Source organism: Paenibacillus chartarius, from assembly GCF_042432825.1.
GTDB lineage: Bacteria > Bacillota > Bacilli > Paenibacillales > NBRC-103111 > Gordoniibacillus > Gordoniibacillus chartarius.
In genome coordinates this window covers 57672-109839 of the sequence record NZ_JBHLWN010000121.1, presented here as the reverse complement: position 1 = coordinate 109839, position 52168 = coordinate 57672, and the positions used below count along the sequence as shown (strand labels likewise).

Genomic DNA, 52168 nt, shown 5'->3' with positions numbered 1-52168 from the left:
CATTATTAGTAAATATTTAATGTGGGTTTTTCGTGATAACTTTTATGCAATGCCAGTGCTTTCCAAGCCCATATGGTCAAAAATCGCGCGATCGGCGGCTTTCTTCGGTTTATGCCCGACAATTTCCCCGCCCAACGCAAATTCGCCGGCGATGTAGCGGATACGACAGCTGCCTTCTACGTGTTCGTGAAAGAAATGATCCGCTTCGAAAGCGAGCAGAAGCTGCTTGGCCGGCTGACGGTCCGCTTCTTGGAGCATCATTTACCGGAAACGTGCTATTTTCTTCATCAGCTTGCACGATACGAACCTAACATACAGCCGCCGTCCGACTGCTATTTATGGAAGCCGCAAGGGCCGCAGCAGTAAACGGCCCGGTATCAGCGTCGCGGCAAAGCAACCGGATCGGAGTCCCCTGCAGTCACCGCTTCCTCAGCGTTCTCCCTTCCATTCCTCATAAAATTGCTGCAGGTACGTCTCCATAAATTCATGGCGGCCTTGCGCCAATCTGCGGCCGTACTCCGTGTTCATCAAGTCCTTCAGCATAAGCAGCTTCTCGTAAAAATGATTGATCGCCGTATCGTTGCCGCTTCGATATTCGGCCTCCGTCATCGTCAGCCGCACTTGCACCGACGGGTCATGAATCGGCCTCCCCTTTGCGCCCGAAAAGGCGAATACGCGGGAAATCCCCACCGCTCCAATCGCATCGAGCCGGTCCGCATCCTGCACCACCTTGCCTTCCAGCGTACGCATCGGCGGCCGTGCTCCGCCCTTGAAGGACATCGTCGCAATAATTTCCAGCACATGCCGGACTTCCGCCTCCGAGGCGCCGCTCCCGTACAGCCATGCTTCCAGCTCGCGCTGGGCGGCGGCAGGGTCCTCGTTCAGCTTCTCGTCGGCCATATCGTGAAGCAGAGCCGCCAGCTCGCAAACGAAGAGGTCGGCTTGCTCAACGCTAGCGATCGTTCGAGCCGTTCGGACCACGCGTTCGATATGCCACCAATCGTGACCCGAGCTGTCCCGGGACAGCTTCTCCTTAGCCCACGCTTCCGCATCGCTCAGAATCCGTCTCTTCCCTTCCAAAGCTTGCTCCTTCATGCGCTCCCACTCCCGTCTCATATTAATAGGATTCACTTGCCTTTGATTGTAAGCTTTCCTTAGCGGCAGGACAAGACGCATCCTCGGTTCCAAAGCGCACGAATTGACAGCATGCAGCGTATTCGATATGATTCGATTGAATATGGAAGCGGTTATTCCTTAAGCCCGAAACGCGAGAACCCCCGTTACGTGAGTAAGCTGAATTATCAGCCTTTCGGATTTCAAGCGATTTTTTTTATCATAGATCTCGTCAAATGATGCGTTCTTTGTCACAAGCTTTCGAAATATACATACAACCAAGAAAAAAATACCTAGGAGCAAATCGCGCTCCCCGGCGTTAAGAGCTGAGCTCCTCTCTGCCGTGCTTCTCTTCATACAGCTTGAGATCAGCCAGCTTGAGCAATACGCTCGCTTCAGTGCCATCGTTCGGATACACAGCCGTACCGATGCTTGCCGTCGCTTTAAACGTATGCCCGGCTACATGCCATAGGGCCGACATCGAACGCTCGATTCGCGCTGTAATCGTTCTCATGTTTTCTGCGGACATCATGTTCGGCAGCAAGGCCGCGAATTCATCTCCGCCTATCCGCGCGAACGTGTCGACTTCCCGGAGCGTGCTTCGCACCCTTACGGCGAAAGCCTGCAGGAACTGATCACCGGTATCGTGGCCCATCGTGTCGTTAATACGCTTAAAGTTATTGACGTCGAAATACAGAATGCCGAGCAGCTGACCGCTCCGTTTGGATAGGGCCAGCGCCTGATTCAGGTGCTCGCGAAACAGCCTGCGGTTCGGCAGTCCGGTTAGAGGATCATGATAGGCTAGCTGGATCAGCCTCTCCTCATGCTGATGCCTTGCGTTCGTATCCCGATATACCCAATAGAGCGCTTCTATCTCTTCTGTTTCGCTCCCGGCTGCCGGAATGACTTGAAGCTCGAACCACAACCTTTCACCGTCGGCCCGACACAAGCGCACTTCCCGCTTCGACGTCATTTTGTTTGCCATGCAATGCGCCAGCAGCTCGGAGAACGCAGCTCGGTCGTCCGTATGAAGGAGCCGCTCAACCTGATGAAGCTGCTCAGGCTTAAAGCCGTAATTTCGCTCCCATTTCGCCGAAGCATACCGGATTCTTCCTGCTGTATCCGTCTCGATCAGCAGGTCGCCGATCTGCTCCAGCACGCTGCGAACGCTACGACCCGTTTCCTTACGTTCACTGCTTGTCTCTGTTGGACTTCCGTTCTGCATCGATGCCCTGCTCCTTTCCGCAAGAAAATCGTACTTACTACCATATATCGGTCTGACTGCCCCAACGGATTATAAGCTTTTCGCAAAAAAGATACTTTTTCGACAAAATTCTTTTCTTCGTATAACCATACATGGTAGAAATTAGGTGGACGGCCCGATATAATATGCATAGGACTTATTTATACTGAACATAGACGGAATAAGACGGAGGAACACCAGGATGAGCGGACAAAAAATTTTGATTGTAGACGACGAACCGGAAATCGTGGAGCTGATTACGATATACTTGGAAAGGGAAGGCTTCACCGTCATCCCGTGCGATAACGGTCAGCTCGCTCTCGAGCTCGTCATCATGCATCGTCCCGCACTCATCATTTTAGATATTTTGCTGCCGGGTATGGACGGTATCGAAGTATGTCGGCAGCTGCGCAAGAATGACCCGACGCCGATCTTGTTTTTATCTTGCAAAAGCGAAGAGATCGATATTATTCTCGGACTCAGCATCGGCGGTGACGATTACATGACGAAGCCGTTTAGCCCCAGCCAGCTCGTAGCGCGCGTCAAAGCGCAGCTTCGGCGCAGCGCGCTGCTGGATCAGCATCGGCACGAGGCGGATGTGCTGCGGTTCCCGGGGCTCGAGATCGACCTGGTCAGCCATACCGTCAAGGTAAACAACAAGACCGTGCAGCTATCGGCGAAGGAGTTCGATCTCATCTCGATCATGGCCAAGACGCCGAATCGCGTGTACCGGCTGGAACAGCTATATGAGCTTGTGTGGAGTCTTGACAGCCTCGGCGATCCCCGCACGCTCATCGTTCATATTAGCAATTTGCGCAAGAAGATCGAGCCGAATCCGGCCGAACCGAAGTATATATTGACGGTGCGCGGCTTTGGCTACAAGTTCAACGGCACTTACGGCTGACTTCCCATCGCGCTTACAAAGAAGCAAACTTCAAATCCGGGGTATCCCGGATTTGAAGTTTTTTTGCTATGCGCCGAACCAGCTTCGGTACAGCACCGCAAATACATCCGTCAGCGGAACGAGCAGAGCGGCGACGAGCAGCGACGGAAGCATATTGCCGACATGGATCCGCTTGATATCGAGCACATTGAGCCCTATGCCGACAATGAGGACGCCGCCGACCGCCGACACCTCCTTGATCATCGCCGTCAGCATCTCATCTCCGACCAGCAGCGTAATGACCGAAGCACCTAGAGCGATCGCCCCTTGATACAGAAAAACCGGAACGAAGGAGAAGATGACTCCGGGCCCCAAGGTGGAGGCGAAAATAATGGCGGAAAACCCGTCGAGCAGCGATTTGGTATATAAAATCATATGATTGTGCCGCAAGCCGCTGTCTATGGAGCCAAGGATCGCCATCGCCCCGACACAGTATACCAGAGTCGTCGTTACAAAGCCTTCGGCGAACCTTCCGGTTGCGGCTCCGGCGCCCGTCCCTTCACCCCCTCGCCGCTTCCTTCCTCGCAAGAACGACCCGCTTTTCCGTTCAAGCCATGCTCCCGTCCGCTCCAGCCTGCGTTCGATTTGCAGCCATTCGCCCAACAATCCTCCGGCGGCCAAGCTGATAATCATCACCAGGAAATTGTCGGTCTTCAGCGCCATGGACAAGCCCAGCACCGCAATAGCAAGACCGAGCCCCTGCATGACGGTGCGCTTCACCCCGTCCGGAATGCCGGGCAGCAGCATGCCGAGCGCCCCTCCTATAATAATGGCTGCGGCATTCACAATCGTCCCCCATAGAGCCACTTGATCTACTCCTCACTTTATGCGCCATTTTGTTGGTATAATGAAAGTAACTGTCGGCAAAAACAGAGATCATTATACTATGATCGGACAAGCGGCGACAACGAGATACCATGCGCGGACGAATGAATCTCGCCCGATAACATACCTACAAAGAGAACGGAGCTGCTGCTGCAATGAATGGATACATGGAACATGTAAAGGAGCGACGCATCGTCATCGCAACCGGCGGGGCGATCGGGCCTTGGGCTGCGGAGGAACTGCAAGCGGAGGACGTGCTGGTCGGTGCGGATCGCGGGGCTTTGTTCCTCGTGCGAAGCGGACTGAAGCCGGCGCTGTCGCTCGGCGACTTCGATTCCGTAACCGCAGAGGAGCTCGAGGAAATACGCCGAAGCAGCGTGCAGCTCGACGTCTGCGACCCGGTAGACAAGGACTGGACGGACACGGAGCTCGCGTTCCGCTGGGCGCTTGCACGAAAACCGCGGGAGATTGTGCTGCTCGGCGCTCTGGGCACCCGCTTCGACCATACGCTAGCCAACGTGCACCTGCTGTTGAACGCTCATGAAGCGGGCGTCGCCTGCCGCCTCGTCGATACGTATAACGAAGTTCGGCTCGCCGGCAGCGGCGTCACCACCGTACGGCGCGGACGCTTCAGCAACGTATCGCTGCTGCCGCTCAGCCCGGAAGTGACCGGAATCACGCTGAACGGCTTCCAATACCCGCTGCACGACGCCCGGCTGCGCATCGGTCAATCGCTGGGGGTCAGCAATGTGCTTCTCGGCGAGGAAGGCACCGTGCAAGTGGAAACCGGGTGGCTGCTCGTTATCCAGAGCGTCGATTAGGTGCCAAACGCCGCTGTTCACAGCAGCGCTTCTATGATATGATGGGAATACATTTTCATCAGAAGGAACCTGATTTCATCAGACGAAACAACACCGCTCCGGGAGAGATCGTCATGCTAGCGCGTATCAACGCTTATATGGAAAAAATCATGCCGCTCATCACACCCGTGAGCGTAGTCCTCGGCTTGCTGCTGTCGCAGTGGCTGACCCCTTATCAAGGCTGGTCGACAGCCTTATTCGCCTTTATGACGTTCGCAGGCAGTTTGCGTTCCGGCTTCCGGGATGTCGCTCATGTAGCCCGCCATCCGCTGCCGCTGATCGCCGCGCTGGTCGTGCTCCATGTGCTGATGCCGCTCGCCGCCTGGGGCTTCGGCCACGTTTTCTTTGCCAAAGAACCGCTGATCCTGACCGGTATCGTGCTCGCCGCCGCGATTCCCACCGGCGTAACGAGTTTAATGTGGGCTTCGATCTATCGCGGCCATGTCGTGCTGATGCTCTCGATCATTCTGATCGACACGCTGCTCGCCCCGTTCACGGTTCCGGCAACCATGCAGCTGCTCGTCGGCGCGAAGGTCAGCATCGACGCTTGGGCCATGATGAAGGGACTGCTGTTCATGATCGTCCTGCCGTCACTGCTCGGCATGGCGCTCCACCAGCTGACAGGCGGCCGCGTTCATCAGCGCTGGAGCGTACGGCTGGCTCCTTTCTCGAAGCTGGCTATGGCAATCGTCGTTGCGCTGAACGGCGCCGTCATCGCTCCCTACCTGCGCACGCCGAGCCTGCAGCTGGTGGGGCTGGCCGTGTTCGTGCTTCTGCTTGCGGCGCTCGGCTATGTGCTTGGCTGGCTTGTTGCCAGGATGCTGCGTTGGGATCGCGGTACGTCCGTAGTCCTCACCTTTGGCGGAGGCATGCGCAACATAAGCGCCGGCGCCGTACTGGCCATTGCCTATTTCCCCGCACCGACGGCGATTCCCGTTGTGCTCGGCATGCTGTTCCAGCAATCGCTGGCGTCGCTGTTCGGCTACGGTCTGCATCGCCGCGGCGTCGCGGGTGAAGCGGGCCGAGCCCGCAGCGGAGCCGGCAGCCGCGACGGCGATTAACGCCGTGAACAGCCACGGGCGGCAGCCGCAATCGACTCGCCCAGCATTGCCAAGCCGCGGCGGATACAAGCCGCACCACAGAGAAGGCCTCCGCCCTGCGATATATCGACAGGGGTGGAAGCCTTATTTCCTATATAGCCTTCAGAAATTTCGTACGGAAATCTTCCGCAGGAAGCGGCGGACTGTAATAATAGCCTTGCACCTGGTAGCACGCCAGTGTTCGCAGGAATTCGACCTGCTCCAGCGTCTCTACCCCCTCGGCAATGACCGACAGATTTAAGCTGTGCGCCATCCCGATAATCGTCGAGGCGATCAGGGCGTTGCTCTGGTTGTCCCCGAAATCGCGGACGAACGAGCGATCGATCTTCAGCTTGTCGATCGGGAAACGCCGCAGAACGCTAAGCGAGCTGTAGCCGGTGCCGAAGTCGTCCATGCTGATATGGACGCCGAGCCGCTTAAGAGAAGACAGGGTTATGATCGCCCGCTCCGCATCCATCGCCATGCTTTCGGTAATCTCCAGCTCGATGAAGGCCGGTTCCAGCTGTACCGATTGGAGCACTTGGGCGACTCTGTCCACCAAATCGGGCTGCTCGAACTGGCGGATCGACAAGTTCACGGAGATGCGTATCGGCGGGAGGCCGGATTCCTGCCATTGTTTATTTTGCCTGCACGCTTCCTTCAGCACCCATTCCCCAATCGGGTTAATGAGCCCGCTGGCCTCCGCCACGGGAATGAATTGAACCGGCGGCACCATGCCCCGCTTCGGATGCTTCCAGCGAAGCAGCGCTTCCGCGCCGATCAGCGTGCCGCGCTGCGTATCCCACTGCGGTTGATAAAATAAAATGAATTCATCCCTCTCCAGAGCGAGGCGCAGGTCGTTCTCCAGCTCGAGACGCTCCTTTGCCGCCGCATCCATATCCTCCGTATACATCTGGAAGCCGCCGCTTCCTTGCCGCTTGCTCTGCAGCAGCGCGGTCTCCGCCCGCTGCCACAGCACATCCATTTCGCGCAAGCTTTCGTCAGCTGCAGCCGCCCCGATGCTTACGGTCACGGCAAACTGCCGCCAGCCCACCGTGAACGGCTCCTCTACGATCGCCGCCAGCTTCTGCGCAGCTCCAAGAGTCATACGGCCTTCAAGCTTCGTGCTGAACACAGCGAATTCATCGCTGCCGACTCTCGCCGCCAGCCCCCAATCCTGCACCGCCGTTTGCAATCGCTCCGCCATCTGCCGCAGCAGATCGTCTCCGAACGTGGAGCCGATGGAATCGTTAATCAGCTTGAAACGGTCGATATCGAGCAATAAGACGGTCGCATGTTCCGCACCGGAACGGTTTGCATTTCCCGCCCATTCCTTGAGACGCTGCATAAACGCTCGGCGGTTCGGCAGCCGGGTTAAGTCGTCGCAGTAAGCCAGCTCATGCATGCGGGCTTCCGTTTTCTTCGTTTCGGTGATGTCCTGGAAGATGCCGTACACGCCCGTCACGCACCCGTCAACGAAGATCGGGACGCTTCTGACGGACAACAGCAATTCTTGCCCGTCACGGTGAAGCACCGGAAGCTCGTATCGCGCATCTTGGCCAGACAGCGCATGGGCAAACTGTGTTTCCAGCAGCTCCTTATCCGGCACGCCGGCCAAGTCAAGCAGTGCGTTGCCGCAAATCTCCTCTGCCGAATATCCGGTAATTTGCGAAACGGCCGGATTGCAGCTGATGATACGTCCTTCCGGATTGATCCGCAGGACGCCGTCCGAATTGTGCTGAAACAGCGACAGGTATTGTTCCTCGCTAGTCGCATGAAGCCTGCTGAAATGCGAGATGCGGCGGTCCATAAAGGAACCGAGCAGCGCGATGCCGAGAATCGCGAACGTCGAAGCGACGACGCCTCCGGCAATGAGATCGAGATCGAGAGCAAGCAGTTCGTGCTCATGGGTATTCGTCAGAGGCACGAATGCAGTTGCCGCCATCCCCGTATAATGCATGCCCGCGATGGCGGCGCCCATCACCATGCCGGCGAGCAGCTTCAATACGTTCCCTGCAGCTGTCGAACGGCTGCGGAAATAAAACGCCAGCCCCAGCGCTGCCAAAGATGCGGCAATGGCAATAACGACCGAAGCCGCCACCAGCACGGGATCGTACGTGATTTCGGCCTGTAAGCGTAATGCGGCCATGCCGGAATAATGCATCGTCAGCACACCGGCACCCATGAGCAGACCGCTCAAGAGCAGCTGCTTCATGCGCAGGACGGGAGCGCTGGAAGTTTGAAGAGCCAAATACGATGCCGCTATTGCAGCAATCATCGAGAAAACGACGAGCGGGATGTTATAGCTCACAGCGATCGGAAGCTCATACGCCAGCATCGCAACAAAATGCATGGACCAGATGCCGATCCCCATCGCCGAAGCGCCGAACAGCAGCCACAGCCTCCGCACCTGTCCTTGCGCCGACGTAACCCGTCCGGCCAGATCAAGCGCGCAGTAGGAGGCGATCACTGCGATAATATACGATAAGATGGCCAGAATCACATTGTAGCTTCCATGCAGCGAATGACTCATCGGGAACTCCTTCTTCCTCCGGAGTGTTAGATCTTGCAGGTAATGTCGAAATTCGACATAAACCGCACCATCCCCTTCTCGCCGCGATATATTTTTTGGAATTATTCAACAGATCGACCGGCCGTCCTTTATTCGCCGATCCAACCATAACCTTCGGCGCCGTGCCCGGCGAGCCATTGCCGGACTGCCTCTTTCTGCTGCTCCTCGCATCGAATCCATATGACGACGCTCGGCTTGGTCTCTCTTCGCTTAAACTGCCGTTTTTGCAAACGGTTGTCGAGCCAGACTCCAGCAGCGAATGACGTCACCAATCCGAAGAGCGCCCACAGCACCGGCCCGCCGAATAACGCGAACCCGTAGATGGAGCCGACCAGCATGCCGATCGTTCCCAATACGAAGCCCAAATCCCAATTCGTTCTTCCCCCTCGACCGACGGCGCCGATCGTCTTCGGCGCATCGTCCGGATTGCGCAAGGGAATAGTCATCAGCGTATCGCTCGTAAAGCCCCGCGCCCTCGCCTCGTAAAGCAACAGCTCGACATTCACCGTGTAAGGAAGCACCGCTACAATTTCCATTACGTCCCGCCGCCTTCCTTTGCTTTGGGAAACGCGATCTTCCCTGTGGAAGCACGCCCCCATGAGACGGTCAAATACTTCTCTTGCTCTTCCATAAATAATTCATTCAAGCGGCAAGTACTGACATACGTATCGTAGCAAGCAAACATATACAAGGAGGGGATAAACAAGAACCATTGCGGATCGAACGCTCGCCCAATTCCCCCAGCATCCCCCAGAAAGGTAGCGAGCACACCCTGCGGCAAACCCGACATATAAACCGTCATCATCCAGCAAACGAAGAAAAATACCGCCAGCACCTTGCGCTGCAGCCAAAAATGCCCGGCTCCCGGTACCAGCAAACTCCAGATAATGCCCAGCCTCGGGTCCCGGAACATTAAAAAATCGACCGATAAAGAATTTAAACTGAAGCTTTTCAAGCTTTGCGGTTCGTGCTCGGCAACGGCCCCGCGCCGGTTCAGCTCAACGCCGGTGAAGTAGCTGTCCCATACGGCGAAAATATAAATGGCAATGTACATCAGAAACCACCGCTGGTCGAGCACATCCCCCGCTTCTTTGAACCTTCCTGCCATCGTATAGTAAATAGCGGTATTCAGGTGAGCCATGACATTAATGAAGAACTCCCAGACGATCAGCACGAGACCGTAAAAATATCTCCCCTGATACCACTGTCCGAATCCGGGAAACGAAAGCCCCCACCAAACGGTCATATATACGTTGTTCCAACGCAAATAATTGATGGAAGTCCCTGTCAGCAGCAGCTTCGGGTAACGGGGATTCAGGTTTCCATTTTCCTGCTGTCGCTTCATAGTCACCTCAATAGAATTGCCGGCCCTTGTGGAATATTACCCCAATTGTAACCGCAAAGCGGCATCGTCATTCAACGAATGGGAAACAGTTATCGGCAGGAGCCAATGTGCTGCGGCATCGCCGTATTTGGCATATTTCTCCTCGGTACGGAGCACAATAACCCCTTGGAACTTGTTGTTGATGCAGGAGGCGGCCGGGATGGACATGACAGGCGGAATGGTGTACTGGCAGGCAGTGACGAAGCGCAGCCGCGGGCCGTGGACGGCGCTCGCCGGTGCGGAGCGCTGCGAGGTCGTCGTCATCGGGGGCGGTATCGCCGGCATGTTAAGCGCCTATGAGCTGACCCGGCAAGGATTCGATACGGTGCTGATCGACAGAGGCGGGATCGGCGGCGCGAGCACATCGGCCAATACCGGCTTGCTGCAGGTCAGCGGCGACCGGCTGTTCACCTCCTTAGCCCGCTCTAAAGGGGAACGGCTTGCCGAAGATGTGCTTCGGCAGTGCAGCGATGCGCTGGAGCGATTCGAGAGGCTATGCGCCTCATTCGGAGCCGATGTCGGCTTCGCACGCCGCAGCAGCCTGTATTACGCATCCACCGAGGCCGACGCTTCCGCGCTGCGGCAGGAAGCCGAAGCGCTGCGCCGGCTCGGCTTCGAAGTATCGACGCTGGAAGAAACCGCGTTGTCCGCCGAGTCGCCGCTGCGCCGGAAACCGGCGCTGCGGATTGAAGGCGATGCCGAAATCAATCCGCTGCAGCTCACGCTAACATTAGCCGAAATCGCGTACCGGCACGGACTTCGAATCTATGAGCATACCGCTTCCCTCCGCATGGAAGCCGATCATGCCGGAGTCACCGTTCATACCGTCGGCGGCGTCATTCGAGCGTCGCGAGCGGTCGTTGCTCCGGGCTATGAGGCGGCACTGCACTGGCTGCCTGCCGAACAGATCTCGATATCGGGCACGTACGCTATCGCAACGGAGCCTGTGGATCTAACCCACTGGCCGGCGCAGCGAAGCTTGATTTGGGGAGTGGGCGAGCCTCATTTGTACCTTCGCACTACCCCTGACGATCGCATCATGATCGGCGGCTTCGACAGGCCGATCCGCAGCGCGGCGGATCGGGACCGGCTGCTGGAGCAGCGCAGGGACCGCCTGCTGAGAGCGCTCGGCGAGCTGCTTCCTTCCTATGCCGGGGCGAAGGCGGACTATGCATGGTGCGGGACGTTCGCAAGCACGGCAGACGGCTTGCCCTTCATCGGAGAAAGGCCGGACCTGCCGCGGTGCTTGTATATACTTGGTTATGGCGGAAGCGGAACGGTTTACAGCATGGCGGCGGCTAGCCGCATCGGCGAATGGGCCCGAAGCGGTTCGCTAACCGGTCTTGAATCGTTCCGGTTGGACCGGATATGGAAGCGAGGCTTGCAATCTCAACGTTAATGAAGGGAAGTGGGCGAATCGTGTACAAGAGGAAGTTTACTATGCCGCGGGGCGCTGCCCTGTTTGTTTTGGCCTTAACAGCCGTCATTCCGGGACCGAGCTGCACCTTGTCCGCAGCTGCCTCGCCGGCTTCGGCCCGGACGGCGCTGCCTGCACCGGACCGGATCGGTTCGCTGAAGCTGCACCTTGCCCGCGCCGGCAGCGAGGCCGCCATGCTCGGCAGAGCGGTGCTGATCGTACAAGCCCATCCGGCGGGAACGGCTTCGGCGCATGATACCGGACGAACCATAGGCGGCTTAAAGGTAGAGCACTACGTACAAAAGCTGACAGTCATCGACACGTTGAAAGGCCGAGTCCCCGCCGATCTTCGGCTCGTGCTGCCCGGCGTTGAGCCCTTGCCTCCGGCGAAGGACCCGCTCAACGCGCAGTATCCGGGTCCCTTGGCAGAGGATGTGGCGTATATGCTGTTCCTGGAGCCCGCAGGATTGCCGGGAATGTATACGACCGTCGGCGGCTGGCAGGGCATTTACCCGCTGAACGATGAAGGGCGGACAGTGAGTCTCGAAGGAGCCGGCTTCCCCCAGCTGGGCGGGCTGACGCCTGCAGAGCTGAAGCGGCGTCTGCGCACGTCCGGACCCGGCCGTTAGCGGCTGCCTCTTCCAGCGGCTCGGATGCCGGCTGCGCTTTATGAATGGATGAAGCCGCCGTTCGTTCTTTGCAAACCGCAAGCAAATCCGGTACGCTGGAAGGAAAGCAGCTTATCCGAAAGGAGCCGGACCTATCGATGCCTGAACCGCCACAATCGCCAAATCTGCGCCGGCGCGGGGCCGCCGGCCCCCGCTCCTCCTTCGAACGCCCCGCCGTACCGCTCCCGGCCGACGTGCTCGAGGATCGGGATGCGGCGGACGCCGCAGACCGCAGGGTGCAGCAGTGGGTCGACGAAGCCTATGAAGAATGCGTTCGCCGCGGCGGGTTCGACAACTTGCCTGGGTGGGGCAAACCGCTTGTCGTGCCTACAGGCGACCCGTTGGAGTCGATGATGAAAAACGCGGGCGTTCAGCCTCCTTGGCTGCTTCTGCGCAGCGAGACGCAGAAGCTGCTCGAGCGCGCCGTCGACATGGCCGAGCGAACCCCTGCCGACGCCCCGAATGAAGAGCTGGACGAATTAATCGGGTACATCAATAAATTAATCGGCCAAATGAATGAAGAAGCGCCAAGCATCAACTTCCACCGCAGCCGTGTGACCAGACAAACGCTTGCCGCCCATTATGAGAAATGGAAATAGCCAACCGCACATAGAAGGCCTCCTCATCGAATAAGTTCAGATAACGAACCAAGTTCAATGAAGGAGGCCTTCGATGTATCCGATGTACCCGTACTATGGCATGGAGACCGAATGCAAAGAGCAGCCGCTTACCTTTCCGCCCCAGCATCAGCCGCAGCAGCCCGGTATCCAATCCGAGATGGTGCCGCGGCCGATCACCGACAACCCGGAATACCGCGGAAGCGGCAAGCTGCAGGGCAAGACGGCGCTCATTACCGGCGGCGACAGCGGCATCGGTGAAGCGGCGGCGATCGCCTTCGCCAAGGAAGGCGCGAACGTCAGCTTCGCCTATTTGAACGAGCATGGCGACGCGCAGGCGACGCTGAACCGGCTGTCGGCACTTGGCGTGAAGGCGATGGCCTTCGCCGCAGACCTGCGTTCCTCCGAAGCCTGCCGCGATGTCGTCCGGCGCACCGTAGAATCGTTTGGCAAGCTCGATGTGCTGGTGAACAACCACGCCGTCCAGTTTCCGCAGCCGAGCCTGCTGCATATTTCCGAGCAGCAACTGGTCGATACATTTTATACGAACATCATCTCCTATTTCTTTCTTGCGCAAGCTGCTTTGCCTCACATCCCCCCGGGCGGGGCTATTGTCAATACGGCATCCGTCGTCGCATACGGGGGGCATAAGGAGCTGCTGGACTATTCGTCGACGAAAGGCGCGGTTGTCAGCTTTACTCGTTCGCTGGCACTGTCATTGGCGGACCGCCGCATCCGCGTGAACGCCGTCGCCCCCGGCCCCGTATGGACGCCGCTCATTCCGTCCAGCTTCTCCGCCGCGGAAGTGCAGAAATTCGGCGCAGATACGCCGATGAAGCGCGCAGCCCAGCCCTTCGAGCTGGCACCGGCTTACGTTTACCTCGCTTCCGACGACTCCCGCTATGTGACGGGCGAAACGATTCATGTCAACGGCGGGCAGATGGTCACCGGGTAAGCTGCAATCCGATTCCATGCTTGCACGGCAAGCCTCTCACCGTCCAGGAGTTCAAATCCGGCGGATGGGAGGCTTTTTGTTGTTTTTGTGAACGGTACCGTACAGATATATACAATGGCCACATTGAAGATATAAAATAAAACCATCTAGACGTTAACGTACAGAAAGGACGCGCTCCCATGCCCAAAATTATCGTTACCGCTTCTCAATGGATCGAAGTAGGATTGCGGGCTTTTGCCGAAGGCGGCATGGATGCGCTCGTCATCGAGAAAATGGCGGCGTCGCTTCAATGCTCCAAAAGCAGCTTCTATTGGTATTTTGAGAATCGGAGCTCCTTCGTAGCCGGCATTGTCCAGGAATGGACCGAACGGGCTACCCATCGGCTTATCTCCGATACCACCGCTCATTCGGGCACACCCGACGAGCAGCTCCTCGCGCTGCTTACCCGCATGTTCGCCTCTACAGGAAACGGCGACTTTCTGTTTCACCTGCGCCGGCTGGCGCATAGCGAGCCGCAATACGCGGCGGCGCTGGAAGAGGTTGAGGCCAGACGGATTGCGTTCGTCTCGGAATTGCTGCAGCGCAAAGGACAGACGGAGCATGCAGCCGCGGAAAAGTCATGGATCGTCTACCACTATTACTTGGGCTGGTATGAACGGCATAAGCACACCGCGGTCTCGGCGGAGGATGCGCAGCGCCACGCCCGGATGGTTTGGCAGGCTTGCCTGCAATCGTAAGGAGGAGGACTCGTCATGATCATCGTATGTTCGCTCTTCGTCAGCTTTGTCTTGGCCGCGGTCAGCGGCCTGCATGTGTACTGGTGCTTTGGCGGAACGTGGGGCGGCCGGGCGGCATTGCCGACGACGGAAGGCCGTCCGCTCTTTACGCCGCGCCCTTTCGAGGTCGCAGCCGTAGCGCTCCTGCTTGCGGCCGCCGCATGGTTTACGCTGGAGCTGGGCGGTCTCTTCGCCGTCCTGTTTCCTCCGGGGATGCTCGTATGGGGCGGCTGGGCGCTCGGCGTTATTTTCATCCTGCGCGGGATCGGTGAATTTCGCTACCTCGGCCTGTTCAAAACAAAAAAAGGCACAGCCTTCGCCCGAATGGACACGGTGCTGTACTCACCGCTCTGCCTGCTGCTCGGGGCGGCTGTGCTCTGGATGGCAGTCGCGCGAGCGTAACGCCTCCGCTCATTCCGCGTCGCCGTCAATGACGTGGCGGGCCTCGTCGATATCCACCAGATCGGGAAACAGCTCATTCGAAAATTCCGCCTGCGCCGCATGCTCCTGAATCCAGCGGTTGACCGTCCCGATCCCTTCCGTCAGCTCGGCATCAAGCTCCTGCTCGCTCATGCTCGCCAGCTCCCGGGCATCCTCGGCGCTTTCCGGCGCCGCCGTACGCCAAGCTTCCTCCAGCTGGTCTGCGGGAGCTTCGCTTGCCGTTTGCAGTTCAACCGTCCCCGTTTCGGTTTCACTGCTTACGATACGGTACTCCCGCTTCCAATCCTGATCGTTCGTCTCGGCTTCATAGGGCCGGAATTGCGTAGGCTCCGTCATATGCGCTCTCCTCCTTCTTGGACTGCTGCTTAGTTTTTGCCGGAGCGGCCGATTGTATCCATCTTCTCCGGGGAATGTGGTACTATGGTGGAAAATGACTACCAAAGAGGAGGCGCACCATGTACCCGTTTGGCTCCCGCCCTATTGAGATCCCGTTCGACGAGCAGTTCGACACCGAACGGCTGACGCTTCGCTTGCCGCTGCCGGGTGACGGTGCGGCGGTCTATGAAGCAATGCAGGAGAGCCTCGCCGAGCTGCGGCCGTGGATGATCTGGGCAAACCGCGAGCAGTCGGCGGAGGAAACCGAACAGATCATTCGGGAAAGCCATATCGCCTTCAAGGAACGAACGGACCTGCGCTTTCACGGCTTTTTGCGGGAGACGGGCCAGCTCGTCTGGTGCGGCGGATTGCACCGGATCGACTGGAGCGCCGGCAAGTTCGAGATCGGCTACTGGCTGCGCAGCCCGTATTCCGGCATGGGCTATGCCATCGAAGCTGCGCGCGGCTTAGAGCGGCTCGCGATCGAACAGCTTGGAGCAAACCGGATCGAGATCCGCATCGACAACGGCAACTTGCGCAGCATCCGCGTCGCCGAACGGCTCGGCTATACCCTCGAGGGTACGCTGCGTCAGGACGCTTGGAACGCCGACTTGTCCGGGCTGCGGAACACGCGGGTGTATGCGAAGGTGCGGGGCGTTGAATTTTAAGGAGAGTTGCGAAAGTGCGGGGCGTTGAATTTTAAGGAGAGTTGCGAAAGTCCGGCCAGGGCTTTATCGGGTTGAGTAGCGGGGTAGGTAGTGGGTTCCGCGGCAGGTTGGTGGTAGTTGGTTGGTTGATGGATGGTTGATGGTTGGTTGATGGTTGGTTGATGGTTGGTTGATGCTTGGTTGATGCTTGGTTGATGCTTGGTTGTTGGGTTGGTTGTTGGGTTGGTTGTTGGGTTGGTTGTTGGGTTGGTTGTTGGGTTGGTTGATGCTTGGTTGATGCTTGGTCGATGCTTGGTTGTTGGGTTGGTTGTTGGTTGGTTGATGCTTGGTTGTTGGGTTGGTTGTTGGTTGGTTGTTGGTTGGTTGATGCTTGGTTGATGCTTGGTTGATGCTTGGTTGATGCTTGGTTGATGCTTGGTTGATGCTTGGTTGATGCTTGGTTGATGCTTGGTTGATGCTTGGTTGTTGGGTTGGTTGTTGGGTTGGTTGATGGTTGGTTGATGGTTGGTTGATGGGTTGGTTGGCAGGTTGCTGGTTGAGTGGCGGGCTGGTTGGCGGACAGTTTGATGGATTGTTGGCACGCTAGTTGATGGATTGGTTAGCGAGTTGGTGGGCGGATTTTTGACACGTTGGTTAAGGGTTAGTTGATGCACTGCAGGCGGATTGCTCGGCGGATTACAATGGTACGGCGGCATCCTGCTTGGAGTAACTCATTTAGTTGGCGGTTGTACGAACCATTCTCCCAGAACCGCCTAGCATGCTGCCTCCTGTCCTTCACATAAGCGACTTTCAAGGCGCTATGATTACCGATTTTCTCGCTTTACAACAAATAGCGGATCATGTGGACTTCTGTCAACAAAGTAGACAACTGTTAAGTGAAATCCTAAGCAGCCTTCTTTAATAGTTCAGCAAAATGAACCGGCGCTAGATAGCCGATTGCACTGTGAATTCGTTTACGGTTGTAGAAGAATTCAATGTACTTAAAAATGGATTCGTAAGCCTGCTGTTTAGTCTTAAACCTTGTACAGTAGATGAGCTCCTTCTTCAAAACACTGTGAAACGACTCGATACAAGCATTGTCGTAACAGTTTCCTTTGCGACTCATGCTCGCTTTCATGAAGAATAAAGCTAACTTGTCTCGGTACTCTTTGGACGCATACTGCGAACCTCGGTCAGAATGGTGGATCAGTCCTTTGCCCGGCTTTTTAGCATCGTACGCGGCTTCTAGAGCCTCTAGCACTAAATCTGTGGTCATTCTGTCTTTAAGGCGCCAACCTACAATCTCTCGAGTGCATAGGTCCATGACAGACGCAAGGTACAGTCGGCCTTCTCTGCAGGGAATATAGGTAATATCCGCTACCCATACCTTCCCGGGTTCGGCTACCTCAAACTTCTGGTCCAGCACATTTGGTGCAATGGGCAGGTCATGGCTGGAATCCGTCGTCTGCACTTTAAACTTGCGGGAGACGCAGGAACGCAGGCCCAGCTTGTTCATGTAAATTCCAACTGTACGTTCCGCGATCTGAAAGCCCTCTTTCCGTAACAAGTGAGTAATTTTCGGACTGCCGTACCGCTTTTCCGAATCATGGAAATAGTATGCAATCCGTTCCAGCACCTTTGCCTTACGCCGTTCCCTCTCACAAGGCACAGACTGTTGCCACTTGTAATAGCCGCTCCTGGACACCTGAAGCACTTTGCACATCTTCTCCATTCGAAACTCGGAGCGATGATCTTCAATGAATTGGAACCTCAGTTCCTTTCTTTGCTGAAGATGTGCATGGCCTTTTTTAGGATGGCGATCTCCTCTTCCAAATCCCGGTTTCTCAGTTCAGCAGCCTTGAGAAGTTCCTCTGTCTGACGGAGTTTATCAGGGCTGGCTAGGGGCTCATTTTCAAAGGAGCGATACTTCGTCATCCAATTCTTCAGGGTTCCTGCTGGAATATTCATTTCCACGGCGATCTCCGGCAGCGTCTTCGTTTGTTCCTGAACATATTTCACAGCTTGCTTCTTAAATTCTTCATTGTAGCGCTGACGTTGCTCTCCCATTAGCGGACACCTCTTTCTTCGTTAAGTTCATTATTAGGGGTCACTTAACGGTTGTCCACTATGAATACTACCAGCAGTGAAGGCCTTAATTCCAAGCCACCGGGTAATAATGAGGCTTTTTCACAATTTTCTCCCTCAATAACGCCCTCAAAATCCACTATTTCCAACGAAGCTGCAAATTTCATTTAAATAACGCCGCGAAAGTCCGCTAACTTCCTCGCAAAGCCCGCGGCCCCCTGCTCCCACCCTTTAACAAAAAGCTCACCGACGCCCAAATCGTAAGAACAATTTCCCCATAGAGACAATCGTTTAATGTATTGCTTGAGGTATAGTTTGAGGTATTGCTTGAGGTATTGCTTGAGGTATAGCTTGATGCATTGCTTGATGCATTGCTTGATGGACTGTTGGCGGGTTGATCGGCAGACTGCTCGGCGGATTACAATGGTACGGCGGCATCCTGCTTGGAGTAACTCACTTAGTTGGCGGTTGTACGTAACGTTCTCCCAGAACCGCCTAGCGTGCAGCTTTCTGTCCTCTACATAAGCGACTTTCATGGCGCTATGATTGCCGAGTTTCTCGCGCTCGGCACAGCTCACTGGCGCCCCTACCGTCAAGGCCAATCTCCCAACGCGACCATTACCCGCGAAACTCAATCCGATCCCCCCATATACCATTACTCGGCACGTGAAAAACTCCTATCGTAGCACTTTTCGGAGACGAGCGACCGCGTTAAGCGGAAGTTGTTATCGCCAATCAGAAAGCTTAATTCGCAATGCGAATTTATACTTCCTGCCCTGTTATGGTTACAAAAAAGGGATCCCGACCTCCGTTTAGGAGATTCGAGATCCCTTGTCTATTACTTGCCCAGCAGTTCGAGGTGCTTGCCGATGTGGCGGCGCAGCCCTTCCGCATAAACGTCTTCCTGCTCGGCCAGCAGTGAGAAGAACTCATCTGCGAATACCTTATTGCCGTTCTCATCCTTCGCTTGCAGCAGCAGACCGTACGTGATGTGCAGCAGCTGGCGCGCGTTGTCTTCGTTCATGTAGTTCGGCAGGTCGGCATCGCTGACCGAATCCAGCGGCGCGATCTTCGACAGGTCGGTCGTAACATGGTAGTATGCAGTCGCCTCTTCAAAATGATCCAACGCATACTGGTGCATCCGGCGGTACAGCGACGCATTCGTCTTCGCCACAACCCGCACGGCTTCAAGCCAGTTCGTGCCTGCGGTCTTCAGATGGAAGCGGCCCTGCGTGTACTTGCCGATCAGCGGGAACACGCTGAACTTGTCGCTGCCGGAGTGAATGCTGAGCTTATAGCCGAAGTGATCGGCAATCGCCGCGTGCTCCGCCAGCTCCTTCTCGAACTGGGCGATGTCGCCGATGTAGTCGATCCCCTTCTGGAACTCGCCGCAGAAACGAGGTGCCATCGAGAAAATCGTCACGCCGCGCTCTTTCAGCTCATTTGCCACGATATAGTGCGCTTCCGGCGACGTCGGCGTGGCCGTTTCGTCGATCGAAATTTCAAAATCGACCGCGCCGTTCAGCTCAGCGATATATTTGCGGTAGATCGATTCCATGAAGTCGATCGAAGACGCGTAAATCAGTACGTCGCGCACGAGCTCGTCGCGGGAAATCGTGAGCGTTGTGCCGCCGACGGCAACCGACTTCTCCAAGTAACGGGACTCGTAACGGGAACGAACGTCCGCAGGCACTTCAGCGTATTTCTGCTCGATCTCCGCTGCGGACAAGCCTCCGATCGTGTTGTCGATGTATTCGGAGCAGTCCAGCGTCAGCATCGTGAAGCCGAGGCGGAGCGCATACTCGATATCTTCATGCTTCTTCAGGTGGTCGCCGTCCGCACCGAAGCCGTCCTTGTAGCCTTCCTGGAACGCCGCGAAGCAAGCTGCGTCGAGGACGTCCTCGTAAGTGCGGCCGGTCAGGTTCAGCTCGCGAATGCTTTGCTGCGCCAGGATCGGGCGGATATTGTGTCCGCGCACGGTTTGAATGTGGCCCGGGGACGCGAGTCCGAGACGGTCGCCAAGACCCATTGTAGCGATCTGCGTACCGAACGCCTGCGGCTTCGTGTAAGGCACGAAACGGTTCAGGACGAGACGGTTCTCATGCGTCAGCGGGCACAGCTTGCCGCCGTCTACGTTGTCGCCCTGCAGGCTGTCGTAAAACTCGCCGGAGCCTACCGCCGCGAGCCGGCGTCCTTCCGCCGTACGCACCATAAGGAGCTTGACGCCGTCGCCCTCGTACAAAGATGCGGGGTAAACGCGGATATCCGGTGCGGTGAAGCTGTCTATGTTGTTCGTGCTCAGAGCCTGGATCAAGGATGCAGCTGCTGTGGTCATGATAGATCCTCCTATTGAATACGTTTTCGTTTATTGTAGCGCAAATAATGGACGAATTCTCTTCATCTTTTCTGATTTCGCATAGAAACTGTTCAGATTTTAAGATCGCATGGTAAAATAGTGACATATCTGCGCATACCGGAGGTGCCCGCTTGATGTCGCTATCACCATTGACTCGAACCATAGAGTATGGCAGTGAAGAAGACGGTCCGTTTTATTTGCAGCACATTCGCCGTCCCGGTCCGTTCGAGCGGACGCAGCATATGCACGAGATGTTCGAGCTGTACTATTTGTATGAGGGACAGCGGTTGTATTTTGTCCGGGATCGATCTTATCATGTATTGCCAGGCGATCTTGTGCTCATACCGCAGCGGGAAGCGCACAGCGTGTCGGATTACGGCAAGCCGGGGCACGAACGGGTCGTGATGAATTTCAGCGGGGCGTTCCTGGGCGGGATGCTCGAGGAGGCGCCGTATTTGCTGGATGCTTACGGGCTGCCCTCCCCCATCGTGCGCCTTGATGCCGGCGGCCGCCGCGAAGCGGAGGAGCTGCTCGGACGCATGATACGGGAAGCGGAGCAGGACCGGCTCGGGCGCGAATTCGCGCTGCGCGGGCTGCTTGGCGAGCTGCTGCTGTTCATCGTCCGGTTCGCCCGGACGCATCGGGTAGCCGCTCCCGAGCACGTCTCTCCCCTGCACGGTAAAATTTCCGACATCGTTCGTTACTTAAACGCGCGGTATGCCGAGCCGGTAAGGCTGGACGAGCTTGCCGAGCAGTTCGATATCAGCGGTCCGTATTTGAGCCGGATGTTCAAGGAGATTACCGGGTTTTCCCTGATCGAATACGTGCAGCTGATGCGGGTCCGCGAAGCGCAGCGGCTGCTGGAGACGACGAACGAGAAAGTGATCGCGGTAGCCGAGCACGTCGGCTTCGGATCGCTGGTGCAGTTCGGGCGCGTGTTCCGGCAGCTGACGAAGACGACGCCTTTGCGGTATCGGCAGGCGGCGCAAGGAAAGCGAAAATAACCTTTGGTTCGGGTAGGCGCATATTGGATATGCGCCTTCGCATACATATGTCACACATCCTTGTGAGGAGTGTGACGCGAATGAGCTCAATGAAGAGAACGGCCCGCGGTCTGATGGGATCAGCTGTGCTGGGCGGCTGTCTGGCGGTCCCTGCAGCGCTCCATGCGACGACGGTCGAACACGTTAACGCGAAGCTGAACGTACAGCTGATTAGCGATCAGCATACGGCGGTTGAGGGCGGCTATGTGTCGGTACATATTTTGTATCATAACGTCAGCAACAAGAAGATGGATAAAGCGTGGCTCAAGCTGAAGCTGTCCGGCAAGCTGGAGGTGGACGGCGCGGTTGCCGCAGGCGCCCTGTGGGACGCTGCGGCAGGGGCGCTGAAATGGCAGCTGAACGATGTGGCGTCCGGAGCAGCAGGTGTCGTACACGTGAACCTGAAGGTAAAGAGCGGCGTCACTGTAGGAGAACAGCTCGAGCTCGTCTGCGAAGGTGATGACGATGCGGGAGGATCGGTCGTTACGAAACCGGTTCCCGTGAAGATCGGCACCGGGCTGCACCAGCCGGCGTTCAACGGCTATCCGGACGGCGGCTTCCATCCCGGCGGGGAGCTGACCCGCGCCGAAACGGCGGCGATCGTCTCCCGGCTGGAAGGGCTGGAAGAGGCGCCCGGCGGCGCCTCCGTCTATAGCGACGTAACGGCTTCGCATTGGGCGGCGGACGATGTCGGCAAAGTCACGAAGGCCGGCTGGATGACGGGCGGCGGCGACGGGCGGTTCCGCCCCGATGCGCCGATTACCCGCGGCGAGTTTGCCGTCCTGCTGCTGCGCATGCGCGGCATCGAAGCGGTGCCGCTCCCTGGCTTCGATGATGATGCGGACAACTTGAACGGAGACGGGAACGGGAACGGGGGCAACGGCAAGCACTGGGCGAAGGATGCGATCGGCACCGGCAAAGCGCTCGGCTATTTGGCCGGCGACGCCAAGGGCTGGTTCAAGGCAAACAGCGCCATCCGGCGCGACGAAGCCGCCAAGCTGCTTGCCCTGGCGCTCGCTCGCGGCGAGCTGACGGACGGCCAGACGAAGGTGCTGCAGCACTGGCCGGACGTCCCCCGCTCCGCCTGGTCGTTCGGCTGGGTCGAGGAGCTGTCATTGGTCGCACACGAATCCAGAGACGTCGGCTTCCGGAAAGAAGAGCTGATCCGGTACGCGCCGGAATTGACGCAGCGGTTTTGAGTAAATCGGGGCCGGTTGACCCGCTCCCTATTCTGCTCTGCCCTCTTCAGCCGCAATGTTCCCTGCCTGGTTTCCGTTGTGCCCGACCTCAAGCGTAATCGTCTGTTGAACGACATGAGGCCTCCCTTACGGGGGGCCTTAATTTTTCGTAACGCTCCGGCTTGCATCCGTTCTACAAACCAAGCTCGCTGCTTGTTTGATTCAGCCAATCGGCAAACCGTTCTTCCTCCTCGAATTGCGGATAATGCGCGGACTGATCAAAGACGACAAAATCTTTAACAGGCGCCTGAATCGTCGTGAAATACGCTCTGGCTGCCCGGACTGAAGTCATGTAATCGTATTGCCCCATCACAAAATAAGCCGGTATTTCCAGGCGGGTTACAATCTCCGTAATGTTTCGGTTCTTTTCTTCCGCGATCAGGATGTCCTGTGAAAGAGAAACCCCTCGTACATAACGGAAAACATCCAGCAAATTATACTCACGGTTCAGCAAAAAGCCCGCATAATAATCCATATTATCGTCGATTAACCGGGCCGCTCCGCCATACTTACGAACCAAATAACGGGGGGTAAGCTGTTTTCCTTGTTCGATAGCGCCGCGCAGCGCTTCAAGCTTGTTTACATCACCCCAGTTGTTCGCTTGTTTAGCTTGATTCATCGTATAGTCCAAACTATCTTTCTCGCTTTGAACCGTATCGGAAACCTGCCCAATGCCAATGTATGCGGCAAATTTGTCAGGCGCCCTGCCCGCAGCCTTCATTCCGATATATGTCCCGAATGAATGGCCGATCAGCAGCGCTTTTTCCTGGCCGAGCTGTTCAGTTACATAGTCTGTTAATGCCAACAGATCGTCGACATGCAAATCACTTGATAAATTCGAATAGTCCTCGAAAAAATGATAGGACTTCCCGCTGCCCCGTTGATCATAGTGAACGATCGTGAAATGCTGCTCGAGCAAATCTTGATATTTTCTCACATACGGTATTTCCGAACAGCCCGGTCCTCCGTGTACAAAAATGACAAGAGGATTTGTACGGTCAACGCCTCTGATCATCACTTCCAATTTCGTCCCGTTGATGTGTATCTGTTCTAGTGTGCTTATGCTGGTAGGGCCATTGATCGGCGGGGTCCACGTAGGAAAAATAAAGCCGGCTATAAGCAGCACGACTCCCCCCGCAGCTCCCGTCTTCAGCCAGCGAAACCGCCTTCTCTTCAACGCGCAAACTCCTTTCACCAGTTCCCATACATCTTACCTGGATTTCCACTCTGACAAAAGAGAAATATGCGTATAGCACCCTTTTAAAAGGAGGTTTCGACCGCATCGCAGAATAGTACGCTCGAATTCGACTCAGTTTTACAAACAACTTGGGAGGGCACATCGTGAAGAAGAAGTTTATGTTACAATCTGCAATCGCAGCCGGCTTATTATCCTCTACCTTACTCACTGCAACCGCCGAAGCTGCCTCCGTTGACTTTTCAGATATCGGCGGCTCCTTTGCCAAAAGTGCCATTTTGGAGCTTGCGGATAAAGGTATCCTTACTGGTGTAAGAGAGAACTCCTTTAATCCGGCGGGAAAAATTACACGCCAGGACTTTGCTATAATTTTGGCTAAAGCTTTACAGCTAGACGTTTCCAGTGCACCTGGACAACCTACGTTTGCCGATGTTCCCGCAGACCACTATTCCTACAAGTATGTCGAGGCTGCGGCTGCGGCAGGGCTTATCCACGGTGTGGGGGAAGGCAGCTTTGGCTTAAATCAAAATTTAACCCGACAGGACATGGCGACCTTGTTTGTTAGGGCCTTGAAGGTCAATGTTACCGGATACCGTGACAAATTAACTTTTGCCGACGCGGCGAGTATCTCGGATTATGCAAAGGATGCGGTTGCTTACGCAGTGGAAGCGAAGCTCCTCACCGGAGAAAACGGCAATATGTTCAATCCAGCCGGACTTGCGGAGCGTCAACGGGTTGCTCTTGTCGCTTCAAATTTTTTAAAGGCATCAGAGGAGGCGAAAGCTGCGGAGGAGGCGAAAGCTGCGGAAGAGGCGGCTAAGGCTGCGAAGGCTGCCGAGGAAGCGAAGGCCGCAGAGGCTGCGAAAGCTGCGGAAGCCGCGGCCAAAGCGGCGGAAGCTTTGAAAAGCTCCGGTTCCGGCAGTGTGAGTTCCGATAATCAAAGCTCGGGCGACGATCCTTCCAGCGGCGATAGTCCCGTTGATCAGGCTCCAGTCGAACAGACCCCTGACGAACCTACTCTACCGGCCGTCGATATTTCGAAATTTAAAGAAGTGGACCGCTATAACGGCACCATGGATCAAATTCAGGGTTCTGCCGGTGCAATTGGCGGAAACGCAGGCACCATCGTGACGGCTTATCGTTGGCAGGATACCGTGGCCGAGAACGGCGTCGTAGATGACGGGGAACTGGGTCCGGCTATACCTTTGGGAACAAGCGCTTCGGACGGCTCCTTGGAAATTGCGAATTTGGAAGACCTTGCGCCAGGCCAATATTCGTATATTATTACGGCTAAGGATCCGGATGAAACTTTGGAAACCGCCAAAGATGCACAGCACGCTCTGACATTCACTTTGGTAAAAGGCAATGAGCCGATCCCGACCGTAACGTCCAGCACATACGCCTTTGACAGCAGTGAAGGTAGTAGAACCAAACAACTATATGCCGGTACGGTAAATGCACAGACGATTACTTTTACAATGAATGCCGGGGTTCAATTTGTTAAGGGAACTGTCGTTGTCAACGTAGACGGCTTTACTTTCAATACCGAGGATACGTACGGTACCAATGGAATTCACAATCTTAATGATAATGCTGAAATTAGCAATGACGGACATACCCTAACGATTCATAACATCGATTTAAGCGCCTACACCAATATTACCGTAAACTTGCTCAACAAAAGCGTTCCGCCCGCTGGAACCTATCCTATTCGATTCACGAAAGATGCCGACGGTTCGGGTACGGAATACAGCCCTTCGGCCGAACAAGTGTTAACCATCGTAGTTGGAGAGGCTAATTAAAACAAAAAAGACTTAGCGGGAACTTCCGCTAAGTCTTTTTTTGTGGAGTTACTCGGCATGGGGCAGCTTTTCAAACTACGGTGCTAAGATCCTTACGCTCATCGAATTGCGGGAAGTGGTCTCCAATTGCTGCTGCAGCACCTCGGAGCTGTCTTTCATAGTATAAAAGATAGAACCAGGCGCCTTTAATTCCACAAGATAGTTACCGAAAGGAACCTGATTTCCCGCACTGTCCGTCTGATCCCACGTAAACTCAAGTTCGCGGCTCGTAATTTCCGCACTAGCCTTAGGATAGAAGGCTTCCAATGAGGGCAGCTCGCCGGACCAGACCAGCTGCTTCTGATACGGGTCGAAATCGACAATCCGGTAAATATCGATTTGAAGCTTGGTCGCAGCTGTTACATCAAGGTCTTTGTCGCTAGCGTTCGCTACGCTAATACTAATGTTCACGTCGTCTCCGGTAGGTACATCTCCCGTCTGATAGCCGGGCGGATAGGGGGAAAGATCATGGCTGCTTGCTTTCGCAAATAATGAGGTGGCAAACGGATAGCCGCGCCAGCCGGCACCGAAGCTGTACGTTTTTTCGCTCCACTTCGCAGCAATCTTCTTCCCTCCAACATCAGCCGGCGGAACGTACGTTTCAGGATCGGTCGCCGGGTCCGGCAAGTAGATCCATGAGTCGCCTAGCCAATCGCTGCGGATATGGTGCCAGCCGCTGCCGTGCTCAAAGGCGGACACCGTTTGCGGAGCCAGCCTGCCCAGCACGCGAGCTGACTTATGCGGATGCTCATACACGTCAACGTGCTCATTCAAAATCAAGTCCGTCTGCTCTTGTCGCAGATCCTCGGGGTAGCTGACATTCGGGTTCAGCCACAGCGGCCCCAGCCAAGTTTGAACCTGAAACCATTCCTTTTTCATGGAGGCGGTGCTCTGTACGGATTGTGGAGCGAGGTAGGCAACAACCGCCTGGCCGGGGTCAGGTGAGTGAAAGAGCGGCGTAACTGTTCTCAAAGTAACGCTCGTGCTCTCCTCTATCACCCCGGCGTATGGCGCCACTTCCTCCGATTGCGCCGGATTCGTAGGCAACAACGCAAACAGTAACACGGCCAATGCAAACCCATGCATTCCCCTTTTCATAAGCCGGATCATTCTTACTAACACGCTCCTTTCATTCGATGGTTATCTCCAGGACCGTTACTTGCCCGGGATAGCTAGTCAGCCACATCCTGTCGCTCCAAGCTGACACTTTCAGCCCCGCGCTGAGCTCGCCGAATGACAGCTTCGTGCCGGTGCTTTGACGAACGATCGCCGTATCTTCGGCAAGCGTCAGCCAAGCAGCATCCGGCTCGCCGTTAGGCACCTTGTCTTTAGAATATACCACCAAGATCCTTTGCCGCTCCTTGTCGACAGTCTTGATTTCGCCGGCGATATCCGGGTTGTCGCTGATCGTAAACGATTGGATCACTAGCGGGAACGAGCTGCCATACGCCTGGTAGATCGCCGATTTCAGCTCGGCGGTCTCCGTTTCCGTAAGCGCTTCGCGGTGTCGATGCAGCTTTCTCAGCTGCAATATTAAGGTGCTATTTTCAGTCCACATGCTCATCACCTGCACGGAATACTGCCGGAATACGTCATCGTACTCTGCTATTTTTTGAAACTCTTGTTGTAAATCCGCTTCCGGTTCATACACAAAGCTGTGTTCCTTATTGTTGCTGGACACGCAAATCGTAACCTGCTCGCCGTCCTCTTTAGTACCGGTAACAAAATAATAGACCGGAGTCAGCTTTTTCGCATCCGGCGGCACCTGCTTCCATTCCTCGTCGCTCAAGCCTCGTATTGAAAACTCGTCGTCGACATGCCGCAGATGGTATTGCTCATAGGCCACGATCTTGGCTTGGTCGGGAGTTACCTTCGGTCCGACGGGCCCAAGAGGTTCAGAGATTGACACCGTTCTGCTGCTTGCATCATAATCCACGTTGAAGTAGTAAACGCGCTCAGCCAGCCACCGGACAGGAGCATAAATATGGCCGTTATAGTACAACGTCTCGTATTCATCCCCCAACGTCACCGGCTTGTCGCCAAACATCCATTTTACCGGGAAAACGATTGGGGATTCGCCTGTAACCGAACCGTATGCGACCATCGATGTAGGAAGCGCCAATACTAGCGCGGTTGCGGCGATCATGGATCTCAGCTTCATGCTTCAACCTCCTCTACCAATTAAACTCATGAATCCCCTGTTTTGTTACCCTCTCCGAACTAATTTTTGTAAAAATATCCCTGTTCAGGAGCTGCGTACGTCAATTTCTTTCGGGCGGCTCTGAAGCCATGGATTCCCCCACAGCAGCGAAAGCCGAAGTAGACCGGGCTTCACGGCCCTCCCCACTATTTACACCCCCTCATGAAACGGCTCTTGCCCTCGCTCCCCCGACGCTTTATGCTTACGAATAGAACTTCCCGAAAGAAAAGAGCTGACCCCTATGTACGTACCGGACGAAACCGATCTGGAGATCATCCGGCTGCTGCGCAAGAACGCCCGCTTGCAGTGGCGCGAAGTCGGCGAGCTCGTGCATCTGACCGGGCAGGCGGTCGGGGCGCGCATCCGCAGGCTGGAGGAGCACGGCCTTATTCGCGGCTATACCGTCATGACGGATGATGAGAAGCTCGGCAAACCGCTTACAGCCGTAGTCACCGTCCTGATGAAGTCGAACCGCCACGCCGAGTTCATCAGCTTCGTGCAGCGGGAACCGTCCGTGACGGAGGCTCACCGCATCAGCGGAGACGGCTGCTATTCGCTGCTCGTGCGCGCCTCCGGCCACGACGAGCTGAACGGCATGCTGGACCGCCTGCTCGAATACGCCAATTACAGGCTTCATCTATCGACGCAGCTTATCAAATCGCATAGGCATTAATTTCATCGTGAAAATCCCCCCGTCGCATCGGCTTCGCCGCGGAAGCTTCAGGTCTCTTACAATAGAGCTAACCTAGCGAAAATAAGGGGGAACCGTTCATGCAAATCCAATTGATCAGGCATGCGACCTTACAAATTCAATACGCCGGCAGGACTCTGCTGGTCGATCCGATGCTTGGCAGCCCCGGCGCAATGGCTCCCGTACCGGACACGCCGGACACAAGGGCGAATCCGCTTGTCCCGCTGCCGGTTCCGGTGGAGACGCTGCTGGAGCCGGACGCCGTGCTGCTGACGCATATGCACCGCGACCACTGGGATGAGGCGGCCGAGCGGCTGCTGCCCAGACACATCCCGATCTTCTGCCAGCCGGAAGACGAGGAGCGTCTCACGGCTCAAGGCTTCCGCCACGTACAGTCGGTCACCGCCCCTGTCGCATGGGCCGGCATCCGCATCGTCCGCACCGGCGGCCGCCATGGCCGCGGACTGCTCGGACGCAGCCTTGGGCCGGTGTCCGGCTACGTGCTGGAGCCCGAAACCGCCGGCGAAGAGCCGACGCTGTACGCGGCAGGGGACACCGTATGGTGCCGCGAAGTCCGCGCCCTGCTGGAGCGGTTCCGTCCGGATGTGACCGTCGTGTACGCCGGTGCGGCAAAGTTCCGCAGCGGCGGCGCGGTAACGATGGCCGGGCGTGATATTGCCGCCCTCTGTAAAGCTTCCGTCAACCCGCACATGAACGTCATAGCAGCTCATATGGAAGCCTGGAATCACTGCCGGCTAAGCCGCCGGCAGCTGCTCGATTTTGTTGCGCTGCATGATCTGCAGCACCGCGTCTCCGTCCCCGCGGACGGAGAGACGCTGGAATATCGCTCATAATGGAAACGGGGAGCTGAACACCTACGATGAACTCACGGGATACGGCCGTTGGAACCGCAATGACGGTCGCTTCTGCGGTCGGATTCGGGCTGATGGGGATTTTTGCCAAGCTGGCCTATGAGCAGGGGATGACCGTCGGCACCCTGCTTGCCTACCGGTTCGGCATCGCCGCCGTCCTGTTCTGGCTGTGGATTGCGGCGACGCGCCCGGTCTATCGGCTGACATGGCGGGAACGGGGCATATTGTGGCTGATGGGCATCGGCGGCTATGCCGTCATGGCGACGCTGCTCTTCACGTCATTCTCTTATATGTCGGCGTCGCTGGCCGAAATGATGTTTTATTCGTATCCGACACTCGTCTGCTTGTTGATGCGAGTCGTCGACAAAGAGCCGATTACGGCGCGTAAAGCGATCGCGCTGGTAACCGGCTTCGCCGGGCTGATTCTTGTTCTGCAGGGACCCGCCCAATCGATTCACACCGTCGGCGTGCTGCTTGCGCTGGGCTCCGCCCTCGTCTATTCGTTCTTCATCGTGTACAGCAACCGGTTGATGAAGCAAGTGTCGCCGCTCGTCAGCTCCGCTCATATTTCCGTCTCTGCCGCCGGTACACTCGTGCTGGTCGCGCTGAGCCAGGGCACATTGGCGCCGGTTACCGGCTTCGTCTCCTGGGGAGCTGTGCTCGGTGTCGGCGTGCTGTCCACCTTCATCGCCATCCTTACCTTCTTCGAAGGTGTCAAGCGGATCGGTTCGACGCGTGCCTCGATCATCTCCTTGCTGGAGCCGATCGTTACGATCGTCAGCTCCGCGATCTTGTTCCACGAGCGGCTCCGTCCGCTGCAGTGGACCGGGATCGTCATCGTCCTGGCAAGCCTCGTCGCCATGGAGCTGCGCAGCCGCTCCGGTACCGCCGAAGCAGCTCGCGTTCCGAAGCGGGAGCTCCGCTCCGGTGCTTAATAGCCCGATTACCGCGGGCGGTAAATCGGTTTATTTTCGATCACCCGAATGTTCGTCGTCCATTCCTCCGATTCCGGCAGCACGGCCAGCGCATCCTCGACCGCCTGCAGCTTCGCATCGAGCTGATCGATATAATGGAGCGCGACCGCCTCCGGAATTTGTGGCTGCACCGGACTCCCCCACTCGCCGAGGTTATGGTGCGACAGCACCAGGTGCTGCAGCAGCATAACCGTCCGGTCGCTCGTGCCGAGGCCCAGCGAGATCGCCGCCTCGACGATCCAGCCGGAGGCGATCGCCAGATGCCCCAGCAGCTTGCCGGGCACGCTGTAGTCGGATACGATTCCCAGCTCGGCGATCATTTCCTCCGGCTTGGCGATATCATGGAGCAATATGCCTGCCTTCACCAAATCCGCGTTCAGGAACGGCCGCTGCCCGCAAATGAACGCGCCTAACTCCAGCATTCTCACCATATGGTAGGCGAGCCCGCCGTAATAGGCGTGATGATGGCTTTTCCCCGCAGGATAGTGCCGCAGCTTCTCCTCCACCTTGCCGATACAATACTCCACGATGCTCCGCACCTTGTCGTCGGTTATGCTTGCAGCCGTTGCCTGGATGACGCGGACGAGATCCTCCGCTTCGATCGGCGCCGTACGGATAAAGCTCTTCAGATCGACGCCGTCCTCTTTGACCGCCTTGCGGATACGGACGATTTTCGCCTGGAGCTTATCCCGGTACAGCTGGGCGACGCCTTGCACCTTGACGAGCATGAGAGGAAAGAACGTTTCCTTATCCGTACTCGAAGCGTCCCACAGCTTGGCGGGAAGCTCCCCCGTGGCATCGGCCAGTATCATGTCCAAATATGAGCTCGGCGGCGTAGCGTTCGTCAGCTTAACCTCCGCTGCCTTCAGCAAATAAAATCCCGTGAATTCATCACGATCCCGCAAATCCCGCAGCTGTGTCATTGCTCTCTTGTTCTCCTTTGATCGCCGTCTCATTTTACTATCATTCTATTAGAGCTTAGTCGCTAACGGACGGCAGGGCAAGCGGAAGTTTGCCAGGGGGCTAGTCAAGCGCTTACAAAAATTTTCTTTTGTATACTGTGAAATGAGAGGATTTCCCTCCTTCTGCTAGAATACAGATACCAAATAGCGTATCGATCAAGGAGAAAGACGGGTGATAGCGGACCATGACGAATATGATAACTTACGAAAGCCCTACCATACCCGAGCAAGTGGATGAAGACGATATCGGCGGCTGGGAGATGGACTATAGCAATCGTAAAGTATATTGGACGGACAATCTCTATCGCATATACGGCGTTGATAAAAGCGCTTTCACACCAACCGTTGATAACCATTTGTCTTTCGTATACCCTGATGATTTGCCATACATACAAAAACAGATCAACGAATTGCATCAGACGGAGAAACCGTTCGACGCCGAATTTCGAATCAAGCGCCCTGACGGTGAAATCCGTACGGTCCACGCCCGCGGCGATGTGGTCTATGACGACAACCGCCAAATTCTTCGAGTGATCGGGGCTGTCATCGATTTGACCAGAACGAAGCTCGAACGGCACAGACTGCTTGAGCTTAACGCGCTCTACAATCTGCTCGCCGAGAACACGCAGGATATCATTACGTATCTGCTTCCAGACGGAACGATCGAATATTCGTCTCCGGCTGTGAAGAACATCCTCGGCTACTCGCCCGAGGAGCTTCGCGGGACGAATCATGCCGATTACCTCCATCCGGAGCATTCATTGCCGGAGCACTTAAACCCGAACTCCGATACGGTCGAAGCGTTGATACGCCACAAGAACGGACACTACGTATGGACAGAGAGCAAGTTCAAGGTCATCCGCGACAAAGCGGGTGTTCATACGCATACAATCGGAGTAACGAAGGATATTACCGCCAAGAAGCAAGCTGAGGAACGAATAAACCGCGCGGAGAAGCTCGCGCTGGTCGGCAAGCTTGCGGCCGGAATCGCACACGAAATCCGCAATCCGATCACAGCGCTGAGGGGCTTCTATCAAATTATTAAAGAGTATGGCCCAAAGAAAGACTACGACCGCATTGTCATGGAAGAATTCAGCCGCATCGAGAAAATATTGACGGACCTTCTTCAGCTCGCCAGACCGAAGCCGTCGGAATTTGCGGCGTTCGAATTGACGCCGCTCGTCCATGATGTCGCGACGCTGCTGGAGGCGCAAGCCCGCGAGCGGCAAGTGCGAATTGAAATTTGCCATTCCGGCGCCGGTCAGCCCGTTTGGTGCGACGACAGCCAGATTAAACAAGTGCTTCTGAATTTAACGAGGAATGCCATCGAGGCGATGCAGGACGGAGGCGTTGTCCGGCTCGGAGTGTGCCAAGACGGCGGGGAAGCCGTGCTCCGCATCACCGATCAAGGGGAAGGCATTTCCGCGGAGCGCATGGTATATCTCGGCCAGCCGTTTCAAACGACCAAAGAGCAGGGAACCGGACTCGGTCTCATGCTTTGCTACGCGATCATAGAGCATCACAAGGGCCGTATCGTCGTTGAGAGCTGTGTCGGCGTCGGAACGACGTTCGAAGTACGGCTGCCGCTTCACAGGAAACCGGCCTCCTAACAACGCCGGCTTTATTTCAGGTGCTTGGCTTTCTCTTTCGCGGACAGTCCCAGCTTCTTCAGCAGCGCGATCGCTTGCTGCCGCTCTTCCTCCGTGAGCGCCGAGCACGCTTCCTCGAGAGCCTGCTGATGCCGCGGGAAGACGGCATCCATCAGCTTGCGGCCTTCGTCGGTCACTTCGGCGAATATGACGCGTCGATCCTCCGGCGATGAGCGCCGGACGATGAGCCCTTTGCTTTCCAGCTTATCGACGACATACGTAATGTTCCCGCTGGAGATCAAAATTTTCTCCCCGATCTGCTGCAGCGGATGAGCGCCCTTGTGATACAGAAACTCGAGTACGCCGAATTCGGTCGGATTCAGTCCGGCCTTACGGATGTTATGATTTGCATGGACGCTCGTCCATTGATGCGCCCGCGACAATACGACGAATAAGTGCATCGCCTCGCCCCCGGGATGACGCGAGGTGCCCGGTATGCTGTTCGGAACGGTGTCTGAGCCGCTGTCCGGAACGTTGTCTTTCGATTTTGAATGATCCATGATGATCGGTCTCCTCTCGATGGTTTGGAAATGGACTTCATGACATTGTATATCTTAATTTAAAGATATTACAAATGAAGGATGCTGTCAATCCGTTCCGGCTTCAAATTTATATCCGATTCGGACGCTCAGCTCCCGTGCTTTGCGAAGTTTGCGATCTTTTCTCTTTGCGCAGCAGCATGACCGTCAGAAGCATCAAAGGCAGAATGATCTGAAATACGGGAGAGATCCAAACAACCGTGAGATTCAGCCCTGCCCAAACATACTCCACGTATCTCGGCGACAAGAACGATGACGCATAAATTACTGCAGCGGCCGGAATAATCAGCAGCTTGTATTTGATAGTCGTAATTCGGTGCAAACCCGTCACAGAGGCTATAAAAAAAGCAGCTATTTTGATGCCAAGGCCGAGGTACAAGATGAGGGCAAAAAGCGCATCCATTCTCTCCAGGATCTGGGGAAAGCGAATGAGCTGAACGGTTTCCAGCAAAGGAAGCGTGAAATTCGAGGCTAACTCGGGCCCAAGCACAAGAATACTGATTTGATTCAGCAAAATCAATACGAACGAAACAATACTGTAGGCCCATATTATAGCTTTGCTAAAGCCTGATGAATGTTCAGTTATTTTGAATAATACGAGAAACAACACCGTTTGGCCAAACGGAAAGGAGACCACCTCGGGGAAGGCGTTATCCCAAACAGGCTTCCAGCCGTTTTCAAGAATGGGCAGCATATTCTCCATATGAATCATCCCCGCTGCCGCGATCAAGGAAAGCAATAAAGCGTATCCCGCAACCGTGATCGGAAAAAGAGCGGTGCAGGTTTGCATAAGCACTTCCGCGCCGTATCGTACCGTGTTGCTGATGACAACAATAGCCACAAGCATGACAAAGGCAATAGGCGTTCTGTTCAGCAACGTAAGCACAGTTAATTCCCCGAGGTCCCGCAGATTGCGGGAAGCCTCGTAGAGGAAGTAACAAACATACAGTCCGCCTATGATTCGACCGGGTAATGTCTCCAAATAATAGAACAACAGCTCGAACAAATCGCGGCTTCTGTCCAATCGATGAATCCATAGATAGAGCAGCACAAGCATGAAACCGAATATGGCGCCGATCAGCATCACCAGCCAGGCGTCTTGCTTCGCCTTTCCCCCTAATAAAAACAAGGTGGTGCTTCCTACTTCAAACAGCACGAATGTGACAACCAGATCCGATAGCTTGGGAGTTAATTTACTCATCCTTGTTGCTCCTTCATCTTATACCAGGTTTCGGCTGCCGGCGGTCTTAATATGAATTTTGAATCAATCCTTGACGCTTGATGGTTACCTGAACTCGGACATTAAGCTCCATCTTGTCAAATACAGCTTTCCAATCGCCCTTCATCTGTTTCCAATCCGCCGGCATCCTGCGATGAATGGAATCCGTAAAACCGGCGGCATCCACTCCTAATCGGCGCATCGCTTTCCAACCGGCCTTAATTTCGCTCTCAATCTCCCGCTCTGCTTGCTCCTCCAATTCCAGCAATACATTCCGATCGGTCAGCATCAGCTTGCCTCCGGATTCATTCAGGTCGCCTTTGGCCTTCACATTCACGTTCATAACATACTTCTCTCCCTGTTTAACAGGATGAACGGTAGTCTTGGACGAAACGATGGTTAGTGAGATGTTTGGTTTTCGGTTTGATGCCGAGGATGAAATGGCCAATAAAGTCCCGTTGACTTTGTCAGTCATCCAGTTGAGCCCCCTGCTCTCCTTGCGGTCCATCCATCCAACCAACCGGTTATTATGGAATATTCCCAGCTTGACCAGCTTGATCTTCTGAGTCGGAGATGTTTTCTTAAAGGCATCCATGGATTCGAGATCGGTTTCATTGTCATGATCGGTTCCGCCGGATACGGCAATAACGGGCACCCCTATCGCTTTCGTATCCGTGTTGATCATTTTATTGGCAACATCGAAAACGGTAACCGGTGCAAACATAGAGGTCAAATCTTTTTCTTTACGCAAAATTTCGGCAATCCCCGCCCCTGCAATTTTCTCGGGAGGAAGTAATTTTCGCAGCATCTCGCTTGCTTTCTGTTCCGTCAGAAGAAGCAAGACCGTCTCCCGCGATTCCGCATTTCGCAAATACAAATCAATGAGTTGGCCAACCCCCTTCTCCGCTGCCTCCTTGCCGATAATAACTACATTATTATGAGCAAAATACAAGCGGCGAGGGTTCTCCAGGTTGCTTAGAGAGGCTGCTTCCATAATCGTTTGGCCTTTCACGGAATGCACGTTTATCGCCGGAGAGTTCCCCCCTCCCCCGCCGCCTCCGCCGGTCGTTCCTGAAGCCATGGCGGAGGGTACGATGATCTGGAAGCTCCCAACCCAGTCTTCGCCGGATCGGTCAAACCCTGAAGCTGAAGCGATTCCAATCTCATTTAGTTCCGTCCGGTTCCAGCAGCCGGGCAGTACGACGCATAGAATCAAGGCCAATGCAGCTCTATAGACTGGATGCACTCCACGTCCTCCTATTGGGCCGAATCTTCATTCCGATCACCGTGAATTCGCTGCGAGCCGGGCTTTAGAACCGGACCTTGTCGAGTTTGGTTATCTCCCGCAATCATCGCTGGTCGAGTTTGCATTTTCCACCAAGGCATACGAACGAGAAGATCCTTCATATTGGAAGGCATAAAAGGAGCAATCGGCAAAAAGTAAGGGACACCAAATGTACGCAGCGATATAAGGTGAACGAGAGTGGGAACGAGTCCGGCCAAAATACCGTAAAGCCCCAATGTTCCAGCCAGCAGCATCAGAACAAACCGCATCAGCCTGACCGCAGATGCCATATTAATGGCCGGCAGTACGAAGTTGGAAATGGCCGTGAACGAAACGACAATAACCATCGCAGCCGATACGAGACCTGCTTGCACGGCGGCTTGTCCCAGCACGAGTGCACCGACGATCGAAATCGCAGGACCAATAGCCCGCGGCATTCGGACTCCGGCTTCCCGAATGACTTCGAAGGTTAATTCCATAAGCAAGGCTTCCAGCAGTGCGGGCAAGGGGGTGCTTTCCCGCTGCGCGGCCAAGCTGACGAGCAGTGTAGTCGGCAGCATTTCCTGATGAAAGGTAGTGATCGCTATAAAGATAGAGGGCAGCAGCAGAGCAACGGCAAAGGACGATATGCGAACCAGCCGCAAAAAGGTGGAGATGTCAAATCGCTGGTAATAGTCTTCGCTCGAAATAAAAAATCGAAAAAAGCTGACCGGTGCAAGCAGAACGAAAGGAGTCCCGTCGACAAGAATGGCAACTAAACCTTCCAATATTCCCCCGGCAACTGCATCCGGACGCTCCGAGTTCAGAATGGTTGGAAAAGGTGTGTACACACCGTCTTGAATAAATTCTTCAATATACCCGCTTTCCAATATGCTGTCTGTATTGATAGATGCAAGCCTCTTGGTTACCTCGCTTACGACGACGGGATCGGCAATACCCTCGAGATAACAAACTGCCACTTTGGTCTGTGTGTACTTGCCTAACACCATTGGCTCATACCGAAATTGCGGCGATCTGATTTTACGGCGGAGGAGCGCTATATTGGTCGCGAGCTCCTCAACAAAGCCCTCCTTAGGGCCGCGAATAACGGTTTGTGAAGAAGGTTCCTCGACAGAGCGTCTGACTCCGCCCATTATGGATACGACAAGTGCATCTGAATGCCCAGCCGGAAGCACGACAACTTGCCCGTCCAGCACGGATTGCAGCAGCTTGTCGTCGTTATCTATACGCTTCAGGCTCCCCACGGGGAGACGGCTCATGAGCAGGTTCTCCAGATGCGATGCTACTGTACAGGGGGAAGTCGAATCCGCCGCCAGCGCATCCAGCATCATCGTGAGCAGCTGTTGATCGACCAATCCGTCGATATACACAACGGTAAGACAATGATCCGCATTGAGCGTGTCCCCCAGCGAGCGAAAAATAATATCCGGGCTGTCTCCTAACTGTTCTCGAAGCCAATCCACCTTATTTTCAGTAATGGTTACGGGACCTGATGCAGGATCGTCGATATCCCGGGAGGCTTGCCGGCTTGCTTTATCGGCAGAGGATACCAATTGACTTTTTCCTAACAGTTTGAATAAGTCCATGTCCCTTCCCCTCAACGAACACTTTTCCATAATATGTAGCGTAACAGGGATTTTTATGTAATCCTGGCTGATGCCGTTCGTTAACGGATTTTGAGGGCCCTATTTTACCGCTATCGCACTTTTCATGCAAAATAGCGGACTTTGGCGGCGCTATCCAGCGTCAATTGAGGAATTTGGGCTTGATTTTACCTGATTGCTGGAAAATAACGCCTTCCAAATCCGCTAATCTTGATAGCCATCAAGTCTCGAGTCAAATAACGGTTTCGGAAACCGTTATCGCTCACGAGGTTTTCCACTCTTGGCGAAATAACAAAAAAAACAGCAAGCCCGGTAATGTCCGGCAGCTTGCTGTTTTCGTATTTATTTGGCTTGGATATAACCTTCCGCTTTCAGCAGCTCGGCGATCAGCACGGCGCCGCCCGCCGCGCCGCGCAGCGTATTGTGCGACAAGCCTACAAACTTATAGTCATAAATCGTGTCTTCGCGCAATCTTCCTGCCGAAACGCCCATGCCGCGCTCAATGTCGCGGTCCAGCTTCGTCTGCGGCCGGTTCTCTTCTTCAAAATACGTGATGAACTGCTTCGGCGCGCTCGGCAGTGCCAGCTCCTGCGGACGCCCTTTGTACTCGCGCCAGCGCGCCAACACTTCGTCCTTGGAAGGCTTCTTCTCAAACGATGCAAAGACAGCCGCCATATGACCGTCCGTTACCGGAACACGGATACATTGCGTCGTAATCAGCGGCGAGCTCGCCTTCACGATTTCGCCGTTCGTCAGGCTGCCCCAGATGCGCAGCGGCTCCTGCTCGCTCTTCTCCTCCTCGCCGCCGATGTACGGAATCACGTTATCGAGCATTTCCGGCCAGTCGGTGAAGTTTTTGCCGGCTCCGGAAATCGCCTGATACGTCGTTGCCACCACTTTGGTCGGTTTGAAATCAAGCAGCGCATGAAGCGCCGGGACATAGCTTTGAATCGAGCAGTTCGGCTTGACGGCGATAAAACCGGTCGAGGTGCCGAGACGCTTTCTCTGCGCGGCAATCACTTCGATATGGCCAGGATTCACTTCCGGAATGACCATCGGAACGTCCGGCGTCCAGCGGTGAGCCGAGTTATTGGAAATGACCGGCGTGCCCGTCTTGGCGTAAGCTTCTTCGAGCGCTTGAATCTCATTTTTCTTCATATCGACCGCGCAGAAAATAAAATCGACCTCGCCGGCAACCTCTTCCACCTTCGCCGCGTCTTGCACGATAATGGATTTTACTTCTTCCGGAATCGGTGCAGCCAGCTTCCATCTGCCCTGCACAGCCTCTTCATAAGTTTTCCCTGCGGATCCGGCGCTGGCTGCGATAGCCGTCACCTGAAACCAAGGATGCTGATCCAGCAGCTCCATGAACCGCTGGCCGACCATACCCGTACCTCCGACGATACCAACCTTCAATTTCTGTGTCATATCGATTTCATATCCTTTCCTATGAGCGTAATAAAGGCGAACGAATCCTTATCCAATACATATTCAACCGTCTCATGCAGCGTACCTCATGATCAATGCAGCCTGCAAAACTCTGGAAACAATAAAAAATCCCACCCCCAAGACTTATCGTCAGTCTAAGGGACGAGATTGGATTCTCGTGGTACCACCCTGATTCGCGAATATGTCACCATATCCGCCTTTTCAAGTACGGCATCGCCTGGCAATGCTTATACTTTAGCTCTGTAACAGGAGCTCCTGTCACACCATCCCCTGCGGTCAAGCGGTTCCGATGTGCTGCTCTGAGGCTTTTTTCAATAAAGAAATCTTTGCTCCTTTTCAGCTGCCGGAGCTCTCTGGGAAAGAGTTTCATTTATTTACTCGTCTCTTCATCGCATTTGAACGTTGCGTCAATATTATCAAAATTCGACGATAAGGTAAACATATTTTTTTGGAGGGATTGGCGTGAATCCTCATAACGATCAACATACCCTTGGAAACTCTTAAGGAGGGGCCGGAGCATGCGAGTACCGGTTCGGCAACATCCCGTGCGGAAGTTTATCGGTGCCGCGAACTTGCCGACGCCCCGCAAGAAACGCCGCCCGCTTGTACGTGGACATACATTCCGATTCCGAACCATTTTTTGTTAGCACAGTTAACTATCAATCAGGTAAATTTCATTTCATTTCATTTTGTTTCATTTCCGCCGCTTAGGATAGCGTGCGAGGATACACAGCTTCCCCCGTCCTTAAGAACGGGTTTACGGCGTAATGCCGGTTTGCGAGACGTAGTAATGCTTGTTGCCGGCGTCTAGTCTCCAGCTTAACGCCACCGCAGCCGAAGCCGCCAAAGTTTAGGGTGCAACTAAAATGTCTCAAAGCCGCCGCCTGCCGACTGCACCCTCTCCCGCCTCTCATCGCCAGACACTCTAGCAGCTTGGTCCTCATCTCTGCGCATCAGATTGGGCTTCTCCGGCAAAACTACCAGCAAACATCACCGATCGGAGGTTTCCATGCGCAGCTTGATCCGATTCTCGCTACACAACAAATTCGCCTTGTTCTTCGTCACGCTCCTCGTGACGGCTGCCGGTCTGTATGCCGGTGCCAGCATGAAGCAGGAGACGCTTCCCAACATGGAGATGCCGGTTCTCACCTTGACGACCGTCCTGCCCGGCGCGGCACCGCAAGCGGTCGCCGACCAGATCACTGCTCCGCTCGAGCAGAGGCTGCGCGGTCTGTCCGACATCGATACGTTCAGCTCCACCTCTATGGAAAATGTATCGTCCATCCTCGTCCAATACCGCTACGGTCAAGATATGGCCAAAGCGAAGGCCGATCTGCAGGATGCGATCGCCCAAGTGACCTTGCCCGACTCCGCCCAGCCGGTCAAGATCGGCTCGTTCAGCCTGAACGAATTTCCGGTCATCTCGCTCAGCTTAACCGGTGACGACCGCAAGGTGGACGAGTTAACCCGAATCGTCGACGGAAACCTGCGTCCGGCTCTGGAGAGTATCGCGGGAGTAGGTACCGTATCCATCTCCGGGCAGCAGCTCCAGGAAGTGCAGATTCGTCCGGATACGGCTCGGCTTCAAGCTAACGGAGTGACGGTCGATACGATCCGCAGCGTTCTTCAAAACTCGGCGGTCACGATGCCGCTCGGCCTGTTCGAGCTCGAAGGCGCGGAGAAAACGTTGGTCGTCGACGGCGGTATCCACACGCTCGAGCAGCTGCGCAGCCTCGCCCTGCCGCTTGCCGGCGGTGCAGCCGGCCCAGGCGGGGGACCGGGCGCGATTGGCGCCGCACCGGCACCCGGCACGGCTGCCGGCATCGCCGCTCCCGCAGCCTTGCCGACCGTCCGGCTCGCCGATGTCGCCGCCGTGGATCTGGTCACCCGCTCCGAATCAATCTCCCGTACGAACGGCAAGCCGTCGATCGGCATTCAAGTTACGAAAACCTCGGGCGCCAACACCGTCGATGTCGTTAACTCGGTCAAGGCCGAAGTGTCCCGCCTGGAGAAAGAGCAGCCTGGCATCCAAACGCTGATCCTGCTCGACCAAGGCAAGCCGATCGAGGAATCGGTGCACACGATGCTGAGCAAGGCGCTGTTCGGCGCGCTGTTCGCGATCATCGTCATCATGCTGTTTCTGCGCAATCTGCGTACGACGCTCATCTCCATCGTTTCGATTCCGCTGTCGCTCGTCATTGCGCTCCTGCTGCTGCAGAGGCTCGGCATTACGCTAAACATTATGACGCTGGGCGCCATGACCGTCGCGATCGGCCGTGTCGTTGACGACTCCATCGTCGTCATTGAGAACAATTACCGCCGCATGAGGCTGAGCTTCGAGAAGCTGTCGGGCGAGAAGCTCGTCATCGCCGCCACGCGCGAAATGTTCATGCCGATATTTTCCTCGACGCTGGTTACGATCGCCGTTTTTCTGCCGCTCGGGCTCGTCACGGGACCGATCGGACAAATGTTTCTCCCTTTCGCGCTGACGATGGTCTTCGCTCTGCTGGCGTCGCTGCTCGTTTCCATCACCGTCGTCCCGGCGCTCACCCACGTCTTGTTTCGGCGCAGGCTGGGCTCGCTGCAGGATCGAAATCATGAGGAGCGCACCGGCTTCCTCGCCCGGAGCTATCGGGGGATGCTGAGCTGGGCCTTGGACCACAAGTGGATCACCTCGACCGTCGCCGTTCTGCTGCTGCTCGGCAGCCTGGCGCTGGCCGGTGTAGTCGGCTTCTCGTTCCTGCCGGAAGAGGAGCAGAAGTTCGCGTTGGTCACCTACAATCCGGGCCCGGGCCGAACGGCGGCAAATACCGAGCAAACCGCCGCGGCCGCCGAGAAGCTCATCCTTGCTCGTCAAGGCGTCATGGACCTGCAGTACTCTATCGGCGGCAACGACCCGATGAGCGGAGGAGCCGCGTCTGACCGCTCCGCCCGTTTTCAGGTGTTTTATGCGAACGACTTTGCCAATTTTGCCGAAGAGAAGAAGGCGCTTCTGGAGACGCTTCAAACCGTCGACCCGTCCGGAAGCTGGGAGGAATCCGACTATGGCGGCGGCGTAGGCGGCAATAAGCTGAGGCTCAATGTGTATGGCCAGCAGGAGAGCGACATCCGCCAAGCCGTCGAATCCATCCAGGATACAATTCGCCAGGACGCGGGCTTTACCAAAGTAGGCTCCTCCCTCACCCGGACCTATGAGCAGCTTACTTTCGTATTGAACCAGCCGAAGCTCGCTTCTTTCGGGCTGACGAGCGGGCAAATCGCCATGCAGCTGACACCGATGCGCGCCCGTACGGCCCTGGCCGCCATCTCGGACAATGGCCGCGACGTCCCCGTTTACATGGAGGCCCAGGGGCCGGCATACGGCTCGCTGAGCGACATTCAGAAGCAGCCGATCGGCTCACCTGTCGCCCCGGGAGCACTGCTCCAGGACGTCAGCGAAGTTCGCAAAGGCGTAACCGCCTCCGGCGTAACCCGCAAGAATGGCAAGCTGTACGCCGAAGTGACGGCAACGATTACGGCGAAGGATGTCGGTAAAGCGTCCGCAGCCGTGCAAAGCCGCATCGCCGCCCTATCGCTGCCGGCCTCCGTTACCATCGACTACGGCGGCGTCACGCAGCAAATGAATGAAACGTTTCGCCAGCTCGGGCTGGCCATTGCCGCCGCCGTCGCGATCGTCTACTTGCTGCTCGTGCTGACGTTCGGCGGCGCCGTTACGCCGTTCGTCATCTTGTTCTCGCTGCCGTTCGCCGTCATCGGCGCGCTCGTCGCGCTGTTCGTTGCGGGCGAGACGATCTCCGCCTCCGCCATGATGGGCGCGCTCATGCTTATCGGCATCGTCGTCACGAACGCCATCGTCTTGATCGACCGCGTGCTGCATATGGAGAAGGAAGGCGTCTCCACCCGGGAAGCGCTTCTCGAAGCCGCAGAGACGCGGCTGCGCCCGATTCTGATGACAGCGCTCGCGACGATCGGCGCGCTGCTCCCGCTCGCCCTCGGCTTCGAAAGCGGCGGCAGCGGCACGCTCATCTCCAAGGGGCTCGGCGTCACCGTCATCGGCGGCCTCATTTCGTCCACGCTGCTGACGCTGCTTATCGTTCCGATCGTCTACGAGCTGCTGGCGCGGCCGTCGCGCCGTTCGCGCACGAAATCCCGTTCGGGTTAAGCCCTGTAGACGCTTGGCAAGATAGGACGAATGCGGCAGGCGGACGTATGAACATTTTGCCGTGCGGGAAGCTTATATCGGGAGGTGACGACTGCCATGATGACTGAAATGCCGAACAAGCCGGAGCTAGCCCCCGTGCCCATCTGGCGATGCCGCAGACAGGACTGCAAAGCGTGGGTCCGCGAAGAGCTGGCGTCGTCCAGCCAGCCCAGCTGCCCTATCTGCAAAGGGGAAATGATTCGCAGCATGAAGCATCTGCCCAAGCTCGTCAAGAAGCACAAAGCGCAGAAGAAAAAAGCGCCTTCCGATCCTTGGGAGAACGTGTAGCCGCGTCACTCCGCGCGAAAAGGCCGGTCTGCTCAGGAAGGCAGATCGGCCTTAATCATGCGGCGTTACCTCAATATAGTCGGTTCGTGTAGCTGTCCTGCAATGCTTTTGCTATCGCATTAGCATCGATCCCGGGAAGCCGGACATGATCGGCCAAGGCTTGTGCGATGTTCGGCAGCTGACCGCGCTCCAACCATGTTTCGGATTTCCACAAATTCGAACGCTTGATTGATTTGGCACAATGGATGTAGCACTCCTTAACTTGAACGCCTATACCAACCAGCGGCGTGCGGCCGTGTGCCTCCATTCGGCTCAGCAATGGTTCGTCTTTCGTGATGCAGGCCGTTCCGTTGACCCGCAGCGTTTCTTCCAGCCCTGGGATCATAAAGATCAAGCCAACCGCCGGGTTCGATAAAATATTCCGCATCGAGTCCATCCTCCGGTTCCCCGGTCTTTCCGGAATCACAAGATGCTGTTCGTCAACAACGAGTACAAACCCGGGAGCATCTCCACGGGGAGAAACATCGCACATGCCCGTGCGATCTGACGTGGCCATGAGCAGAAACGGGGATTTGGCGATAAACTCGCGGGCATGGGGGTCGAGATGCGGGATGGATTTATTTTGGACAAGTTCATTGGGGTTTCCCAACAGTTTGCGCAAATCCTCTTCTGTTGTAATAAGATTTTGGAATGTCGTCATGCCGGTCACCTCTCTTCAAAATTGTACAACCAGCGTAATCGTTCCAGATATTGTATATGCGGTTGGCGGTAAATTCAAGCGGGTACAAAAAAAAGTAGACCTACAGCAACGGGCCGCAGGTCCAAAAGTTATATATTATTGAAAAGGGGGTCGATATTCAGTATAGGCGAGTTACCTTAAAGGAAGATGAATAGGACATTTCAGTTGTGTTACATTTCGGCGTCCTATTATTTCACGATTGCGCCCGCGCCGTTCTTGGCCCCGTTATCCTCCGTACCGCTAACTCGAAACTCCGCACTCGCCGACGTGTCCGCCGCAACCGGAGCGGGCTTCACCGCCACTTCCAGCTGCCGCTCCAGCTCCGCCGTGTATTCGGCCCGCTGCTCGTCGCTGTAGCCCAGCAGCTCGCTCATCGCCGCCACAACGCCGCTCTTCCACTGCTGCACCCAACCGATATTGAAGAACAGAGCGCCGGTACGGCGCACGAAGAAATCGACCGGCTTCACGGCGCATTCGTGCTCAATGGCATACACCAGCTCCGCATACACCTCAGCCGGCAAGCCATACGCCGCAGCCGTCTGGCGATGCTGCTCGGCGAGCTCGTAAATGCGCTCGACATTGCTGCCGTATTTGCGCGCCAGCTGTTCGGCTGCAGAGCGCTCCAAGCCTTTAGCCGCACCGCCGGCAGCCGCGCGCTTCACAAAGGCCTCATATCCGCCAGGACCGCCGACGTCGCCGCCGGAGATCGGCATCGTCTTCGTGCGCGACGCCGGGTACGAGCCGCCGCCATGCTCCGTCAGCTTGCGGGCCAGCAGGTCGACGATCTGCTCGCCCATCTTGCGGTAGCCGGTCAGCTTGCCGCCGGCGATCGTGATCAGCCCGGACGGCGAGACGAAAATTTCGTCGCGCCGCGACACCTCGGAAGGCGACTTGCCTTCCTGATAAATCAGCGGACGAAGTCCCGCCCACGAAGATTCCACATCGTCACCGGTCAGCTTCAGCTCCGGAAACATGAAATTCGCCGCGTCGATGATGTACTTCCGGTCTGCATCGGTCATCACCGGACGCGCCGTATCGCCGGAGTAGTCGGTGTCCGTTGTGCCGATGTATGTTTTGCCGTCGCGCGGAATCGCAAACACCATGCGCCCGTCAGGAGTGTCGAAGTAGACCGCTTGACGAAGCGGAAACCGCGACTGGTCGAATACGAGGTGCACACCCTTCGTCAAACGCAGCGTTTTGCCTTGCTTGGACTTGTCCTTCTCCCGAAGCGTATCGACCCAAGGACCGGTCGCGTTGACGATGACGCGCGCTCGGACGGTGAACGTACCGCCGCCGATCATATCGCGAACGCGCACACCTGTCAGGCGGCCATTATCATACACGAACTCATCGGCCTTGGCATAATTGACGACAGAAGCGCCGTGCTCAACCGCCTTCTTCATGACTTCCATCGTCAGACGCGCGTCGTCCGTGCGGTATTCGACGTAGTAGCCGCCGCCCTTCAGACCGTCCTTCTTCAGCAGCGGCTCGCGGCGCAGCGTCTCGTCGCGGTTCAGCATCGAACGGCGCTCGCCCTTGACGACCCCAGCCAAGTAGTCGTACAGCTTCAGCCCGATCGATGTGGAGAACATCCCGAACGTACCGCCTTCGTAGATCGGCAGCAGCATCCATTCCGGCGTCGTAACGTGCGGCCCGTTGCCATAGACGATGGCGCGTTCCTTGCCGACTTCCGCAACCATTTTGACCTCGAATTGCTTTAAGTAGCGAAGTCCGCCATGCACCAGCTTGGTCGAACGGCTCGATGTACCCGCGGCAAAATCCTGCATTTCAATCAGCGCCGTCTTCATCCCGCGCGTCTGCGCATCCAGCGCGATGCCGGCGCCGGTAATGCCTCCGCCGATGACGAGCACATCGTAGGAAGCCTGCTCCATATCCGATAATTTCCGCTCTCTCTGTGTTCCGTTGAATATTGTTTTCATACCCCTATTCTCCCTCCGAGAGCACGAAAAAAAACCACAAACTGCTCTGTCAGCAATGTATGCCGACAGAGAGCTGTGGTTTCTCCCGTTCTCCAACCGAATGATTAACTTAATGACAGTATAGCATGATGCCGATTATTTGAAAAGCATCGCAGCTTGAACCGCTTTCTTCCAGCCGCCGTACAGCTCCGCCCGGCGCTCCGCGGACATCGCCGGCTCAAACCGCTTGGCGACGTTCCATTGCCCGGCGATTTGCTTCCGGTCCGTCCAATATCCGACCGCGAGCCCCGCCAAATAGGCTGCCCCGAGTGCGGTCGTCTCATTGACGACAGGACGTTCCACGGCAACATCCAACAGATCGCTCTGGAACTGCATAAGCAGCTCGTTGCGCACAGCGCCGCCGTCGACGCGAAGGGTGGACAGCTTCAGGCCGGAGTCCTCCTCCATCACCTTGAGCACGTCCTTCGACTGGTAAGCAAGCGACTCGAGCGTCGCCCGGACGAAATGCTCCTTGCTCGTCCCCCGCGTCAGCCCGAACACCGCGCCTCTCACGTCGCTGTCCCAGTACGGGGTGCCGAGCCCGACAAAGGCCGGCACAACGTAGACGCCGTCCGTCGTCTCGACCTGCGCGGCCAGCTGCTCGCTCTCGGCGGCATCATCGATCATGCGCAGCCCGTCGCGCAGCCACTGGATCGCCGAACCCGCTACGAACACGCTGCCTTCCAGCGCGTACTCGACCTCTCCGCCGAGCCCCCAGGCGATCGTCGTGAGCAGGCCATGCTTAGAGCGAATCGCTTCCGTACCGGTGTTCATGAGCATGAAGCAGCCGGTGCCGTACGTGTTCTTCGCCATTCCCTTCTCATAACACGCTTGGCCGAACAGCGCCGCCTGCTGGTCGCCCGCTGCGCCCGCAATCGGAATGCCGGCGGTAAGACCCGCTTGCTCCAGCTCCGAACACGTCACACCGTACACTCCCGACGACGGCCGTACCTCAGGCAGCATCGCCCGCGGAACGTTAAGCGCTGTCAACAGCTCGTCATCCCAATCCAGCGAATGGATGTTGTACATCAGCGTCCGCGAGGCGTTCGAATAATCCGTCACATGCGCGCTCCCGCCCGTCAGCTTCCAAATCAGCCACGTATCGATCGTACCGAACAGCAGGTCCCCCCGCTCCGCCTTCGCCCGGGCCCCGTCCACATGGTCGAGAATCCATTTGACCTTCGTGCCGGAGAAATACGGATCGATCAATAGCCCGGTCCGCTCGCGGAACGACGCATCCAGTCCTTCTGCCTTCAGCTCTGCGCAAATATCGGACGTCTGCCTGGACTGCCACACCACGGCGTTGTAAATCGGCTTGCCCGTATGCCGGTCCCATACGACCGCCGTCTCCCGCTGATTCGTAATACCGATCGCGGCGATCTGCTCCGGTGTGATGGCGGCTTTCGCAAGTGCGGCTTTGGTGACATCTGCGATGGAGGCCCAAATCTCCTCTGCGTCATGCTCCACCCAGCCGGGCTGCGGGAACAGCTGGCGGAATTCCTGCTGCGCCGAGCTGACGATCCGGCTGACGCCGTCGAACACAATAGCTCGTGATGATGTAGTGCCCTGGTCCAGTGCGAGGATATAGGTCGGTTTGTCGGTCATGGGTGATCATTCATCCTTTCTTGGTAAAATGCCGCCACAGCTCGGACTGCGACGTCGTCACCGCGGAAGCGCCGGCTTCGAGCGCCCGCTCCACGTCCTCTACGGTGCGAATCAAGCCTCCCGCGAAGACGGGAATTTGCGTCCGGGCGTGAACCTCGGCAATCATATGCGGAATGACGCCCGGCATCAGCTCAATGTAATCGGGCTGTGTCCTTTCTATCAGCGCATAGCTCTTCTCGACCGCGTTCGTGTCCAGCAGAAAAAGACGCTGAATCGCCAGCAGGCCGTTTTTCTTCGTCGTCGCGATGACGCCGGAACGGGTCGAGATCAGCCCTGCGGGGCGAATATGCTGGCACAAATACTCGGCTGCGTATTCGTCGTTCTTCAGTCCCTCGATCAAGTCGGCGTGCAGGATCAGCTGTTTGCGGTGCGCTTTCACCATATCGGCGACAGGCTTGACTTGGCCTAGGTGAATGTCGAGAACAATGATGTATTCGTAATCCAGCAACATCAGCTTCTCCAAATCTTTCATCCGCCGTACTGCCGGCAAAATAAGCTGGTTATGAAAGGCCATCGCGGCACCGTCTCCTTCGGGTATGGACATTTTCCCTATCATACAACGTGCCTTGGCCCTGCTTCCAGTAACCGTATTCAACAATAGGGACCGTTAGCGACTGATAATGTTAATTTTCCGCGCGTACCGATTACTAGAATACAACAGAAACAGGTGTGATGGTTTAACAAAAATTGCGGTATATATGCATGCAAATTGTTGTTTCTTCTTCTGTAATCACATTGGTGGGAAATTATTCCTAATGGCCGGCCCCTATGTTACACTGATACCAGTTAGAGGGGTGCTAATATCCGAATGTGAGGTGCTGTCTACATATGTCTCCATTGCAATTGACCCAGCTTGGCCAAGTTTCCGTACCTGTCAAAGATTTGTCCCGCGCTGTCGCCTTCTATCGCGATACGCTGGAGCTGCCGCTCCTGTTCCAAACCGGCAATATGGCGTTCTTTCAATTGGGTGCGGTGCGCCTGCTTCTGTCCTTTGCCGAAAACGCGGAGTTCGATCACCCGAGCTCTGTGCTCTATTACAGCGTCCCGGACATTCACACTGCCTACGAGCTGCTGCGCAGCCGTAACGTCCCGCTGCTGGGGGAGCCGCATGCGATCGGCAGACTGGGCGACCGGGAAACCTGGATGGCGTTCTTCCGCGACTCGGAAAACAACGTCATGGCGATCATGAGCGAGGTGCCGGTGAGCGATTGACCGCTTCCGGTTCACTGATGTTCGGCGCTTGAAGTATCGGCTGATGCGAGCGAGCGCCCCTACGTTCCCAAGCCTCAGCATGATAGCGCCGAAGAGGCGCTTTGGTGAATCCACGTTCCGTTAGCAAGCTTGACGAAGCTCCGCAGCCTGCGGCCGAATTCAGAATGCAAATTGCCGTACGACGGTGGGAAGCGGGCCGGACTCGGAAATTCTTCCAAGCAAAACATTCCGTCCTCGCCATGCGCAATGATGCCAGCCGCAGTTGTAGATCTCGAGCACTATATCAGCCTGTAACCATTCACTGTCGAATCGTGCGGGTTGATATGGCTTTCCAATTGCCGTACGGGTCCCGTGGAGAATGGAAAAGACAAGCATGGGGATGCACACATTGGCTGAAGTTTAACGGTTTGTGACGGTCCTATTTTATAGTCCATGCCACTTTCCTGCAATATAGCGGATTTTGAAGGCGCTATAGAGCGACAATTGTTGTCATTTTCCATGAATTGCTTCATCTCTCAAAAATAACGCCCTCGTAGCCCTTTAAACTTGTCGTTCGCCCAGTCGAGGGCACAATAACGGTTTCAAAATCCTCTATGGTTTACATATCCCTTGTCTTGACTTCCCTCACTGGCCAAGCTTCTCGACATTGCGGACCTCCACTTATAACTATCGGAGTAGCGGAAGATGAGCGACGGCGAATGAAAACAAAATAGGTGTATAACCCGAAGCCCAAACTCCGGTTATACACCTTCATGTTATTCCTCATATCCCCGCGGGTTCGACGACTGCCAGCGCCATGCATCCCGGCACATCTCCTCCAGCGTTTTCTCCGCGGCCCAGCCCAGCTTCTCCCGTGCCTTCCCCGTCGCCGCGTAGCAGACGGCCACATCGCCGGGACGGCGCGCCTCGATCGAATAAGGGATCGGCCGCCCGGACGCTTGCTCGAACGCCTCGACCATCTGCAGCACGCTGTAGCCTTGACCCGTCCCCAAATTGAAGGCGTCGATGCCGGATTCGGCCAACACCAGCTCCAGCGCCTTCAGGTGCCCGCGCGCCAAATCGACGACATGAATATAGTCGCGAACACCGGTGCCGTCAACCGTCGGATAATCGTTCCCGAATATACGCAGCTTTTCCAGCTTACCGATCGCTACTTGACTTATATATGGCAGCAAATTGTTCGGGATCCCGCTCGGATCTTCTCCGATCCGGCCCGATTCGTGCGCCCCGACCGGATTGAAATAGCGAAGCAGCGAAATCGCCCAGCGCCGGTCGGACCGGTACACATCGCGCAAAATTTGCTCGATCATGAGCTTCGTCTGCCCGTACGGGTTCGTCGCATCCAGCGGAAAATCTTCGTGAATCGGAACTTGCTCCGGCATGCCGTAGACCGTTGCCGACGAGCTGAACACCAGCCGCCGCACATCGAACTGCTGCATGACGTCACAAAGAATCAGCGTGCCGGTAATATTGTTGTGATAATATTGCAGCGGCATGGAAACCGATTCCCCGACGGCCTTTAACCCTGCAAAATGAATGACCGCATCAATCGCGTGCTCGCGAAATACGCTCTCCAGTCCTTGCCGATCGAGAAGATCCAGAGGGTAGAACGGAATCTTCTTCCCCGTCAGCTCGCTCACCCGGCGAACGGCCTCTTCCTTGCTGTTTATCAAATTGTCGATCACGACGATATCGTAACCGCTGTTCAGAAGCTCTACGCAAGTATGACTGCCGATATAGCCCGCGCCGCCCGTTACAAGAATCGGCATAAGTACACTCCTAGTTAAGCCATTACGTGGCCATTGATATCATTCTCGGAAGTTGCAACGACCTTAGTCAAAGTCGCCTTGAAATAAGCTCGGACTTCACTTACCGTCAGCCCCATACGCCGTGCTTCCCGGATCAATTCGATCCAATCCGCATCCAACACACCAGTTTCAGCATTCGATTTCAACATCGCGGACATCCTTTGACCTCCCATGTGAAGTTCTTCGGCATCAGAAAACAACCTATTAAACCGTCATTAATAAGTTGGGTCGGTTGCACCACTTACTCCACATGCCCCAGGTGCCCACATACGGTGCATGTTTCAAAGTATTCCCATGATTCCATCGTCACAGCCGACAGTCGGATATAGTCCAAAATACCTACTTTTTACCGTCGAACCTGCAACCACGTTCTCATTATATAATACTTTTCATCTACTTACACTAAATTTTCCCTAAAGAAAATGCCTAAAAATTCTTTAGATAGGTACTATATCCTAAATAAAACGCATACATATAAGTAGTTAGTAGGATAGTCACTTGCCGCTGCCCTGATTCATTTTCCACTTGTTGAATTCCAGAAACTCGCGAAACTGCTCCTTCGTCACGCCCGAGCTCATCGCTTCTCTCACGAGCTCCTGCCACTGCTGGTCCAATTCCTCCGGCGCCTCGCCCTGTTCTTCCCCATGGAGAATAAGGTCCATCGACACATCCAGAGCCGCAGCGATTTTCTCTATGAATTGAATGGAGGGGTTCTTCTGAATGTCCCGTTCCATGTTGCTCAAGTATGATTTTGCCACATCCGCTTTAGCGGCCAGCTCGGACAGCGACATGCGCTTCTGCTCCCGAAGCTCTCGAATTCGTTTGCCAATCATGGTCATCCTCTTCCCTTAACCAAAATAGAACAGCGAGTCGTCTCGCACTTGAGCAGTAATCTGAAATTCATCCATAAATTGTAAGCAAAAAGACAAATACATTCGCCTCTAAGCGAATCGAAGAGCGCCGTAACGCCCCTTATCCATGTTAGAGTGAATGCATTCGAATTATTTGCTGCAGACCGAAGCTGCTATTCTATTGTCTACTATACCACATCTCAATGGTTCAGGTGTAATCGGCCAAGCGGCGCACCCGCCCGCTCATTCCGAATATTGGCTTGTCCGCCACTTGTTGAATTCGAGGAATTCCCTGAATTGATCTTTGT

48 protein-coding genes, 1 pseudogene, 1 riboswitch and 1 other annotated feature (1 of these 51 running past the window's edge) are annotated in these 52168 nt (G+C 55.7%); of the genes and pseudogenes, 21 read left to right on the top strand and 28 right to left on the bottom strand.

All coding sequences use genetic code 11. From position 1 onward, the window contains the following. Nucleotides 1-66: 66 nt before the first annotated feature. Nucleotides 67-366: pseudogene (locus ACFFK0_RS29435) on the top strand (DUF2935 domain-containing protein); the annotation flags it as partial. 63 nt (nucleotides 367-429) lie between these two features. Here the strand turns inward: ACFFK0_RS29435 and ACFFK0_RS29430 are convergent. Together ACFFK0_RS29430 and ACFFK0_RS29425 are read right to left on the bottom strand one after the other, a co-directional pair. Beyond that, nucleotides 430-1095: an HD domain-containing protein gene (locus ACFFK0_RS29430; RefSeq protein WP_377474791.1), complete on the bottom strand. Its 666-nt coding sequence runs from the start codon at nucleotides 1093-1095 to the stop codon at nucleotides 430-432. A gap of 337 nt (nucleotides 1096-1432) precedes the next feature. Beyond that, nucleotides 1433-2338, bottom strand: coding sequence for a diguanylate cyclase domain-containing protein (locus tag ACFFK0_RS29425; protein ID WP_377474789.1), 906 nt, complete (start codon nucleotides 2336-2338; stop codon nucleotides 1433-1435). A gap of 220 nt (nucleotides 2339-2558) precedes the next feature. On the opposite strand from ACFFK0_RS29425, the gene ACFFK0_RS29420 reads away from it, so the two are divergent. Next, nucleotides 2559-3260 (top strand): response regulator, encoded by a 702-nt coding sequence (locus ACFFK0_RS29420; RefSeq protein WP_377474788.1) that lies wholly within the window; start codon nucleotides 2559-2561, stop codon nucleotides 3258-3260. A 66-nt stretch (nucleotides 3261-3326) separates the two neighbouring features. Here the strand turns inward: ACFFK0_RS29420 and ACFFK0_RS29415 are convergent, their stop codons facing one another. After that, entirely contained in the window at nucleotides 3327-4106 is a 780-nt protein-coding gene (locus tag ACFFK0_RS29415) for a DUF554 domain-containing protein (RefSeq protein WP_377474786.1), read from the bottom strand. Nucleotides 4107-4279: 173 nt separating this feature from the next. Between ACFFK0_RS29415 and ACFFK0_RS29410 the strand changes: the two genes are divergently transcribed. Then, a complete protein-coding gene (locus ACFFK0_RS29410; protein WP_377474783.1) occupies nucleotides 4280-4945 on the top strand; it encodes a thiamine diphosphokinase in 666 nt (221 codons plus the stop codon). Nucleotides 4946-5058: 113 nt separating this feature from the next. After that, nucleotides 5059-6045, top strand: coding sequence for a bile acid:sodium symporter family protein (locus tag ACFFK0_RS29405; RefSeq protein WP_377474781.1), 987 nt, complete (start codon nucleotides 5059-5061; stop codon nucleotides 6043-6045). Nucleotides 6046-6175: 130 nt separating this feature from the next. Here the strand turns inward: ACFFK0_RS29405 and ACFFK0_RS29400 are convergent, their stop codons facing one another. The 3 genes from ACFFK0_RS29400 to ACFFK0_RS29390 form a co-directional block, all read right to left on the bottom strand. Beyond that, nucleotides 6176-8596 carry an EAL domain-containing protein gene (locus ACFFK0_RS29400; RefSeq protein ID WP_377474779.1) on the bottom strand — a complete coding sequence of 807 codons (2421 nt, stop codon included), beginning with the start codon at nucleotides 8594-8596 and terminating at the stop codon, nucleotides 6176-6178. Nucleotides 8597-8724: 128 nt separating this feature from the next. Next, a complete protein-coding gene (locus ACFFK0_RS29395) occupies nucleotides 8725-9171 on the bottom strand; it encodes a hypothetical protein (RefSeq protein WP_377474777.1) in 447 nt (148 codons plus the stop codon). Further along, on the bottom strand, nucleotides 9171-9980 hold the full coding sequence (locus tag ACFFK0_RS29390) for a hypothetical protein (protein ID WP_377474776.1): 810 nt from the start codon (nucleotides 9978-9980) through the stop codon (nucleotides 9171-9173). Before ACFFK0_RS29390 ends, ACFFK0_RS29395 begins: the two co-directional genes overlap by 1 nt. 199 nt (nucleotides 9981-10179) lie before the next feature. On the opposite strand from ACFFK0_RS29390, the gene ACFFK0_RS29385 reads away from it, so the two are divergent. The 6 genes from ACFFK0_RS29385 to ACFFK0_RS29360 all read left to right on the top strand — a co-directional run bounded on the left by ACFFK0_RS29385 (nucleotide 10180) and on the right by ACFFK0_RS29360 (nucleotide 14854). After that, nucleotides 10180-11418 carry an NAD(P)/FAD-dependent oxidoreductase gene (locus ACFFK0_RS29385; RefSeq protein WP_377474774.1) on the top strand — a complete coding sequence of 413 codons (1239 nt, stop codon included), beginning with the start codon at nucleotides 10180-10182 and terminating at the stop codon, nucleotides 11416-11418. A 20-nt stretch (nucleotides 11419-11438) separates the two neighbouring features. Continuing rightward, entirely contained in the window at nucleotides 11439-12065 is a 627-nt protein-coding gene (locus ACFFK0_RS29380) for a hypothetical protein (RefSeq protein ID WP_377474772.1), read from the top strand. 137 nt (nucleotides 12066-12202) lie between these two features. Beyond that, nucleotides 12203-12703, top strand: a complete 501-nt coding sequence (locus ACFFK0_RS29375; protein ID WP_377474770.1) for a DnaJ family domain-containing protein — start codon at nucleotides 12203-12205, stop codon at nucleotides 12701-12703. Nucleotides 12704-12776: 73 nt separating this feature from the next. Continuing rightward, complete coding sequence (locus ACFFK0_RS29370; protein ID WP_377474768.1) at nucleotides 12777-13676, top strand: SDR family oxidoreductase; 900 nt, start codon at nucleotides 12777-12779, stop codon at nucleotides 13674-13676. Between the two features lie 179 nt (nucleotides 13677-13855). Then, complete coding sequence (locus ACFFK0_RS29365) at nucleotides 13856-14413, top strand: TetR/AcrR family transcriptional regulator (RefSeq protein WP_377474766.1); 558 nt, start codon at nucleotides 13856-13858, stop codon at nucleotides 14411-14413. Nucleotides 14414-14428: 15 nt separating this feature from the next. Then, nucleotides 14429-14854 (top strand): DUF3995 domain-containing protein, encoded by a 426-nt coding sequence (locus tag ACFFK0_RS29360; RefSeq protein WP_377474764.1) that lies wholly within the window; start codon nucleotides 14429-14431, stop codon nucleotides 14852-14854. A gap of 9 nt (nucleotides 14855-14863) precedes the next feature. Here the strand turns inward: ACFFK0_RS29360 and ACFFK0_RS29355 are convergent, their stop codons facing one another. Continuing rightward, nucleotides 14864-15229, bottom strand: a complete 366-nt coding sequence (locus tag ACFFK0_RS29355) for a hypothetical protein (RefSeq protein WP_377474762.1) — start codon at nucleotides 15227-15229, stop codon at nucleotides 14864-14866. A gap of 119 nt (nucleotides 15230-15348) precedes the next feature. Here ACFFK0_RS29355 and ACFFK0_RS29350 point away from each other — a divergent pair, with 119 nt between their 5' ends. After that, nucleotides 15349-15936, top strand: coding sequence for a GNAT family N-acetyltransferase (locus tag ACFFK0_RS29350; protein WP_377474760.1), 588 nt, complete (start codon nucleotides 15349-15351; stop codon nucleotides 15934-15936). On the opposite strand, the gene ACFFK0_RS29345 is transcribed toward ACFFK0_RS29350, so the two are convergent. The 4 genes from ACFFK0_RS29345 to ACFFK0_RS29330 form a co-directional block, all read right to left on the bottom strand. After that, on the bottom strand, nucleotides 15933-16631 hold the full coding sequence (locus tag ACFFK0_RS29345) for a hypothetical protein (protein ID WP_377474755.1): 699 nt from the start codon (nucleotides 16629-16631) through the stop codon (nucleotides 15933-15935). The two genes, ACFFK0_RS29350 and ACFFK0_RS29345, sit on opposite strands and share 4 nt — an antisense overlap. Nucleotides 16632-16819: 188 nt before the next feature. Beyond that, nucleotides 16820-17674, bottom strand: coding sequence for an IS3 family transposase (locus ACFFK0_RS29340; protein WP_377474797.1), 855 nt, complete (start codon nucleotides 17672-17674; stop codon nucleotides 16820-16822). 11 nt (nucleotides 17675-17685) lie between these two features. Further along, nucleotides 17686-17982, bottom strand: coding sequence for a transposase (locus ACFFK0_RS29335; protein ID WP_377474753.1), 297 nt, complete (start codon nucleotides 17980-17982; stop codon nucleotides 17686-17688). Nucleotides 17983-18838: 856 nt separating this feature from the next. Beyond that, nucleotides 18839-20335 (bottom strand): tagaturonate epimerase family protein, encoded by a 1497-nt coding sequence (locus ACFFK0_RS29330; RefSeq protein ID WP_377474751.1) that lies wholly within the window; start codon nucleotides 20333-20335, stop codon nucleotides 18839-18841. A gap of 155 nt (nucleotides 20336-20490) precedes the next feature. Between ACFFK0_RS29330 and ACFFK0_RS29325 the strand changes: the two genes are divergently transcribed. Together ACFFK0_RS29325 and ACFFK0_RS29320 are read left to right on the top strand one after the other, a co-directional pair. Continuing rightward, entirely contained in the window at nucleotides 20491-21360 is an 870-nt protein-coding gene (locus ACFFK0_RS29325) for an AraC family transcriptional regulator (protein ID WP_377474749.1), read from the top strand. A gap of 80 nt (nucleotides 21361-21440) precedes the next feature. Further along, nucleotides 21441-22598, top strand: coding sequence for an S-layer homology domain-containing protein (locus tag ACFFK0_RS29320; protein ID WP_377474747.1), 1158 nt, complete (start codon nucleotides 21441-21443; stop codon nucleotides 22596-22598). A 172-nt stretch (nucleotides 22599-22770) separates the two neighbouring features. Here the strand turns inward: ACFFK0_RS29320 and ACFFK0_RS29315 are convergent, their stop codons facing one another. Further along, nucleotides 22771-23814, bottom strand: a complete 1044-nt coding sequence (locus tag ACFFK0_RS29315) for an alpha/beta fold hydrolase (RefSeq protein WP_377474745.1) — start codon at nucleotides 23812-23814, stop codon at nucleotides 22771-22773. A 164-nt stretch (nucleotides 23815-23978) separates the two neighbouring features. Here ACFFK0_RS29315 and ACFFK0_RS29310 point away from each other — a divergent pair, with 164 nt between their 5' ends. Further along, on the top strand, nucleotides 23979-25634 hold the full coding sequence (locus ACFFK0_RS29310) for an S-layer homology domain-containing protein (RefSeq protein WP_377474743.1): 1656 nt from the start codon (nucleotides 23979-23981) through the stop codon (nucleotides 25632-25634). Nucleotides 25635-25709: 75 nt separating this feature from the next. Here the strand turns inward: ACFFK0_RS29310 and ACFFK0_RS29305 are convergent, their stop codons facing one another. Both ACFFK0_RS29305 and ACFFK0_RS29300 read right to left on the bottom strand, forming a co-directional pair. Next, nucleotides 25710-26645 (bottom strand): flagellar hook assembly protein FlgD, encoded by a 936-nt coding sequence (locus ACFFK0_RS29305; RefSeq protein WP_377474741.1) that lies wholly within the window; start codon nucleotides 26643-26645, stop codon nucleotides 25710-25712. Between the two features lie 157 nt (nucleotides 26646-26802). Beyond that, nucleotides 26803-27834, bottom strand: a complete 1032-nt coding sequence (locus tag ACFFK0_RS29300) for a hypothetical protein (protein WP_377474739.1) — start codon at nucleotides 27832-27834, stop codon at nucleotides 26803-26805. A 280-nt stretch (nucleotides 27835-28114) separates the two neighbouring features. Here ACFFK0_RS29300 and ACFFK0_RS29295 point away from each other — a divergent pair, with 280 nt between their 5' ends. The 3 genes from ACFFK0_RS29295 (at nucleotide 28115) to ACFFK0_RS29285 (ending at nucleotide 30371) form a co-directional block, all read left to right on the top strand. Then, nucleotides 28115-28546, top strand: coding sequence for an Lrp/AsnC family transcriptional regulator (locus tag ACFFK0_RS29295; RefSeq protein WP_377474737.1), 432 nt, complete (start codon nucleotides 28115-28117; stop codon nucleotides 28544-28546). 98 nt (nucleotides 28547-28644) lie between these two features. Then, the gene (locus ACFFK0_RS29290; RefSeq protein WP_377474735.1) at nucleotides 28645-29418 is read left to right on the top strand and encodes an MBL fold metallo-hydrolase; all 774 of its coding nucleotides are present in this window, start codon (nucleotides 28645-28647) and stop codon (nucleotides 29416-29418) included. 26 nt (nucleotides 29419-29444) lie between these two features. After that, nucleotides 29445-30371 (top strand): DMT family transporter, encoded by a 927-nt coding sequence (locus ACFFK0_RS29285; protein WP_377474733.1) that lies wholly within the window; start codon nucleotides 29445-29447, stop codon nucleotides 30369-30371. A gap of 8 nt (nucleotides 30372-30379) precedes the next feature. Here the strand turns inward: ACFFK0_RS29285 and ACFFK0_RS29280 are convergent, their stop codons facing one another. Continuing rightward, nucleotides 30380-31333: a 3'-5' exoribonuclease YhaM family protein gene (locus ACFFK0_RS29280; RefSeq protein WP_377474731.1), complete on the bottom strand. Its 954-nt coding sequence runs from the start codon at nucleotides 31331-31333 to the stop codon at nucleotides 30380-30382. A 224-nt stretch (nucleotides 31334-31557) separates the two neighbouring features. On the opposite strand from ACFFK0_RS29280, the gene ACFFK0_RS29275 reads away from it, so the two are divergent. Beyond that, nucleotides 31558-32982 carry a PAS domain-containing protein gene (locus ACFFK0_RS29275; RefSeq protein ID WP_377474729.1) on the top strand — a complete coding sequence of 475 codons (1425 nt, stop codon included), beginning with the start codon at nucleotides 31558-31560 and terminating at the stop codon, nucleotides 32980-32982. A gap of 11 nt (nucleotides 32983-32993) precedes the next feature. On the opposite strand, the gene ACFFK0_RS29270 is transcribed toward ACFFK0_RS29275, so the two are convergent. The 5 genes from ACFFK0_RS29270 to asd all read right to left on the bottom strand — a co-directional run bounded on the left by ACFFK0_RS29270 (nucleotide 32994) and on the right by asd (nucleotide 39096). Next, nucleotides 32994-33422: a MarR family winged helix-turn-helix transcriptional regulator gene (locus ACFFK0_RS29270; RefSeq protein ID WP_377474795.1), complete on the bottom strand. Its 429-nt coding sequence runs from the start codon at nucleotides 33420-33422 to the stop codon at nucleotides 32994-32996. 208 nt (nucleotides 33423-33630) lie between these two features. Beyond that, entirely contained in the window at nucleotides 33631-34761 is a 1131-nt protein-coding gene (locus tag ACFFK0_RS29265) for a GerAB/ArcD/ProY family transporter (RefSeq protein WP_377474727.1), read from the bottom strand. Between the two features lie 46 nt (nucleotides 34762-34807). Then, on the bottom strand, nucleotides 34808-36025 hold the full coding sequence (locus tag ACFFK0_RS29260) for a Ger(x)C family spore germination protein (protein ID WP_377474725.1): 1218 nt from the start codon (nucleotides 36023-36025) through the stop codon (nucleotides 34808-34810). An 11-nt stretch (nucleotides 36026-36036) separates the two neighbouring features. After that, nucleotides 36037-37650 carry a spore germination protein gene (locus ACFFK0_RS29255; protein WP_377474722.1) on the bottom strand — a complete coding sequence of 538 codons (1614 nt, stop codon included), beginning with the start codon at nucleotides 37648-37650 and terminating at the stop codon, nucleotides 36037-36039. Nucleotides 37651-38010: 360 nt separating this feature from the next. After that, nucleotides 38011-39096, bottom strand: coding sequence for an aspartate-semialdehyde dehydrogenase (gene asd / locus ACFFK0_RS29250; protein WP_377474720.1), 1086 nt, complete (start codon nucleotides 39094-39096; stop codon nucleotides 38011-38013). Between the two features lie 155 nt (nucleotides 39097-39251). Then, nucleotides 39252-39516: a binding site (T-box leader), on the bottom strand. Nucleotides 39517-40126: 610 nt separating this feature from the next. Here asd and ACFFK0_RS29245 point away from each other — a divergent pair. Beyond that, on the top strand, nucleotides 40127-43279 hold the full coding sequence (locus tag ACFFK0_RS29245; RefSeq protein WP_377474718.1) for an efflux RND transporter permease subunit: 3153 nt from the start codon (nucleotides 40127-40129) through the stop codon (nucleotides 43277-43279). A 96-nt stretch (nucleotides 43280-43375) separates the two neighbouring features. Further along, nucleotides 43376-43606, top strand: coding sequence for a cold-inducible protein YdjO-related protein (locus ACFFK0_RS29240; RefSeq protein WP_377474716.1), 231 nt, complete (start codon nucleotides 43376-43378; stop codon nucleotides 43604-43606). Between the two features lie 70 nt (nucleotides 43607-43676). Here ACFFK0_RS29240 and ACFFK0_RS29235 read toward each other — a convergent pair whose 3' ends face one another. From ACFFK0_RS29235 to ACFFK0_RS29220, 4 genes are all read right to left on the bottom strand, one after another. Then, a complete protein-coding gene (locus ACFFK0_RS29235; RefSeq protein ID WP_377474714.1) occupies nucleotides 43677-44306 on the bottom strand; it encodes a pyridoxamine 5'-phosphate oxidase family protein in 630 nt (209 codons plus the stop codon). 227 nt (nucleotides 44307-44533) lie between these two features. Continuing rightward, on the bottom strand, nucleotides 44534-46285 hold the full coding sequence (locus ACFFK0_RS29230; RefSeq protein ID WP_377474712.1) for a glycerol-3-phosphate dehydrogenase/oxidase: 1752 nt from the start codon (nucleotides 46283-46285) through the stop codon (nucleotides 44534-44536). Nucleotides 46286-46420: 135 nt separating this feature from the next. Then, a complete protein-coding gene (gene glpK / locus ACFFK0_RS29225) occupies nucleotides 46421-47929 on the bottom strand; it encodes a glycerol kinase GlpK (protein WP_377474711.1) in 1509 nt (502 codons plus the stop codon). 10 nt (nucleotides 47930-47939) lie between these two features. Beyond that, nucleotides 47940-48503: a glycerol-3-phosphate responsive antiterminator gene (locus tag ACFFK0_RS29220; RefSeq protein ID WP_377474709.1), complete on the bottom strand. Its 564-nt coding sequence runs from the start codon at nucleotides 48501-48503 to the stop codon at nucleotides 47940-47942. Between the two features lie 314 nt (nucleotides 48504-48817). Here ACFFK0_RS29220 and ACFFK0_RS29215 point away from each other — a divergent pair, with 314 nt between their 5' ends. Continuing rightward, on the top strand, nucleotides 48818-49201 hold the full coding sequence (locus ACFFK0_RS29215; protein ID WP_377474707.1) for a VOC family protein: 384 nt from the start codon (nucleotides 48818-48820) through the stop codon (nucleotides 49199-49201). Nucleotides 49202-49956: 755 nt separating this feature from the next. Here the strand turns inward: ACFFK0_RS29215 and galE are convergent. From galE to ACFFK0_RS29195, 4 genes are all read right to left on the bottom strand, one after another. Next, nucleotides 49957-50970: a UDP-glucose 4-epimerase GalE gene (galE, locus tag ACFFK0_RS29210; protein WP_377474705.1), complete on the bottom strand. Its 1014-nt coding sequence runs from the start codon at nucleotides 50968-50970 to the stop codon at nucleotides 49957-49959. A 14-nt stretch (nucleotides 50971-50984) separates the two neighbouring features. Further along, complete coding sequence (locus ACFFK0_RS29205) at nucleotides 50985-51167, bottom strand: anti-repressor SinI family protein (protein WP_377474703.1); 183 nt, start codon at nucleotides 51165-51167, stop codon at nucleotides 50985-50987. 59 nt (nucleotides 51168-51226) lie between these two features. Further along, nucleotides 51227-51310: riboswitch (cyclic di-GMP riboswitch) on the bottom strand. Between the two features lie 193 nt (nucleotides 51311-51503). Then, nucleotides 51504-51842 carry a helix-turn-helix domain-containing protein gene (locus ACFFK0_RS29200; protein ID WP_377474700.1) on the bottom strand — a complete coding sequence of 113 codons (339 nt, stop codon included), beginning with the start codon at nucleotides 51840-51842 and terminating at the stop codon, nucleotides 51504-51506. Nucleotides 51843-52103: 261 nt separating this feature from the next. Further along, nucleotides 52104-52168, bottom strand: the final stretch of a protein-coding gene (locus ACFFK0_RS29195; protein ID WP_377474698.1) for a helix-turn-helix domain-containing protein. 271 nt of this gene lie beyond the right edge of the window; the window shows 65 of its 336 coding nt (coding positions 272-336); the start codon falls outside the window, past its right edge; the stop codon is at nucleotides 52104-52106.

What these genes read in the sequence shown, in the direction of transcription:
- ACFFK0_RS29430 (WP_377474791.1), bottom strand. Translation starts at nt 1,095, where the DNA reads ATGAAGGAGCAAGCTTTGGAAGGGAAGAGACGGATTCTGAGCGATGCG.
- ACFFK0_RS29425 (WP_377474789.1), bottom strand. Translation starts at nt 2,338, where the DNA reads ATGCAGAACGGAAGTCCAACAGAGACAAGCAGTGAACGTAAGGAAACG.
- ACFFK0_RS29420 (WP_377474788.1), top strand. Translation starts at nt 2,559, where the DNA reads ATGAGCGGACAAAAAATTTTGATTGTAGACGACGAACCGGAAATCGTG.
- ACFFK0_RS29410 (WP_377474783.1), top strand. Translation starts at nt 4,280, where the DNA reads ATGAATGGATACATGGAACATGTAAAGGAGCGACGCATCGTCATCGCA.
- ACFFK0_RS29405 (WP_377474781.1), top strand. Translation starts at nt 5,059, where the DNA reads ATGCTAGCGCGTATCAACGCTTATATGGAAAAAATCATGCCGCTCATC.
- ACFFK0_RS29400 (WP_377474779.1), bottom strand. Translation starts at nt 8,596, where the DNA reads ATGAGTCATTCGCTGCATGGAAGCTACAATGTGATTCTGGCCATCTTA.
- ACFFK0_RS29395 (WP_377474777.1), bottom strand. Translation starts at nt 9,171, where the DNA reads ATGGAAATTGTAGCGGTGCTTCCTTACACGGTGAATGTCGAGCTGTTG.
- ACFFK0_RS29390 (WP_377474776.1), bottom strand. Translation starts at nt 9,980, where the DNA reads ATGAAGCGACAGCAGGAAAATGGAAACCTGAATCCCCGTTACCCGAAG.
- ACFFK0_RS29385 (WP_377474774.1), top strand. Translation starts at nt 10,180, where the DNA reads ATGGACATGACAGGCGGAATGGTGTACTGGCAGGCAGTGACGAAGCGC.
- ACFFK0_RS29375 (WP_377474770.1), top strand. Translation starts at nt 12,203, where the DNA reads ATGCCTGAACCGCCACAATCGCCAAATCTGCGCCGGCGCGGGGCCGCC.
- ACFFK0_RS29370 (WP_377474768.1), top strand. Translation starts at nt 12,777, where the DNA reads ATGTATCCGATGTACCCGTACTATGGCATGGAGACCGAATGCAAAGAG.
- ACFFK0_RS29365 (WP_377474766.1), top strand. Translation starts at nt 13,856, where the DNA reads ATGCCCAAAATTATCGTTACCGCTTCTCAATGGATCGAAGTAGGATTG.
- ACFFK0_RS29360 (WP_377474764.1), top strand. Translation starts at nt 14,429, where the DNA reads ATGATCATCGTATGTTCGCTCTTCGTCAGCTTTGTCTTGGCCGCGGTC.
- ACFFK0_RS29355 (WP_377474762.1), bottom strand. Translation starts at nt 15,229, where the DNA reads ATGACGGAGCCTACGCAATTCCGGCCCTATGAAGCCGAGACGAACGAT.
- ACFFK0_RS29350 (WP_377474760.1), top strand. Translation starts at nt 15,349, where the DNA reads ATGTACCCGTTTGGCTCCCGCCCTATTGAGATCCCGTTCGACGAGCAG.
- ACFFK0_RS29345 (WP_377474755.1), bottom strand. Translation starts at nt 16,631, where the DNA reads ATGCCGCCGTACCATTGTAATCCGCCGAGCAATCCGCCTGCAGTGCAT.
- ACFFK0_RS29335 (WP_377474753.1), bottom strand. Translation starts at nt 17,982, where the DNA reads ATGGGAGAGCAACGTCAGCGCTACAATGAAGAATTTAAGAAGCAAGCT.
- ACFFK0_RS29330 (WP_377474751.1), bottom strand. Translation starts at nt 20,335, where the DNA reads ATGACCACAGCAGCTGCATCCTTGATCCAGGCTCTGAGCACGAACAAC.
- ACFFK0_RS29325 (WP_377474749.1), top strand. Translation starts at nt 20,491, where the DNA reads ATGTCGCTATCACCATTGACTCGAACCATAGAGTATGGCAGTGAAGAA.
- ACFFK0_RS29320 (WP_377474747.1), top strand. Translation starts at nt 21,441, where the DNA reads ATGAGCTCAATGAAGAGAACGGCCCGCGGTCTGATGGGATCAGCTGTG.
- ACFFK0_RS29300 (WP_377474739.1), bottom strand. Translation starts at nt 27,834, where the DNA reads ATGAAGCTGAGATCCATGATCGCCGCAACCGCGCTAGTATTGGCGCTT.
- ACFFK0_RS29295 (WP_377474737.1), top strand. Translation starts at nt 28,115, where the DNA reads ATGTACGTACCGGACGAAACCGATCTGGAGATCATCCGGCTGCTGCGC.
- ACFFK0_RS29290 (WP_377474735.1), top strand. Translation starts at nt 28,645, where the DNA reads ATGCAAATCCAATTGATCAGGCATGCGACCTTACAAATTCAATACGCC.
- ACFFK0_RS29285 (WP_377474733.1), top strand. Translation starts at nt 29,445, where the DNA reads ATGAACTCACGGGATACGGCCGTTGGAACCGCAATGACGGTCGCTTCT.
- ACFFK0_RS29280 (WP_377474731.1), bottom strand. Translation starts at nt 31,333, where the DNA reads ATGACACAGCTGCGGGATTTGCGGGATCGTGATGAATTCACGGGATTT.
- ACFFK0_RS29275 (WP_377474729.1), top strand. Translation starts at nt 31,558, where the DNA reads ATGACGAATATGATAACTTACGAAAGCCCTACCATACCCGAGCAAGTG.
- ACFFK0_RS29270 (WP_377474795.1), bottom strand. Translation starts at nt 33,422, where the DNA reads ATGCACTTATTCGTCGTATTGTCGCGGGCGCATCAATGGACGAGCGTC.
- ACFFK0_RS29265 (WP_377474727.1), bottom strand. Translation starts at nt 34,761, where the DNA reads ATGAGTAAATTAACTCCCAAGCTATCGGATCTGGTTGTCACATTCGTG.
- ACFFK0_RS29255 (WP_377474722.1), bottom strand. Translation starts at nt 37,650, where the DNA reads ATGGACTTATTCAAACTGTTAGGAAAAAGTCAATTGGTATCCTCTGCC.
- asd (WP_377474720.1), bottom strand. Translation starts at nt 39,096, where the DNA reads ATGACACAGAAATTGAAGGTTGGTATCGTCGGAGGTACGGGTATGGTC.
- ACFFK0_RS29245 (WP_377474718.1), top strand. Translation starts at nt 40,127, where the DNA reads ATGCGCAGCTTGATCCGATTCTCGCTACACAACAAATTCGCCTTGTTC.
- ACFFK0_RS29240 (WP_377474716.1), top strand. Translation starts at nt 43,376, where the DNA reads ATGATGACTGAAATGCCGAACAAGCCGGAGCTAGCCCCCGTGCCCATC.
- ACFFK0_RS29235 (WP_377474714.1), bottom strand. Translation starts at nt 44,306, where the DNA reads ATGACGACATTCCAAAATCTTATTACAACAGAAGAGGATTTGCGCAAA.
- ACFFK0_RS29230 (WP_377474712.1), bottom strand. Translation starts at nt 46,285, where the DNA reads ATGAAAACAATATTCAACGGAACACAGAGAGAGCGGAAATTATCGGAT.
- glpK (WP_377474711.1), bottom strand. Translation starts at nt 47,929, where the DNA reads ATGACCGACAAACCGACCTATATCCTCGCACTGGACCAGGGCACTACA.
- ACFFK0_RS29220 (WP_377474709.1), bottom strand. Translation starts at nt 48,503, where the DNA reads ATGGCCTTTCATAACCAGCTTATTTTGCCGGCAGTACGGCGGATGAAA.
- ACFFK0_RS29215 (WP_377474707.1), top strand. Translation starts at nt 48,818, where the DNA reads ATGTCTCCATTGCAATTGACCCAGCTTGGCCAAGTTTCCGTACCTGTC.
- galE (WP_377474705.1), bottom strand. Translation starts at nt 50,970, where the DNA reads ATGCCGATTCTTGTAACGGGCGGCGCGGGCTATATCGGCAGTCATACT.
- ACFFK0_RS29205 (WP_377474703.1), bottom strand. Translation starts at nt 51,167, where the DNA reads ATGTCCGCGATGTTGAAATCGAATGCTGAAACTGGTGTGTTGGATGCG.
- ACFFK0_RS29200 (WP_377474700.1), bottom strand. Translation starts at nt 51,842, where the DNA reads ATGATTGGCAAACGAATTCGAGAGCTTCGGGAGCAGAAGCGCATGTCG.